The 56,237-nt window shown below is 65.5% G+C and carries 50 protein-coding genes (2 of these 50 cut by a window edge); 19 read left to right on the top strand and 31 right to left on the bottom strand.

Annotated elements, in window-relative coordinates; genetic code table 11:
- On the top strand, window positions 1–385 hold the 3' end of the coding sequence (locus FEZ61_RS12245) for a Na/Pi cotransporter family protein (RefSeq protein WP_068384469.1). 1,286 nt of this gene lie to the left of the window's left edge; the window shows 385 of its 1,671 coding nt (coding positions 1,287–1,671); the start codon falls outside the window, past its left edge; its stop codon occupies window positions 383–385.
- A 199-nt stretch (window positions 386–584) separates the two neighbouring features.
- Here FEZ61_RS12245 and ampC read toward each other — a convergent pair whose 3' ends face one another.
- The gene (gene ampC / locus FEZ61_RS12250; protein ID WP_173148823.1) at window positions 585–1,733 is read right to left on the bottom strand and encodes a class C beta-lactamase; all 1,149 of its coding nucleotides are present in this window, start codon (window positions 1,731–1,733) and stop codon (window positions 585–587) included.
- 170 nt (window positions 1,734–1,903) lie between these two features.
- Between ampC and FEZ61_RS12255 the strand changes: the two genes are divergently transcribed.
- A complete protein-coding gene (locus FEZ61_RS12255) occupies window positions 1,904–2,806 on the top strand; it encodes a D-hexose-6-phosphate mutarotase (protein ID WP_173148825.1) in 903 nt (300 codons plus the stop codon).
- 380 nt (window positions 2,807–3,186) lie between these two features.
- Here FEZ61_RS12255 and FEZ61_RS12260 read toward each other — a convergent pair whose 3' ends face one another.
- Both FEZ61_RS12260 and FEZ61_RS12265 read right to left on the bottom strand, forming a co-directional pair.
- Window positions 3,187–4,170: an asparaginase gene (locus FEZ61_RS12260; RefSeq protein WP_064307050.1), complete on the bottom strand. Its 984-nt coding sequence runs from the start codon at window positions 4,168–4,170 to the stop codon at window positions 3,187–3,189.
- A 161-nt stretch (window positions 4,171–4,331) separates the two neighbouring features.
- Window positions 4,332–5,786, bottom strand: coding sequence for an alanine/glycine:cation symporter family protein (locus FEZ61_RS12265; protein WP_068384473.1), 1,455 nt, complete (start codon window positions 5,784–5,786; stop codon window positions 4,332–4,334).
- Between the two features lie 276 nt (window positions 5,787–6,062).
- Between FEZ61_RS12265 and FEZ61_RS12270 the strand changes: the two genes are divergently transcribed.
- Window positions 6,063–6,851, top strand: a complete 789-nt coding sequence (locus tag FEZ61_RS12270) for a helix-turn-helix transcriptional regulator (RefSeq protein ID WP_017639200.1) — start codon at window positions 6,063–6,065, stop codon at window positions 6,849–6,851.
- Here FEZ61_RS12270 and FEZ61_RS12275 read toward each other — a convergent pair.
- The 6 genes from FEZ61_RS12275 to FEZ61_RS12300 form a co-directional block, all read right to left on the bottom strand.
- Window positions 6,848–8,053 (bottom strand): GGDEF domain-containing protein, encoded by a 1,206-nt coding sequence (locus FEZ61_RS12275; protein WP_173148827.1) that lies wholly within the window; start codon window positions 8,051–8,053, stop codon window positions 6,848–6,850. The two genes, FEZ61_RS12270 and FEZ61_RS12275, sit on opposite strands and share 4 nt — an antisense overlap.
- Before the next feature lie 144 nt (window positions 8,054–8,197).
- Window positions 8,198–9,298 (bottom strand): polyamine ABC transporter substrate-binding protein, encoded by a 1,101-nt coding sequence (locus FEZ61_RS12280; protein WP_017639202.1) that lies wholly within the window; start codon window positions 9,296–9,298, stop codon window positions 8,198–8,200.
- A 23-nt stretch (window positions 9,299–9,321) separates the two neighbouring features.
- Window positions 9,322–10,353 (bottom strand): histone deacetylase family protein, encoded by a 1,032-nt coding sequence (locus FEZ61_RS12285; protein ID WP_173148829.1) that lies wholly within the window; start codon window positions 10,351–10,353, stop codon window positions 9,322–9,324.
- A gap of 114 nt (window positions 10,354–10,467) precedes the next feature.
- The gene (locus tag FEZ61_RS12290; protein WP_173148831.1) at window positions 10,468–10,827 is read right to left on the bottom strand and encodes a cupin domain-containing protein; all 360 of its coding nucleotides are present in this window, start codon (window positions 10,825–10,827) and stop codon (window positions 10,468–10,470) included.
- Between the two features lie 46 nt (window positions 10,828–10,873).
- Window positions 10,874–11,875 (bottom strand): AraC family transcriptional regulator, encoded by a 1,002-nt coding sequence (locus FEZ61_RS12295; protein WP_064307661.1) that lies wholly within the window; start codon window positions 11,873–11,875, stop codon window positions 10,874–10,876.
- A gap of 98 nt (window positions 11,876–11,973) precedes the next feature.
- Window positions 11,974–13,407: an aspartate ammonia-lyase gene (locus tag FEZ61_RS12300; RefSeq protein WP_017639206.1), complete on the bottom strand. Its 1,434-nt coding sequence runs from the start codon at window positions 13,405–13,407 to the stop codon at window positions 11,974–11,976.
- Between the two features lie 154 nt (window positions 13,408–13,561).
- On the opposite strand from FEZ61_RS12300, the gene FEZ61_RS12305 reads away from it, so the two are divergent.
- From FEZ61_RS12305 to FEZ61_RS12355, 11 genes are all read left to right on the top strand, one after another.
- The gene (locus FEZ61_RS12305; protein WP_026083632.1) at window positions 13,562–14,467 is read left to right on the top strand and encodes a LysR substrate-binding domain-containing protein; all 906 of its coding nucleotides are present in this window, start codon (window positions 13,562–13,564) and stop codon (window positions 14,465–14,467) included.
- Between the two features lie 106 nt (window positions 14,468–14,573).
- Entirely contained in the window at window positions 14,574–15,512 is a 939-nt protein-coding gene (locus FEZ61_RS12310) for a 4-hydroxyproline epimerase (RefSeq protein WP_017639208.1), read from the top strand.
- Window positions 15,509–16,624 (top strand): FAD-dependent oxidoreductase, encoded by a 1,116-nt coding sequence (locus tag FEZ61_RS12315; RefSeq protein ID WP_173148833.1) that lies wholly within the window; start codon window positions 15,509–15,511, stop codon window positions 16,622–16,624. Before FEZ61_RS12310 ends, FEZ61_RS12315 begins: the two co-directional genes overlap by 4 nt.
- A complete protein-coding gene (locus FEZ61_RS12320) occupies window positions 16,618–16,854 on the top strand; it encodes a (2Fe-2S)-binding protein (RefSeq protein ID WP_017639210.1) in 237 nt (78 codons plus the stop codon). Before FEZ61_RS12315 ends, FEZ61_RS12320 begins: the two co-directional genes overlap by 7 nt.
- Window positions 16,851–18,086, top strand: coding sequence for an FAD/NAD(P)-binding oxidoreductase (locus FEZ61_RS12325; protein WP_173148835.1), 1,236 nt, complete (start codon window positions 16,851–16,853; stop codon window positions 18,084–18,086). The genes FEZ61_RS12320 and FEZ61_RS12325 overlap by 4 nt, the downstream gene beginning before the upstream one ends.
- A complete protein-coding gene (locus FEZ61_RS12330) occupies window positions 18,083–18,874 on the top strand; it encodes an AraC family transcriptional regulator (RefSeq protein ID WP_017639212.1) in 792 nt (263 codons plus the stop codon). The genes FEZ61_RS12325 and FEZ61_RS12330 overlap by 4 nt, the downstream gene beginning before the upstream one ends.
- The gene (locus FEZ61_RS12335) at window positions 18,871–19,791 is read left to right on the top strand and encodes a dihydrodipicolinate synthase family protein (RefSeq protein WP_173148837.1); all 921 of its coding nucleotides are present in this window, start codon (window positions 18,871–18,873) and stop codon (window positions 19,789–19,791) included. The genes FEZ61_RS12330 and FEZ61_RS12335 overlap by 4 nt, the downstream gene beginning before the upstream one ends.
- Window positions 19,792–20,123: 332 nt before the next feature.
- Window positions 20,124–20,618, top strand: coding sequence for a 5-(carboxyamino)imidazole ribonucleotide mutase (purE, locus tag FEZ61_RS12340; protein ID WP_007160060.1), 495 nt, complete (start codon window positions 20,124–20,126; stop codon window positions 20,616–20,618).
- A complete protein-coding gene (locus tag FEZ61_RS12345) occupies window positions 20,615–21,697 on the top strand; it encodes a 5-(carboxyamino)imidazole ribonucleotide synthase (protein ID WP_173148839.1) in 1,083 nt (360 codons plus the stop codon). Before purE ends, FEZ61_RS12345 begins: the two co-directional genes overlap by 4 nt.
- A 128-nt stretch (window positions 21,698–21,825) precedes the next feature.
- On the top strand, window positions 21,826–22,074 hold the full coding sequence (locus FEZ61_RS12350; RefSeq protein WP_007160058.1) for a GlsB/YeaQ/YmgE family stress response membrane protein: 249 nt from the start codon (window positions 21,826–21,828) through the stop codon (window positions 22,072–22,074).
- A 166-nt stretch (window positions 22,075–22,240) separates the two neighbouring features.
- Window positions 22,241–22,789, top strand: a complete 549-nt coding sequence (locus tag FEZ61_RS12355; RefSeq protein ID WP_173148841.1) for a DUF3299 domain-containing protein — start codon at window positions 22,241–22,243, stop codon at window positions 22,787–22,789.
- A 96-nt stretch (window positions 22,790–22,885) separates the two neighbouring features.
- Here FEZ61_RS12355 and FEZ61_RS12360 read toward each other — a convergent pair whose 3' ends face one another.
- Window positions 22,886–23,263, bottom strand: a complete 378-nt coding sequence (locus tag FEZ61_RS12360) for a glutathione S-transferase N-terminal domain-containing protein (protein WP_173148843.1) — start codon at window positions 23,261–23,263, stop codon at window positions 22,886–22,888.
- Window positions 23,264–23,403: 140 nt separating this feature from the next.
- On the opposite strand from FEZ61_RS12360, the gene FEZ61_RS12365 reads away from it, so the two are divergent.
- On the top strand, window positions 23,404–24,075 hold the full coding sequence (locus tag FEZ61_RS12365; protein WP_173148845.1) for a uracil-DNA glycosylase family protein: 672 nt from the start codon (window positions 23,404–23,406) through the stop codon (window positions 24,073–24,075).
- An 88-nt stretch (window positions 24,076–24,163) separates the two neighbouring features.
- Here FEZ61_RS12365 and FEZ61_RS12370 read toward each other — a convergent pair whose 3' ends face one another.
- From FEZ61_RS12370 to radC, 20 genes are all read right to left on the bottom strand, one after another.
- Complete coding sequence (locus tag FEZ61_RS12370) at window positions 24,164–24,685, bottom strand: hypothetical protein (RefSeq protein WP_173148847.1); 522 nt, start codon at window positions 24,683–24,685, stop codon at window positions 24,164–24,166.
- Window positions 24,666–27,077 carry an N-acetylmuramidase domain-containing protein gene (locus FEZ61_RS12375; protein WP_173148849.1) on the bottom strand — a complete coding sequence of 804 codons (2,412 nt, stop codon included), beginning with the start codon at window positions 27,075–27,077 and terminating at the stop codon, window positions 24,666–24,668. Before FEZ61_RS12375 ends, FEZ61_RS12370 begins: the two co-directional genes overlap by 20 nt.
- 54 nt (window positions 27,078–27,131) lie before the next feature.
- Window positions 27,132–29,171, bottom strand: a complete 2,040-nt coding sequence (gene tssI, locus FEZ61_RS12380; RefSeq protein WP_173148851.1) for a type VI secretion system tip protein TssI/VgrG — start codon at window positions 29,169–29,171, stop codon at window positions 27,132–27,134.
- 27 nt (window positions 29,172–29,198) lie between these two features.
- Window positions 29,199–30,167 (bottom strand): serine/threonine-protein kinase, encoded by a 969-nt coding sequence (locus FEZ61_RS12385; protein WP_173148853.1) that lies wholly within the window; start codon window positions 30,165–30,167, stop codon window positions 29,199–29,201.
- Window positions 30,164–30,895: a PP2C family serine/threonine-protein phosphatase gene (locus FEZ61_RS12390; RefSeq protein WP_173148855.1), complete on the bottom strand. Its 732-nt coding sequence runs from the start codon at window positions 30,893–30,895 to the stop codon at window positions 30,164–30,166. Before FEZ61_RS12390 ends, FEZ61_RS12385 begins: the two co-directional genes overlap by 4 nt.
- On the bottom strand, window positions 30,895–34,344 hold the full coding sequence (gene tssM, locus FEZ61_RS12395; protein ID WP_173148857.1) for a type VI secretion system membrane subunit TssM: 3,450 nt from the start codon (window positions 34,342–34,344) through the stop codon (window positions 30,895–30,897). Before tssM ends, FEZ61_RS12390 begins: the two co-directional genes overlap by 1 nt.
- Before the next feature lie 15 nt (window positions 34,345–34,359).
- The gene (gene icmH, locus FEZ61_RS12400) at window positions 34,360–35,247 is read right to left on the bottom strand and encodes a type IVB secretion system protein IcmH/DotU (RefSeq protein WP_064307676.1); all 888 of its coding nucleotides are present in this window, start codon (window positions 35,245–35,247) and stop codon (window positions 34,360–34,362) included.
- Between the two features lie 2 nt (window positions 35,248–35,249).
- The gene (gene tssK, locus FEZ61_RS12405) at window positions 35,250–36,581 is read right to left on the bottom strand and encodes a type VI secretion system baseplate subunit TssK (protein WP_064307677.1); all 1,332 of its coding nucleotides are present in this window, start codon (window positions 36,579–36,581) and stop codon (window positions 35,250–35,252) included.
- 3 nt (window positions 36,582–36,584) lie between these two features.
- Entirely contained in the window at window positions 36,585–37,055 is a 471-nt protein-coding gene (tssJ, locus tag FEZ61_RS12410; protein ID WP_064307678.1) for a type VI secretion system lipoprotein TssJ, read from the bottom strand.
- 1 nt (window position 37,056) lies between these two features.
- The gene (gene tagH / locus FEZ61_RS12415; protein WP_064307679.1) at window positions 37,057–38,247 is read right to left on the bottom strand and encodes a type VI secretion system-associated FHA domain protein TagH; all 1,191 of its coding nucleotides are present in this window, start codon (window positions 38,245–38,247) and stop codon (window positions 37,057–37,059) included.
- A gap of 19 nt (window positions 38,248–38,266) precedes the next feature.
- Window positions 38,267–38,395 carry a type VI secretion protein gene (locus FEZ61_RS12420; RefSeq protein ID WP_156522299.1) on the bottom strand — a complete coding sequence of 43 codons (129 nt, stop codon included), beginning with the start codon at window positions 38,393–38,395 and terminating at the stop codon, window positions 38,267–38,269.
- Window positions 38,396–38,406: 11 nt separating this feature from the next.
- On the bottom strand, window positions 38,407–39,900 hold the full coding sequence (locus FEZ61_RS12425) for a sigma 54-interacting transcriptional regulator (protein WP_064307680.1): 1,494 nt from the start codon (window positions 39,898–39,900) through the stop codon (window positions 38,407–38,409).
- Window positions 39,897–42,425 (bottom strand): type VI secretion system ATPase TssH, encoded by a 2,529-nt coding sequence (gene tssH / locus FEZ61_RS12430; RefSeq protein ID WP_064307681.1) that lies wholly within the window; start codon window positions 42,423–42,425, stop codon window positions 39,897–39,899. The genes FEZ61_RS12425 and tssH overlap by 4 nt, the downstream gene beginning before the upstream one ends.
- Window positions 42,426–42,440: 15 nt before the next feature.
- A complete protein-coding gene (gene tssG, locus FEZ61_RS12435; protein ID WP_173148859.1) occupies window positions 42,441–43,451 on the bottom strand; it encodes a type VI secretion system baseplate subunit TssG in 1,011 nt (336 codons plus the stop codon).
- The gene (tssF, locus tag FEZ61_RS12440; RefSeq protein ID WP_173148861.1) at window positions 43,415–45,199 is read right to left on the bottom strand and encodes a type VI secretion system baseplate subunit TssF; all 1,785 of its coding nucleotides are present in this window, start codon (window positions 45,197–45,199) and stop codon (window positions 43,415–43,417) included. Before tssF ends, tssG begins: the two co-directional genes overlap by 37 nt.
- 4 nt (window positions 45,200–45,203) lie before the next feature.
- Complete coding sequence (gene tssE / locus FEZ61_RS12445; protein WP_173148863.1) at window positions 45,204–45,608, bottom strand: type VI secretion system baseplate subunit TssE; 405 nt, start codon at window positions 45,606–45,608, stop codon at window positions 45,204–45,206.
- A gap of 6 nt (window positions 45,609–45,614) precedes the next feature.
- Complete coding sequence (gene tssC / locus FEZ61_RS12450) at window positions 45,615–47,093, bottom strand: type VI secretion system contractile sheath large subunit (protein WP_064307685.1); 1,479 nt, start codon at window positions 47,091–47,093, stop codon at window positions 45,615–45,617.
- 14 nt (window positions 47,094–47,107) lie between these two features.
- On the bottom strand, window positions 47,108–47,602 hold the full coding sequence (tssB, locus tag FEZ61_RS12455; RefSeq protein ID WP_064307686.1) for a type VI secretion system contractile sheath small subunit: 495 nt from the start codon (window positions 47,600–47,602) through the stop codon (window positions 47,108–47,110).
- A 29-nt stretch (window positions 47,603–47,631) separates the two neighbouring features.
- Window positions 47,632–49,167 carry a type VI secretion system protein TssA gene (gene tssA / locus FEZ61_RS12460; RefSeq protein WP_173148865.1) on the bottom strand — a complete coding sequence of 512 codons (1,536 nt, stop codon included), beginning with the start codon at window positions 49,165–49,167 and terminating at the stop codon, window positions 47,632–47,634.
- A gap of 338 nt (window positions 49,168–49,505) precedes the next feature.
- Window positions 49,506–50,180 (bottom strand): DNA repair protein RadC, encoded by a 675-nt coding sequence (gene radC / locus FEZ61_RS12465; protein ID WP_173148867.1) that lies wholly within the window; start codon window positions 50,178–50,180, stop codon window positions 49,506–49,508.
- A 135-nt stretch (window positions 50,181–50,315) separates the two neighbouring features.
- Between radC and coaBC the strand changes: the two genes are divergently transcribed.
- The 4 genes from coaBC (at window position 50,316) to argB (ending at window position 55,571) form a co-directional block, all read left to right on the top strand.
- Window positions 50,316–51,539 carry a bifunctional phosphopantothenoylcysteine decarboxylase/phosphopantothenate--cysteine ligase CoaBC gene (gene coaBC, locus FEZ61_RS12470; protein ID WP_068384506.1) on the top strand — a complete coding sequence of 408 codons (1,224 nt, stop codon included), beginning with the start codon at window positions 50,316–50,318 and terminating at the stop codon, window positions 51,537–51,539.
- The gene (dut, locus tag FEZ61_RS12475) at window positions 51,532–51,987 is read left to right on the top strand and encodes a dUTP diphosphatase (protein WP_068384508.1); all 456 of its coding nucleotides are present in this window, start codon (window positions 51,532–51,534) and stop codon (window positions 51,985–51,987) included. Before coaBC ends, dut begins: the two co-directional genes overlap by 8 nt.
- A 1,212-nt stretch (window positions 51,988–53,199) precedes the next feature.
- Window positions 53,200–54,594, top strand: coding sequence for a phosphomannomutase/phosphoglucomutase (gene algC, locus FEZ61_RS24260; RefSeq protein ID WP_197480243.1), 1,395 nt, complete (start codon window positions 53,200–53,202; stop codon window positions 54,592–54,594).
- A gap of 74 nt (window positions 54,595–54,668) precedes the next feature.
- Window positions 54,669–55,571 (top strand): acetylglutamate kinase, encoded by a 903-nt coding sequence (argB, locus tag FEZ61_RS12485; RefSeq protein ID WP_017639223.1) that lies wholly within the window; start codon window positions 54,669–54,671, stop codon window positions 55,569–55,571.
- Between the two features lie 61 nt (window positions 55,572–55,632).
- On the opposite strand, the gene FEZ61_RS12490 is transcribed toward argB, so the two are convergent.
- On the bottom strand, window positions 55,633–56,237 hold the 3' portion of the coding sequence (locus FEZ61_RS12490; protein ID WP_017639224.1) for a DUF1989 domain-containing protein. Its footprint extends 247 nt past the window's final position; the window shows 605 of its 852 coding nt (coding positions 248–852); its start codon lies off the right edge, out of view; it ends in the stop codon at window positions 55,633–55,635.

The raw sequence follows: 56,237 nt of genomic DNA on the forward strand, positions 1-56,237 counted from the left end.
GAAGATCGCCGCGCGGCGGTCCTTCTCGGCCTCCGGGGTGGACGAACTCTCCGCGCTGCACCGGCTGCTGGTCGACAGCCTCAAGCTGTGCCTGTCGGTCTATCTGTCCGGCGACCTGGACGCGGCGCGGCGTCTACGCCGGCTCAAGCAGCGCTTCCGCCTGCTGGAGCGGCGCTATGCCCATGCCCACGTTGAGCGGCTGCATCAACAGGTGGTGGAGAGCTTTGAGACCAGCTCCCTGCACCTGGGGCTGCTCAGTGACATGCGCCGGGTCAATTCGCTGTTCTGCAGCATCGCCCATGGCGTGCTGGAAGCGGCCGACGCTGGCTACGCCACCGAGCACGAGGTGCCGGCGGAGGGGCGGGAGGAGTCGGGCGGGGCCTGAGGTTGGACTTCGCGCATGAGGCTGCGCCGTCATCCACCTAACCTACGCCCTCGCTTTGGTCCGTAGGTTGGGTTGAGACAGCTCCATCGTCGAAGCCCAACAATGCCTGCGTCCCAAGACGACGTTGGGCTTCGCTGCGCTCAACCCAACCTACGGCGACCGGTAGAGCGGAGTGCCATGGCCGCGGCAACACGTTCGCTTACTGCACCCCGCCATCGAGCTGCTGCAAGATCCGCCAGGCCGTCTCGATCCGCGCGGAATTCGGGTAGTTGCGGTTGGCCAGGATCACCAGGCCGATCCGACGCTCGGGGACGAACAGCGCATAGGCGCCGAAGCCGTTGGTGGAGCCGGTCTTGTTCAACAGCCGGGCGCCGCTCGCCAGCAATGGCGGGTGCTGCCAGTCCACCGGTTGCGGCTCCAGGGCCATCGCCGGGGTATTGCCGGCCAGCAGCTGGGTCTTGGCTAGCGGATAGGGGTAGGCCTCCCAGCCCAGGCCCTGGGTCATGGAACCGCTGCGGTAGTAGCCCCGCTGGGTGGCGTCGAGCGCCTTGGCCAGGGGTGCCGGCAGCCGGCCAGGAGTCAGGTTGGCCTCGACGAAACCCAGCAGATCCCCGGCAGTGGTCTTGATGCCATAGGCCTCTTCGGCATAGACGCCGGGATTGACCCGCAGCGGCTCGCCTTTCTTGCCATGACCCCAGGCGTAGTGGGCCTGAGCCGCTGCCGGCACCTGCAGATAGGTGTGACTGAGTCCCAGGGGCGTCAGTACGTGGCGCTGCAGGGCCGTGGCGAAGGGCTCGTCGAGCCGCTGGGCCGCCAGGGCGCCGAACAGGCCGATGCTGGGATTAGAGTAGAGGCGGCGGCTGCCGGCGGGGAAGGGCGGCTGGAAGGCGCGGTAGAAGGCCGTCGTCTGATCGTCGCGGGTGACGCTGTCGGGAAATTGCAGCGGCAGGCCGCCGGCGCTGTAGGTGGCCAGCTGCAGCAGGCTGGCCTGGCCGATGGCGCTGCCGGCCAGGGCCGGGCGAACCTGCGCAACCGTTTCGTCCAGCCGCAGCCGGCCCGTCGCCGCCGCGTAGCCACCCAGGGTGGCGGTGTAGGTCTTGCTCAGGGAGCCGATCTCGAACAGGGTGGCGGCGTCCACCGGCTGGCTGCTGCGGCGGTCGGCCACGCCGAAGTAGTAGAGCCGGCGCAGCCCCGGAGCGCTGACGCCTATCGCGAGCCCCGGGATGCCCTGCTCGGCCATCACCGCGCGGGCGGCGGTGCGGACCTCGTCGTCGAGAGAGGTCGCCGCGTTGGCCAGGAGCGGCAGGGTCAGGCCGAGCAGAACGGAAAGGCGCGGGAAAGCCGACATGGCGGAGCGGTTCCTGGGGGACGAGGCCAGGAGTCTAGCCGAGCGCCGCCGCGCGGGTATGAGACGCGGGCGACGTTGGAAGCTTTTGCCGCCGGCGCTGTCCATGGCTGGCTGGAGCCCGGTCCTCGACTGGACTACAGTCGCCTCTCACCTTTTCCAGGAGTCATCCCATGTCCGCTGCCCCCCTCGTCGAACAGATCCAACTGGGTCAATTGCCCGTCTGGCGCATCCGCGTCGGCCAGGCCGAAGCCCTGGTGGCCTGCCAGGGCGCCCATGTGCTGCGCTACGGCTTCGACGGCGAACCGGACATCGTCTGGGGCAATCCGGAAGCCGTGTTCGAGCCCGGCACCCCGATCCGTGGCGGCATCCCGGTCTGCTGGCCCTGGTTCGGCGACCTGCTGAAGAATCCGGCCGAGGTCCAGGCCATGTGCACCACCACCGCGGACGCCCCGGCCCATGGCCTGGCACGGCAGGTGGCCTGGCAGGCGGGTGGCGTCGAGGTGGACACCGACCGGGTGCGCCTGGACTTCCACCACCGCACCTCCGCCGAGACCACTCCGGGCTGGCCCCATGCCACCGAGCTGACCCTGAGCCTGAGTGTGGGCGAACGCCTGGAGCTGACCCTGAGCGTGCGCAATCTGGAAGATCACCCGCTGGTGCTGAGCCAGGCGCTGCACACCTATTTCGCCGTGAGCGACGTGCGCGAGGTAGGTATCGAGGGCCTGGCCAATGCCGACTACTACGACTGCCTGGACGGCTGGACCCGCAAGCGGCAGAACGGCGAGCCGACCATCACCGCCGAGACCGACCGGGTCTATGTCGGTCTGCCGGCGCGCCTGGCGATCCGTGATACTCAGTGGCAGCGCCGACTGTTCGTGGAGACCCGCAACAGCCATTCGGCGGTGCTGTGGAATCCCTGGATCGACAAGGCGGCGCGCCTGAGCCAGTTCGCCGACGACGCCTGGCCCGGCATGCTCTGCATCGAGACCGCCCGGGTGATGGACGACGTCCTGACCGTAGGGCCAGGCGCCTCGGCCGAGATGGCGGTGAGCCTGTGGCGCGAGGCGCTGTAGGGGCTACTTTGGCGTGAGGGTTTGCCCTCACCCCGGCCCTCTCCCAAAGGGAGAGGGGGCGCTCAAGGGGAGTTTGGTGCGTTGTGTCAGGCGTCAAGCGGGCCCTTCCCCCGGCCTTCTCCCGGGGGGAGAGGGGGCGCGCAGGGGAGTTTGGTGCGAAGGGCTTGGGGCTATCAGGCTTCAAGCGGACTCTCACCCTGGCCCTCTCCCAGAGGGAGAGGGGATGCTCCGATAGGCTTTGGCGTGTTGGGTATTGGAGCGTGCGCAGGGCTCACTCTTGGCTTGGCAGGGTCACTGCCGTGCTGCGGCGTCTACCCAAACGCCCCCTCTCCCCCTGGGAGAGGGCCGGGGTGAGGGAGCAGCCGGCACCTGGCCGAAGATCACAACTCCTCGCACAGATTACGCCCGATCCACTCGGCCACCGCCGCGCGCTCCAGGCCGCAGCCGAGCAGGCTGTGCAGCTTGCCCAGGGCGGCTTCGCGGGTCATGCCGCGGCCGGAGATCACCCCGGCGTCGGCCAGGCCGCTGCCGGCGGCGTAGGTGCCCAGTTCCACCGTGCCGCGAGCACCCTGACTGAGGGCGACCACTGGTACCCCGGCATCGCGTTGTTCGGCCAGCGCCGCGAGGAAGTCGGCGTCGTCCGCCGGCCCCGTGCCACTGCCGTAGCATTCCAGTACCAGCCCCTGCACGCCGCTGCCCGCCAGACCGCGCAAGGTGGCGCCATCGACGCCCGGAAACAGCGGCAGCACCGCTACCCGTACCGCCTGGCGCGGCTGGTCGAAGCGTAAGGCGGCCGGCGTGGCCACCAGGGTGTCGCCGCTGCGCGGCCGGGCACTTGCCACGAAGGCCTTCCAGCCGCTGCTGGCCTGCTTGGTGCAGCGCGCCGCCGGCAGGCGTTCGCCATGGAATTGCACCTGCACCCCCGGCGCCAGCCCGCCGGCGAAGGCGGCGAAGCTGTCGGCCAGGTTGCCGTCGGCATCGCTGTCCGGCACGCCGGCCGGCAGCATGGAGCCGGTCAGCAGCACCGGAATGGCCAGACCCAGCAGCCGGAAGGCCAGGGCGGCGGCGCTGTAGGCCAGGGTATCGGTGCCGTGCAGCACCAGCACGCCGCGACAGGCCGGGTCCGCGGCCGCGGCGACGATGGCCTGGGCCATGCGCTCCCAGGCGGCGGGGCTCATGTTGGCGCTGTCGATCAGCGGCAGCAGCTCCTGCAGCCGCCAGGTCGGGTTGCCCAGTTCCGGGCGGCTGGCCAGCAGGGCCTCGATGCGCGCCTCGAAACCGGCGGCTGGGGCCAGGCCGGCGGCGGTCGCCTGCATGCCGATGGTGCCGCCGGTGTAGAGGATGTGCAGGTAGGGTGAGGTCATGGGGGACTTCCTGATAAGACTGCCCCCACGCGAGGTGGGGGCAGACAAGCGAATCATGGTTCGGGGCCGTTGGGCTTCGGCGATGGAGCCGCCTCAACCCAACCTACGTCACCCGTAGGTTGGGTTGAGCGTAGCGAAGCCCAACGTGACCGCTGCGGCGGTCAGTGCGCCTGGCGCGGCTGGGCGGCGCGGGCTTCGGCGACGGTGTCTTCCAGACGATCCAGCGACGGCCAGGCCTGGCGATCCAGGTCCAGGTCGCGGAACTGGTCGGCATCAAACACCGGCTGATCGACACCGGCGCGGCGCTGGGCGTCGTAGTCGTTGAGGATGCGCATGCCGACCTTGATCAGCATCGCCAGGGCGATCAGGTTGACGAAGGCCAGGCAGGTCATGGTGATGTCGGCGAAGGCGAACACCGTGGTCAGGTTCTGCATGGAGCCCCAGCAGATCAACACCAGCACCAGGCCGCGATAGCCGAGCAGCACGGCCTTGCCGCGGCCGAGCAGGTAGCGCAGGCCGTTCTCGCCCAGGTAGATGTTGTAGAGGATGCAGGTGAAGACGAACAGCGACAGGGCGACGCTGATGAAGATGCGGCCCCAGTCACCGACCACCGCGGCCAGGGAGTTCTGGGTCAGCACGATGCCGTCGCCGTCGAAGCCCGGGGCATAGAAGCCGGAGAGCAGGATCAGCAGCGCGGTACAGGTGCAGATGACGAAGGTGTCGAGGAAGACGCTGAAGGCCTGCACCACGCCCTGGGCGGCCGGGTGCTTGACCGCGGCCACGGCGGCGACGTTGGGCGCGGCGCCCAGGCCGGCTTCGTTGGCGAAGACGCCACGCTTGACGCCCATGGTGATGGCGGCGCCCAGCAGACCGGCGAAGGCCGGCTCCAGGCCGAAGGCGCTCTTGACGATGGTCAGCAGGGTGCCGGGCACCAGGTCGATCTGGGTGACGATCACATAGAGGGTGACGGCGATGTAGGCCAGGGTCTTGACCGGCACCAGGACGTCGGAGACCGCGGCGATGCGCTTGATGCCACCGATGAACACCAGGCCCAGCAGGATGGCCAGGGCGATCCCGGTGTACTGCACCGGCAGGCCGAAGGCGTTTTCCAGCGAGTGGGTCACGGTGAAGGACTGCAGGCCGACGAAGGCGAAGCCGTAGGTCACCAGCAGCAGGCCCGAGAAGATCAGCGCCATCCAGCGTTTGTTGAGGCCGTGCTGGATGTAGTACGCCGGACCGCCGATGTAGAGGCCGTCGCCATCGGCGCGCTTGTAGACCTGCGCCAGGGTGCACTCGAAGAAGCTGCTGGCCATGCCGACCAGGGCGGTCACCCACATCCAGAACACCGCACCGGGGCCACCCAGGGTCACGGCCAGGCCCACACCGGCGATGTTGCCGGCACCCACGCGGCCGGCCAGGCTGAGCATCAGCGCCTGGAAGGAACTCAGGCCGTCGCCGCTGTTGCGCAGGGAATCCTTGAACACCGTGAACATGTGCGGGAAGTGGCGCACCTGCACGAATCGCGAGCGCAGGGTGAAATAGCTGCCCAGGCCGACGATCAGCACGATGAGCACGTGGCCGGACAGGAAGTCGTTGAGCATTTCTAGGTAGTGCATGAAGAATCCTCGAGCATGCTAGTGATGCTCCAAGGCCGGCTCGCAAGCCTTGGGGCTATTATTGTGGAATATCCCGCTCCCGACACCGCGCCCGGTCGTGGGGAGACGACCGGGACAGGGCGCTGGGACGGATCGGTCCGGGTGGAACGGGCAGTAAGACGGACCGGGCCGCCTAGGTTCGGCTATCCCACCGGCGTGGACAATTCCGCGCCTCGCTTCAAAATGGCGCGACTTGATGCTAGTTTTCCGGCCGTCTGTCAAGCTTGGGCAGGGTTCATGAGCGATTTTTCCGCCAATTTGCAGCTGCTCTGCCAGCGCCACCGCTCGATTGCCGCCGTCTGTCGCGCCGTCGGTATCAACCGTGCCCAGTTCAATCGCTACCTCAACGGCCAGAGCCGTCCGTCGCCCTACAACCTGCAGCGACTGGCGGAGTTCTTCGGATTGCCGGCCAGTGATCTGCAGCTGCCGCAACGGCAATTCGCGGCGCGCCTGGGGGCACCGGTCAGCCAGGAGACGGGGTGGGCGGGGCAGGCGCTGGCCCTGTTCGGCGAACGCCAGGAAGGCTTGGTCCGTTACCAGGGCTACTACCACGAATACTATCCGTCGCTCTCCACCCCAGGCGTAGTGCTCTGTGGGCTGGTGCGGCTGTTCGAGGAGGAAGGCGTCTTTCGCTATGTGCGTTTCGAACGCCTGCGTCGTCAGGGCGAGGCCACGAGCCAGGCACGCTTTCGTTACCTGGGCCTGGCCATGAGCCTGGAAAGCCGGCTGTTCTTCACCGACTACGAATCCCTCACCGGCAACGAGTTGTCGCAGACGGTGCTGCTGCCCAGCGCGCGCAATCGCATCGATCGCCTCAACGGCCTCAAGCTGGGCGTCAGCGCCTCCGACCGCCGCGAGCCGGCCTGCACCCGAGTGGTCTGGGAGTACCTGGGCACCCGCCCCCGGCGCGGTCAGGCCTATGGCCGCATCGGTCTCTACGACTGGCAGGACCCTCACCTGGACGACGATCTGCGCCAGCGCCTGGCCAGCGCGACTCTGGTCGATCGGGTCTATCGCCTGGGCTAGCTGGGTTCAGCGACCTGGGTCTGGCAGCGATCGCAATCCTCCAGGATGGCGCGGTCGCGCCCGGCCTGCTTGGCCCAGTAGAGCTGGCGATCGGCGGCTTCGAGAAAGGTTTCGGCGCAGTCGTGGTCCAGTCGGGCGCAGGCGCCGCCGATGCTCACGGTCACGCGCGGACCAGCAGGGGGGCCGAGGTGGGGAATCTCCAGGCGCCGTACCGCATCGAGCAGGCGCTGGGCCAGTTTGCTGGCATCCTCCTCGCGCGAAGGGGTGCAGAGGATGGCGAACTCCTCGCCACCGTAGCGGGCCAGGCAGTCGCCGGCGCGCAATTCATTGGCCAGGGCGGTGGCGACCTGTTGCAGGCAGCGATCGCCGGCCGGATGCCCATAGCGGTCATTGAAGGCCTTGAAGTGATCGACGTCGATCATCAGCAGGAGCAATGGCCGGGGCGGGGGATAGGCCAGGGCGGTGGCCAGGGCCTGCATCAGCGCCCGGCGGTTGGCCACGCCGGTGAGGGGGTCCGTGGCCGATTGCTGTTCCAGAACGCGGTTGGTGGCGGCCAGCTCTTCGTTGCGCAAGCGGTCGCGCAGGATCAGCAGATAGCCCTGACGGCGCGCGCGCTCCATCCAGAAGTTGTTGAGCAGGGTGAAGCTCGCGGTGGCGAACGCCAGGGTCATGACCAGCGAAGCCTCCAGAGCCGACAGGGCATGCATCTGGGTGGCCAGGCCGATGGCCAGCAGGGCGAACAGGCTGTGGACCGCGGCCTGGCGCAGGGGCGGCGCGATGCAGCTGTTGGTGAAGAGCGTCATCAGCGGCATGGTCGCCAGCCAGAGGGCGCGGTGCGCGGCATCGGTGGCCTCGACGTCGAGCAGCGGCGGGAGATAGGCCAGCAGACAGGGCAGGATGCCCAACCACTCGCGCGCGGGATGTTCGGCGGGTATCACCCCGAGCGCCAGCAAGACCAGCCCGCCGCCAATCACCACCAGCGCGCTGAGCAGGCTGATGAGCCAGAAGGCCTCGTTCATCAGGATCCAGTCCCAGATCGAGAAGCTGGCGTAGGCGAGGATGGCCACGGTCAGGCTGATGCGCAGGTGCCGCCGGCGCGAACGGGCGATGTCGTGCTGGTAATGCCGTTCCAATACCGATTCGAAGCGCAGGGCCCAGAAAGGGCGAGCCAGCGCTCGGGTGAGGGCGAGACTGAGGGACATGACGCCGTACCTGGCAGGTAAATCCAATGGGTCACTTCAGCACAGTAAGTCCCTTAGCGCGATAGAGGGTTCCCGGACGCGGGGATGTAACCGCCGAATGGTAGCCATTGGCTACCATTCGGGTGGTCGTGGACGCCGTTGCCGCTAGTTGCCGGCCTTGATGCGACTCCAGGCACGGGTGCGGACCCGCTCGATGGGCTGCGGCAGCGGCTGCACCACATAGAGCTTCTTGAGCATTTCCGGGGTGGGCACCAGGTCGTGGTTGTCGCGGATGGCGGCGGTCACCAGCGGCATGCCCGGCTTGTTGGCGTTGGGGTAGCCGAGGTAGTCGCTGATTCCGGCGATCACCTTGGGTTCGAGCAGGTAGTTGATGAAGGCATGGGCCTGGTCGACGTTGGCGGCACTGGCCGGAATGGCCCAGGTGTCGAACCAGATGGGCGCGCCCTCGCGTGGCAGCCGCCAGTCCACCACCACGCCGTTGCCGGCCTCCTTGGCGCGGTTGCCGAACTGGTAGAAGCTGCCCGAATAGCCCACCGCCACGCAGATGTCGCCGTTGGCGATATCGGTCATGTACTTGGTGGAATTGAAGTAGGCCATGTAGGGGCGGATCTTCAGCATCAGCGCCGTGGCCTTTTCGTAGTCCTTGGCGTTGGCGCTGTTGGGATCCAGCCCCAGGTAGTGCAGTACCACCGGCAGGATGTCCGAGGGCGAATCCAGCATGGCCACGCCGCAGCTCTTGAGCTTGGCCATGTTCTCCGGCTTGAACACCAGGTCCCAGCTGTCCACCGGTGCGTCCGCGCCCAGCGCCGCCTTGACCTTGGCCGGATTGAAGCCGATGAGGATGGTGCCGTACATGTAGGGCACGCCGTACTGGTTACCCGGATCGTTGACCTCCAGCAGCTTGAGCAACTCGGGATCGAGATTCTGCCAGTTGGGCAGCTTGGTCTTGTCCAGCTTCTGGAACACTCCGGCCTTGATCTGGGTTTCCAGGAACTGGTTGGAGGGGATTACCAGGTCGTAGCCGGAGCGGCCGGTGAGCAGCTTGGCCTCCAGCGACTCGTTGCTGTCGAAGGTGTCCCAGGTGACACGGATGCCGGTCTGCTTGGCGAAGTCCTTGGGCGTCTCGGGCAGGATGTAGTCGGCCCAGTTGTAGACCCGCAGTTCGCCAGGATCGGCGGCCTGGACGGCGGTGGCGAGCAGGGCGCCACCGAGCAGGACGGTGAGCGGACGCAGGAGGCTGTGCATGGTCGGATTCCTCGGGAGGGGGATCAGGCGCCGTCGAAGGCGGCCAGGACGTTCACCGTGTTGATGCCGATCTCCGCCACGGCGTAACCGCCCTCCATGACGAACAGGGTCGGCAGGCCGAGCCGCGCCAGGCGTTCGCCCAGGCGCAGGTAGTCGTCGCTCTCCAGCTTGAACTGGGAAATGGGATCGGCCTTGAAGGTATCCACGCCCAGGGAGACCAGCAGCAGGTCCGGGGCATAGCTTTGGAGTCGCGCCAGCGCTACTTCCAAGGCGGCGCTCCAGCTGTCCCAGGCGCTGCCGGCGGGCAGCGGCAGGTTGAGGTTGAAGCCCTGGCCCGCCCCGCTGCCGGTCTCGTCGGCATAGCCGAGGAAGAAGGGGAATTCGAAACCCGGATCACCGTGCAGCGACAGGAACAGCACGTCGTCGCGGGCATAGAAGATGTCCTGGGTGCCATTGCCGTGGTGGTAGTCGACATCGAGGATGGCGACCCGCCGGGCGCCGCCGTCGAGGGCGGCCTGGGCGGCGATGGCGGCGTTGTTCAGATAGCAGTAGCCGCCCATGACATCGGCCGCGGCGTGATGGCCCGGCGGACGGCAGAGGGCGAAGGCGCTACGCGTGCCCGCGGCGATCTCGGCGCCAGCGCTCAGGGCCACCTGGGCGGCGCTGTAGGCGGCCTGCCAGGTGCCGGCGGTGATGGGCGCCCCGCCGTCGAAGCTGTAGTAGCCCAGACGCCCGTGCAGGCTGGTGGGCGGCAGCACCTGGCGCAGGGTACGTGCCGGCCAGGTGTAGGGCAGTAGGTCCACGGTCTCGCCCCCGGCGGCCCATTCGTCCCAGGCACCGGCGAGAAAGTCGAGATAGGCCTCGCTGTGGACACGCGCCAGGGGCGCCCGGCCAAAGTCCCTGGGCGCCACCACCTCACCGAGCTGCCGGCGGTGACACTCGGCGAGGATGAATTCGACGCGCTGGGGCTTTTCGAAACAGGGCTGCAACTGGCCATCGATCAGTTCGCAGCGGCCGTGGTGCAGGGCGTGATCGGGACTGTGGTGGATGCGCATGGCGACTCCGGGCGGCGGGCTCTGTCCTGATTCTTGCCAGCCCGGCGACCCGCGACGAGAGGCGCAACGGCCAAAAGGGGATAGATCCGGCCAGATTGTGCCCGGCGTCGACCATCAACCGCCCTTGGCTTCGTAGACCACGAAGCGCTTGAGGGTCGGCTCCACGACCTCCCAGGTCCCCTGGAAGCCACGCGGCACGACAAAGCTGCTGCCCGGTTCGAGGCGGGTGGCGTGGCCCTGGTCATCGGTGACCAGACTCACCCCTTCGAGGATCTGGCAGTACTCCTCCTCGGTGTAACTCACCCGCCACTTGCCCACCTCGCTGTGCCAGTGGCCGACGGCGAAGACACCACTGCCATCTTCGTAGTCGAGCCAGAGACTCTGCAGCGGATCGCCCTCCAGGCGCTTTTCCGCCGGCAGGCGGTATTGGTCGGTGGGTTGGCCGCGGTCCGCGAGCAGTTTCAGTGAGGGCATGGAAAATCCTCCTTGGGGACGGAAAGCGCTCAGCATACGCCTGCCGCTAGAGCCGATAACCCCGGGGCGACTGTCCGCTCCAGCGGCGAAAGGCATGGCGGAAACTGGCCGTCTCGCTGAAGCCCATCGCCTCGGCGATGCGATAGATGGGCAGGCGTTCCTGGGCCAGCAGATCACGCGCCCGCGCGAAGCGCAGCTCGTCGAGCAGTTGCTGATAGCCGCTGCCGCCGGCCTGCAGGTGGCGGCGCAGGCTGCGCGGGGCCATGCCGAGGTGGCCGGCCAGGGCCGCGAAGGAGGGTGGTGCAGCCAGGTCGGCGCCCAGCAGGGTGCGGATGCGGGCGAGCAGGGCGCGCTGGCGATCCTGTTCCGGAGCCAGGCGACCACACTGCTCCAGGGCGTCGCGATGGGTCACCGGATCGGCCAGCGGCAGGCCGCGCTCCAGCCAGGTGGCGGGAAAGGCCAGGCCATTGAAGGCGGCGCCGAAGGCCAGGGGCGCGGCGCCGAAGCAATCGTCATAGCGCTCGCGATAGGTCGGCTCGGGGTGCCGAAAAGCCACCTGCACCAGGGGTAGAGACGTGCCCAGGAGGTCGCAGCAAATCGCCCGCAGCGAGGCCAGGCAGCACTCGGCGTTGCAGCGTTCCAGTTCTGGCGCGAAGGGGTGGTCATCCGCCCTGAGCCAGGCCAGCTCGCCGTGGCGCTCCAGGCGCAGGCTGAAATAGGCACCGAGCAGGCCCTGGTGGGCCAGGGCCGCCTGCAACGCCGCGCCCAGGGTCGGGGCACTGAGCAGGGCATAGCCGAGCAGGCCGTAGCCGGAGACCCGCAGCCGCCAGCCCAGCAGCAGCCCCAGTTCGGGCGGCGCGACGGGCAGGGCGTTGGCGATGACCCGCTGTTCCTGGGCCAGGGTGATGAGGCGATGGGGCTGTTCGAGGTCGTCCAGCTGCAGGCCGCTACCGGCCAGCAGCGGTTCCGCCCGGGCAGGCGTGTCGGCCGCCAGTTGCTGGAGGACCAGGGACACCAGGTTGAGATTGATCAGACCGGACTGACGCATGGGCAAACTCCCCGGGGCGGTGGCAGCCTTCCAAGCAAGAAGGATACCGCGCCCACGAGGAGTTGCCGCGCTTACCGCTCAAGTCTGGCGTGCGGGACTCAGGCCTTGGCCTTCAAGGGCACCAACCGCGGGGCAATCATGTTTTCCGGGCGCAGGATGTCGTCCAGGGTCGCCTCGTCCAGCAGGTTTTCCTCGCGCACCAGCTCCAGTACCCCGCGACCGGTTTCCAGCGCCGTCTTGGCGATGCGAGTGGAAGTCTCGTAGCCCAGGTAGGGGTTGAGCGCGGTGACCAGGCCGATGGAGTGCTCCACCTGGCGGCGGCAGTGCTCGACGTTGGCGGTGATGCCGGTGATGCAATGCTCGCGCAGCATGTCCATGGCGCGTTGCAGCAGGCGGATGGAGTCGAAGATCTTGTAGGCGATCAGCGGCTCCATGACGTTGAGCTGCAGCTGGCCGCCCTCGGCCGCCAGGGTCAGCGCCAGGTCGTTGCCGATGATCTCGAAGGCTACCTGGTTGACCGCCTCGGGGATCACCGGATTGACCTTGCCCGGCATGATGGAGCTGCCCGGCTGGCGCGGCGGCAGGTTGATCTCGTTGATGCCGGTGCGCGGACCACTGGAAAGCAGGCGCAGGTCGTTGCAGATCTTCGACAGCTTCACCGCGGTGCGCTTGAGCATGCCGGAGAACAGCACGAAGGCGCCCATGTCCGAGGTGGCTTCGATCAGGTCGGCGGCCGGGGTCAGCGGCTGGCCGCTGATGTCCGCCAGGCGCTGCACGGCCAGCAGCTGGTAGCCGGGGTCGGCGTTGATGCCGGTGCCGATGGCGGTGCCGCCCAGGTTGACCTCGGTGAGCAGCTCCGGCGCCAGGCTCTTCAGCCGCGCCAGGTCTTCGCCCAGGGTGGTGGCGAAGGCATGGAATTCCTGGCCGAGGGTCATGGGCACTGCGTCCTGCAGCTGGGTGCGACCCATCTTCAGCACCTCGGCGAATTCCACGCCCTTGGCGGCGAAGGCGGTGATCAGGCTGTCCAGGCTGGCGAGCAGGGCGTCATGGCCGAGCAGCAGGCCCAGGCGGATGGCGGTGGGGTAGGCGTCGTTGGTCGACTGCGCCATGTTGACGTCGTTGTTCGGGTGCAGGTGGCGATACTCGCCCTTGGCATGGCCGAGCAGCTCCAGGGCGACGTTGGCGATCACCTCGTTGGCGTTCATGTTGGTCGAGGTGCCGGCCCCGCCCTGGATCATGTCCACCACGAACTGGTCGTGGAATTCGCCGCGAATGATGCGCGAGCACGCCTCATTGATCGCCTGGTGCTTTGCCGCTGGCAGGTGGCCGAGCCGGTGGTTGGCGTCGGCCGCGGCCTGCTTGACCATGGCCAGGGCCACCACCAGCTTGGGGTAGTGACCGAGGGGTACGCCGGAGAGGCGGAAGTTCTGCACGGCGCGCAGGGTCTGGATGCCGTAGTAGGCATCGGCGGGGACGTCGAGGGTACCGAGAAGATCTTTTTCGAGGCGGACGGATGATGCAGAGTCGGACATGATAGCGTTGGGCTTCGATCGAGCGGCGGACGCCGCGATGCCCTAGAATCTAGGCCTGCCAGCCGATCCCGGCCAATGCCGATCCGCCAAGCCTCATGCCGGATCGGCATAACTCAGGTTGTGACCTCACGAGATCAGACGACGTATGGGTGCCATGAACATCGAATTCAAATGGCTGGAAGACTTCGTGGCCCTGGCGGCCACCTACAGTTTTTCCCAGGCCGCCGAAAAACGTTTCGTCACCCAGCCCGCCTTCAGCCGACGCATCCGCGCGCTGGAGGAAAGCGTCGGCCTGACCCTGGTGGACAGATCCCACACCCCGATCAGCCTGACCGAAGCCGGTCAGCTGTTTCTGGTCACGGCGCGCAGCGTGGTGGAGCAACTGGGCGAGACGGTGCGCCATCTGCATCACCTGGAAGGCGGGCAGGGCGAGGTGCTGCAATTCGCCGCCGCCCACTCCCTGGCCCTGGGCTTCTTTCCGCAGTGGATCGCCGGCCTGCGCGGCCAGGGCCTGGCGCTGGCCAGCCGACTGGTGGCCACCAACGTCGGCGATGCCATCCATGCCCTGCGCGATGGCGCCTGCGACCTGATGCTGGCCTTCCACGATCCCGACGCCGCCCTGCAGATGGACCCGGAGTTGTTTCCTTCGCTGCACCTGGCACACACCGCCATGCTGCCGGTCTGCGCCACCGATGGCGAAGGCCGACCGATGTTCCAGCTGGACGGGCAGAGCAGCGTCCCCCTGCTGGCCTACAGTGCCGGCGCCTTTCTCGGCCGCTCGGTGAATCTGCTCCTACGCCAGCGCAAGCTGCGCGCCGTGACCCTCTACGAAACCGCCATGGCCGACAGCCTCAAGACCATGGCCCTGCAAGGCCTAGGCGTAGCCTGGGTGCCACAGCTGTCGGTGGCGGCGGAACTGGCCCGCGGCGAACTGGCCATCTGCGGCGACGCCGCCTGGCAGGTCGGCCTGGAGATCCGCCTCTACCGCTGTGCCCTGTTGCGCAAGCGGCTGGTGCAGCAGGTCTGGCGACATCTCGAAAATCAAAGCCACGGCGGCTGATCGACGGTAGGAGACTATGCCGATATCGGCTTTTAGTTAGCCGACGTCCTGCAAGCCTTTTGCCGTCATCTGCGCGACACTGGCACCTCTCTCACGGAGGTCAGCCATGCAGCGCATCCGCGTCATCGACTCCCATACCGGCGGCGAACCCACCCGCCTGGTCCTCGATGGTTTTCCCGATCTGGGCCAGGGCAGCATGGCCGAGCGCCGCACCCGGCTGGCCGGGGAGCATGACGCCTTCCGCCGGGCCTGCATGCGTGAACCGCGCGGCAACGAGGTGCTGGTCGGCGCCCTGCTCTGTGAGCCAGTATCTCCTGCCGCCAGCGCTGGCGTGGTGTTCTTCAACGAGGTCGGCTATCTGGGCATGTGCGGCCATGGCACCATCGGCCTGGTGGTGTCCCTGGCTCATATCAGCCGGATCGGCCCCGGCGATCACCTGATCGAGACCCCGGTGGGCGATGTCACCGCCACCCTGCACGACGATGGCAGCGTCAGCGTGCGCAACGTCCCGGCCTATCGCTACCGGCAGGGCGTGCAGGTGGAGATTCCCGGCCATGGCCCGGTCACCGGCGACATCGCCTGGGGTGGCAACTGGTTCTTCCTCTGTGCCGATCACGGCCAGCGCGTCGCCGCCGATAACCTTGAAGAGTTGCTCACCTTCAGCCTGGCCCTGCGGGGCGCCCTGGAGGCCGCGGGGATCACCGGCGAGCAGGGCGGCCATATCGATCACATCGAACTCTTCGCCGACGACCCGGACGGCGCCGACAGCCGCAGCTATGTGCTCTGCCCGGGCCGCGCCTATGACCGCTCGCCCTGCGGCACCGGCACCAGCGCCAAGCTGGCCTGCCTGGCGGCGGACGGCGATCTCGAACCCGGCGCCGTCTGGCAGCAGGCCAGCGTCATCGGCAGTCGTTTCGAGGCCCATTATCAGCCGGGCGACGAGGGCCGCATCCTGCCAGTGATCCGTGGGCGCGCCCATGTCATGGCCGAAGCGACCCTGCTGCTGGCCGCCGACGATCCCTTCGCCTGGGGCATCCCGGGGTGAAGGCGGTAGCGGAGGTTCTCGTCGTCGGCGGCGGCATCGTCGGGGCCAGCTGCGCCGCGGCCCTGGCCGCGCGGGGCTGTCGCGTGCGGGTGCTGGACGCCGGCCTGCCCGGCGCCTCCGCCGCTGGCATGGGCCACCTGGTGGTGATGGACGACGACCCCGCCGAACTGACCCTGAGCGCCCGCTCCCTGGCACTCTGGCGTGAGCTGGTGCCCCAGTTGCCGGGCGCCGCCGACTACCGCAACTGCGGCACCCTCTGGCTGGCCCGCGACGCCGCCGAACTGGACCTGATCGAAGAGAAACGTCAGCGCCTGGACGCCCAGGGCGTCGCCAACCAGCCGCTCGACGCTGCGGCGACTGCCGCCGCCGAACCGGCACTGACTGCCCTGGCCGGCAGCCTGGAAGTGCCGGGCGACGGACTGCTCTATGCCCCGGTAGTCGCCGCCTGGCTGCTGCAGCGCTCGCCGCTGATCGAATTCCAACGCGCCCGGGTGATTGCCGTCGAAGGCCAGCGCGTGCGCCTGGACGACGGTCGCTGGCTGAGCGCCGATGCCGTGGTGCTCGCCGCCGGCCTGCAGGCCGCCAGTCTCTGCCCGGACCTGCCCCTGGTGCCGAAGAAGGGGCATCTGTTGATCACCGACCGCTATCCCGAGCAGGTCCGCCATCAACTGGTGGAAATCGGTTACGGCGCCAGCGCCCACGCCAGCAGCGGCGCCTCGGTGGCCTTCAATGTCCAGCCGCGGCCCACCGGCCAGTTGCTGATCGGTTCGTCGCGGCAATTCGAGCGTCCGGATATGGCGGTGGAACCCGCAGTGGTCGGCCAATTGTTGCGCCGCGCCCTGGACTTCCTGCCGGGCCTGACCCATACCTCGCTGATCCGGGGCTGGACCGGCCAGCGCGCCGCCAGTCCCGACGGCCTGCCGCTGATCGGCGCCCACCCCGACCAGCCCGGTCTGTGGCTGGCGGTCGGTCACGAGGGCCTGGGCGTCACCACCGCGCCGGCCACTGCCGAAGCCATCGCCAATGGACTGTTCGGCGAGTCTTCGACGTTCCACGTGGAACCCTTCGCACCGGCGCGTTTCACTACCGCGCCGAGGAGTCAGGCATGCTGACCCTGTTCATCGATGGCGAGCGCCTGCAGGTCCGCCCTGGCAGTCTGCTCACCGCTGCCCTGGCCAAGAGCGGCAACCCCGCCGCGCGCCGTTCGGTGACCGGGGAGGCCCGAGCACCTTTTTGTGGCATGGGCGTCTGCCAGGAATGCCGGGTGCAGGTCGATGGCGTGCGCCGTCTGGCGTGCCAGACCTCCTGCCGGGACGGCATGCAGGTGGAGCGCCTGTCATGAATGGCGCGAGCTGCGATCTACTCATCATCGGCGCCGGTCCGGCCGGTCTCGCCGCTGCCCGCGCGGCCAGTGGCCGCGGCCTGAAGCTGGTGCTGCTGGACGACAATCCCTTGCCTGGCGGCCAGATCTGGCGTGCCAGAGTCGGGCAGGTTGCGGCCGAGGTCGGCAGCTTGCCGGCCGACGTGACGCTACTGAGCGGCACCCGGGTCGCGGCGGTTCTGGGGCCTCGCCAGTTGCTGCTGGAAGACGCCAGTGGCAGTCGTACCCTGGCGTTCGAAACGCTCATCCTCTGCACCGGTGCCCGCGAACTGCTGCTGCCGTTTCCCGGCTGGACCCTGCCCGGCGTGACCGGTGCTGGCGGCCTGCAGGCACTGATCAAGGGTGGAGTCGAAGTCGCCGATGAACGCATCGTCGTCGCCGGTACCGGTCCGCTGCTGCTGGCCAGTGCCGCCACGGCGCGCCAAGCGGGTGCCCGCATCGCCCTGGTCGCCGAACAGGCCAGGCGCCGCGCCGTGCTCGACTTCGGCCTGGGGCTCTGGCGTTGGCCGAACAAGTTGCGCCAGGCGCTGACGCTGGCCACTTCCCGCTATAGCCCCGACACCTGGGTCGAGGCGGCGCTCGGCACCGAGCGTCTCGAAGCCGTGCGCCTGCGCCAGGGCGAGCGTCGCTGGGAGATCGCTTGCGACCGCCTGGCCTGTGGCTACGGCCTGGTGCCCAATGTCGAACTGGCCCAGAGCTTGGGCTGCGCCACCCTGGACGGCGCTGTGGCGGTAGATGAACACCAGCGCACCAGCCAGCCACACATCTTGGCGGCCGGCGAATGCACCGGCATCGGCGGCAACGAACTGGCCCAGGTCACCGGGCGGATCGCCGGCCTGGTCGCCAGTAACCAGCTCGACGCTATCGCTGGCGTGCAGACCGAGGCCCGTGCCTGGCGCCGCTTCGCCGCCCAGCTGGCCCGTACCTTCGCTCTAAATCCGGCCATTGCCCGGCTGGCCCAGCCGGATACCCTGGTCTGCCGCTGCGAAGACGTGGCCCTTGGTGCCCTGGTTGGCCATGCCGACTGGACCCAGGCCAAGCTGCGCAGCCGCTGCGGCATGGGTGCCTGCCAGGGCCGCATCTGCGGCCAGGCCACCCGCGTCTTGCTGGGCTGGACGCCCCCGGTGCCGCGCTTTCCCCTGCAACCCACCCGTATCGACAGCCTGCTGGCCCTGACCGAGGACGAGAGATGAACGCCGCTGCCCACCTGGACGCCCTGAACCGCGCCCGGCCCGCCGACCTGCCCGCGCTGCTGGCGAGCCTGAGCCTGGTGGCGCCGCTGCTCGACGCCATTCCCGGCGTGGTGTTCTTCGTCAAGGACCTGGAGGCGCGCTATGTGCTGGTCAACCTGACCCTGGCCCAGCGCTGCGGCTATGAAGACGTCAGCGAACTGCTCGGCAAGACCGCCGAGGAAGTCTTTCCCGCCCCCCTGGGTGGCGCCTACGCCGAACAGGATCGCCGCGTGCTGCGCGAGGGCCTGGCGCTGGACGACCAGCTGGAATTGCACCTCTATGCCGGCCGCACCCCGGGCTGGTGCCTGACCCGCAAGCTGCCGCTGCACGACGCCCAGGGCCGACTCATGGGTATGGCGGGCATCTCCCACGACCTGCAGGCGCCGGCCGCCGATCATCCGGCCCACGCCAAGGTGGCCGAGGTCGATCGCTATCTGCGCGAACACTATGCCCAGCCGCTTTCGGTAGGCGAACTGAGTCAGCGGGTGGGCCTGTCGGTCTCCCAGCTCGAACGCCAGTGCAAACGCATCCTGCGCCTCACGCCCCAGCAGTTGCTGCACAAGGCCCGGCTCGACGCCGCCTCGCGTCTGCTGGCCCGCGATCTGCCCGTCACCGAAGTGGCCCTGGCCTGTGGCTATACCGACCACAGCGCCTTCAGCCGCCAGTTCCGCCGTCTCACCGGCCTGTCGCCCCGGCAATACCGCGACTCTCTCAAGCCCCGTCTGCGTCTGGAGGAAACCCCTGCATGAGCACTCCCCGCGTCAATTGGAGCGGCGTCTTTCCCGCCGTCACCACTCAATTCAACGATGACTTCTCGGTCAATCTGGACCAGAGCCATGGCGTGATCAGCAACCTGGTGCGCGATGGCGTCTCCGGTCTGGTGATGTGCGGCACCGTGGGCGAGAACACCTCCCTGACCCTGGAAGAGAAGATCGCCCTGGTGGAGGTCGCCAAGGACGCCGCCGGTGGTCGCGTGCCGGTGATCTGCGGCGTGGCCGAATTCACCAGCCTCAACGCCACCCGCACCGCTCAGGCGGTGGGTCGCGCCGGCGCCGACGGCATCATGCTGATGCCAGCGCTGGTCTACTCGGCCAAGCCCCACGAGACCGCCGCCCACTTCCGCAGCGTGGCCAGCGCCCTCGACCTGCCGCTGATGGTCTACAACAACCCGCCGATCTATAAGAACGACGTCACCCCGGACATCCTCATCTCCCTGGCCGATGTCGACAACATCGTCTGCTTCAAGGATTCCTCCGGCGACACCCGTCGCTTCATCGACGTGCGCAACGAGGTAGGCGACCGCTTCGTGCTCTTCGCCGGCCTCGACGACGTGGTGCTGGAAAGCATCGCCGTAGGCGCCGAGGGCTGGGTCTCGGGCATGTCCAACATCTTCCCCACCGAAGGCGAAACCATCTTCCGCCTGGCCAAGGCTGGCCGCTTCGCCGACGCCATGCCGCTCTACGAGTGGTTCATGCCGCTGCTGCACCTGGACGCCCGTCCGGACCTGGTGCAGTGCATCAAACTCTGCGAAGAACTCGCCGGCCGCGGCAGAGCCTTGACCCGCCCACCCCGCCTGGCCCTGCCCGACGCGGATCGCGCCTTCGTCGAACGCCTGATGGCCAAGGCCCTGGAAACCCGTCCGCAATTGCCGGATGTAGGGATCTGAGGCAGGGCTTATCGCGGCCAAGGTGATCCGCTAACGCGCCCGCTCTGCATTAATCGCGGCCATGGGCCGCTCCTACGGTAGGGGCTGCTGCTGTAGGAGCGGCCCATGGCCGCGATAAAAGCCAACCCCCTAACGCCACGCCCCACCCCAGGCCTCTGGCCCGTACCTTTCACCCCACACCACCACCCATCCCGTGGGCGCCACAGCCTGTCCTGCAACCGACAGGCGATACCCGGCGCAGGAGCACGCTCCGCCCCGCTTTCGTCTATACTGTCCCGCTCATTTCCCAAGCCACGTCCGCCGCGTGGCTTCTTCATTTCAGAGGCACGACGATGAGCGCACTCGTAGGCGTGATCATGGGCTCCAAGTCCGACTGGTCCACCCTGAGCCACACCGCCGACATGCTGGACAAGCTGGGCATTCCCCACGAAGTGAAGGTGGTCTCCGCCCACCGCACCCCTGATCTGCTGTTCCAGTACGCCGAAGAGGCCGCCGGTCGCGGTATCGAGGTGATCATCGCTGGTGCCGGTGGCGCTGCCCACCTGCCGGGCATGTGCGCCGCCAAGACCCACCTGCCGGTGCTGGGCGTGCCCGTGCAGTCGTCCATGCTCTCGGGCGTCGACTCCCTGCTGTCCATCGTGCAGATGCCCGCCGGTGTGCCGGTCGCCACCCTGGCCATCGGCAAGGCCGGCGCCATCAACGCCGCCCTGCTGTCCGCCAGCATCCTCGGCGGCAAGTATCCTGAGTACCACGAGCGGCTGAACGCCTTCCGTGACGAGCAGACCCGCACCGTGCTGGACAATCCCGATCCGAGGGAGCAGGCATGAAGATCGGCGTCATCGGTGGCGGCCAGCTGGGCCGCATGCTCGCCCTGGCCGGCACGCCGCTGGGCATGAACTTCGCCTTTCTCGATCCGGCGCCGGATGCCTGCGCCGCCGCCCTGGGTGAGCACCTGCGCGCCGATTACGGCGACCAGGACCACCTGCGCCAGTTGGCCGATGAAGTCGATCTGGTGACCTTCGAATTCGAGAGCGTCCCGGCTGAAACCGTGGCCTTCCTCTCGCAGTTCGTACCGGTCTATCCGTCGGCCGAAGCCTTGCGCATCGCCCGCGATCGCCTGTTCGAAAAGTCCATGTTCCGCGACCTGGGCATCCCCACCCCAGCTTTCGCCGACGTGCTCTCCCAGGCCGACCTGGACGCCGCCGTGGCCCGTATCGACCTGCCGGCGGTGCTCAAGACCCGCACCCTGGGCTACGACGGTAAGGGCCAGAAGGTCCTGCGTCAGCCGGAAGACGTCACCGGCGCCTTCGCCGAACTGGGCAGCGTGCCTCTGCTGCTGGAAGGCTTCGTGCCCTTCACCGGCGAGGTGTCCCTGGTGACCGTGCGCGGTCGTGACGGCGAGGTGGCCTGCTATCCGCTGGTACACAACACCCACGAAAGCGGCATCCTGCGCCTGTCGGTGGCCAGTGCCGACCATCCGCTGCAGGCCCTGGCCGAAGACTATGCCCGCCGCGTGCTGGAACAGCTCGACTACGTTGGCGTGCTGGCCTTCGAATTCTTCGAGGTCGAGGGTGGCTTGAAAGCCAACGAGATCGCCCCGCGCGTGCACAATTCCGGGCATTGGACCATCGAAGGCGCCGAGTGCAGCCAGTTCGAGAACCACCTGCGCGCCGTGGCCGGCCTGCCGCTGGGCTCCACCGCTAAGGTGGGCGAGAGCGCCATGGTCAACTTCATTGGCTCGGTGCCGCCGGTAGCGGCCGTCACCGCCCTGGAAGACTGCCATTTGCACCACTACGGCAAGGCCTTCAAGGCCGGGCGTAAGGTCGGTCACGCCACCCTGCGCAGCGCCGATGCCGCGACCCTGCAGACCCGCATCGCCGCCCTGGAAGCCCTGATCCAGGACTGATGCCAGACGGCTTCCGCACACGGAAGCCGTTTTCCCCTGAACCTCGAAGGATCACCGGTGGTCGGAGAGTACAACGACGCCTGCTGACCGGCGTTGTCTTACCAGCACTCAAACAGGGGATTCTTCACATGGGCATCATCGCAACCATCATCATCGGTCTCATCGTCGGCCTGGTTGCCCGCTTTCTGAAGCCGGGCGACGACAGCATGGGCTGGATCATGACCATCATTCTGGGCATCGTCGGCTCCGTGGTCGCCACCTACCTGGGCCAGGCACTGGGCATCTACCGTGCCGGTGAAGGCGCAGGCTTCATTGGTGCCGTGGTCGGTGCCATCATCGTGCTGTTCATCTACGGCATGGTGACCAAGCGTCGCTAAGACGCCGCTTCGCGTCGGCGAAGCCTAGCTACACAGTTTTCAGCCCTCGGAGTCGCCCGTCGACCCGGGGGCTTTTTTATGGAAGAGGCTCTGGTTGGCGGTCGTGGGTCTGGACCCTTGGACCGCCGCGCCGCACACTCGGACTTTTGCGCCTAGCCTGCCGACCATGCCCAGACTGCTCATCACCCTGCTGCTCGCCAGTCTGCCCCTGCTGACTCACGCCGCCAAGGGTGAACCGCCCGAAACCAACTGGCTGGACCTGCTCACCGCGGAAGATCGTCGGGCCCTGGAGACCATGCCCGAGATCACCCACAACAGCCCGGAGGCGCCGGGCGGCTTCGGCTCGCCGGGCGGGCTCAAGCAGAAAGACAATGGCCTGCCCGAGGTGATGCACTCCACCCGCACCGTGGCCGCCCTGAATGGCAAGAACGTGCGCCTGGGTGGTTTTCCAGTGCCGCTTGAGACCGACGCCAAGGGCAATTTCCGCGAATTCTTCCTGGTGCCCTATCCGGGTGCCTGCATCCACGTCCCGCCACCGCCGCCGAACCAGATCGTGCTGGTGCGCTACCCCAAGGGCGTGCCGCTACCCGACATCTACGAGCCCTACTGGGTCATCGGCACCCTGCACACCGAGGCGGTCGATAACGATCTCGCCGAAGCCTCCTACACCCTGGACGCTAGCAAGGTCCGCAAGGTCGAAGAAAGCGACCTCTAGCCCCGTAGGTTGGGTTGAGCGCAGCGAAGCCCAACACGCCAAGGCGTCAGCCTGAGCAACGCCGCCGCCTTGTCCATCCTAGTCGCTACCTGAACGTTACCCCGGCTGCCGCTCGCCGTAGCGCTGCTCCAGATAGGCGATGATGTCGTCCGACTCGTACATCCATACGCTCTGGCTGCCTTCGTCGATGCGCAGGCAAGGCACCTTCACCCGGCCACCGCCCTGTTCCAGCTCGGCGCGCAGCTGTGGATCCTTCTTGATGTCCTTGAGGCGGATCGGCAGGTTCAGCCGATGCAGCGCCCGCCGCGTCTTCACGCAAAAAGGGCAGGCCTGGAACTGATAGAGCGACAGATTCGCCAGTTCCGCCTCAATGGCAGCCTGGGCCTGCTCACTGCGCTGGAGCTTGCGCGGCCGGGTCACCAGATCCAGGCCGACGATCACCTGGCCGAGGCCGTTGCGTAGCAGATTGATCAACGGGATTCACCTTGAGGGTCGTTCGAGCCGGGCAGTTTACCCTATCGCCCCAGGGCTGCCGCTCCGCCAGTCGTTACGGAACGTCAACCGCCGGGCAGCGCTCTACTAGAGGGATTAATTCCTCGATGGAGAGCTGTTGCATGCCGCTGTCTTCCGCAGAGCGCGAAGCCTTTCGCCAGCTCGCTGCCGATCTTCCAGGTGTCGATCTTCCGGTCTATCAACAATTCGCCAAGGACCCGCTGGACCCCATCATCGGTCTGGGCGATCCCGATGCGCCCCTGGGCTTCTTCGGTCGCGATCCGGGGCGGGAGGAAGTGAAGTACGGCGAGCCCTTCATCGGCAGCGGCGGCCAGATCGCCCGCAAGGTCCTCTATACCCACCTGTACGGCCATCCCCCGGCCGACTTCGAGGCCAGCCGCAGCCTGAGCCAGCAGTTCTTCTGGGCTAACACCGTGCCCTACAAACCCCTGGGCAACAAAGCCTGGTCGGAACGGGTAAAAAAGACCTTCCATCCCCTGATGCGCCGCCTGCTGGTGGAACACTGGCACGGCACCCAGCTCATCACCTTCGGTCGCGAGGCCTTCCTCTGGTTCAGCATCGGCCAACCCAAGGAAGAACGCGCCCGCCTGGAAGCCTTCTGGAAGAGTGAAGACCGCTTCGAAAGCAGCATCAAGGTCACCCTGGAAACGGAGGAGGGCATCCGCAAGACGCTGACCCTCTATCCACTACCGCATCCGTCGCCGTTGAATCAGACGTGGTATACGAGGTTTCCGGGGTTGTTAGAAAGTAGAATCAAGATGCTTCTAAAATAATTTTCCAAAGATCATTGGCAAATGATGTTTGTAGTTGTTTTTTACGCTATAAATGATTAAAGTTCCGGTTTAAAATGCCTATTATTTTCTATTGCTGGTTGGTTGTTAAATATTTAAAGGCATCGAGTCGTGAAAGAGATCCTGTTTGGCTTTCAGGAATGCCTAATATTTTATAATTCTTACCTTTATCGGCGATTATAATGCCGACCTCATAATCGTTTCCTGATCCCCAGTCTTGATAGACAAAGTATTCTGTATCGTTGTTGAAGAAGGAAAGTTCGTAACTTCCTTTAGGGTCATTCGACTCTCCTGATGCTCTTGCATAGCTATTGTAGGAGAATCTCTTCCATGACTCGATATCCAGCGCTGTAGGATAGCTAAGCTCTACATGGTCTGGGTTCCCATACCTGTAGACCAGGTAGCTGTTTTCAGGGCCTACACAAATAGAGACGAGCTTCTGCCTTTGAGCCATTTTGAACGATAAAATGATATTTTCTTTATTTTGGCATAGGCTGTTTTTTGAATAAGTGGACTGATTTTTAGCAAGCGAACTGCTGCATAGAACGACTAATATGAGGCTCGCTGCGCTCTTAGTTATTGTTGTATTCATTGTAAAATTTCTCTATATTTTTTGCGTAGTCTGGATTTATTTCTTTCCAGTTTTTGCCATTGTGCCCTTGCGCAATCGTTTCGAAATGTCTGGTTCTCAATCCCCTTAGAAGCGTAGCGTTTCTCTTTGCAAATCTCAAAAAAGCTTTGATGTGCTCGCCATCGCCCTTTGACATGGCTTTTGTAAAATCTTTGACTGTTTCGTAGCCCGCTGCCTTGTAATTAAAGCCCATTATTTGGAATTTCCCCCAAGACGAAGCCTGTAGAGCAGCATCCTCGTTTAAGCGATATGCGCGGATAAGACGTTCATACTGAAACCTTCCTGAAGGCCCGTAAGTGTCTATTAACTGTACTTGCTGTAATGTTTTAGTGTCTATGTACGTGCCATTCTTTAGTTTTTTAGCTCTTCTGTAAGGAGGGCCATAAATATCCTGATGAGAGCTCTCCAAAGATTCGTTCCGAGCTAGCCTCTTGAAATGATGGCGCTCGTACAAAATTGATGGAATTTTTTCTCCATCTATTTCAATGAAGGAAGAGTGAGAGGACTCCTGCTTTGCAATTGCGTATACCAATCCGGGCTCGCATCCCAATTCGGCCGCTGCCTCTCTAACATCTTTGTCTTCTAAGTTTTTTCCTTGATGCTTTAATAAAAAGTCTAGCTCAACTCTTTCGCCAAGAACAGTTACGATAGGATGGATCCTGCGTTTCAAAAAGTGGCTTTTTAAATCGAGACCCTGAATGTGCCAGCACTTTGCGAGTGTAGATAAACTCTCTACGGAGCTTGCCTGCTTCCACCACGATAGGATCTTGATTTTTTGCTTTTCATTCTCCCATTCTTTGTTTTCGTTTTCTGCTTCAGCAGTCAAGAGCTCATCCAAAAAGCTCCATTTTTCAGGGTCCCAATTCCACTCGCTATCACACAATGCTATGGTTTTCTGGAGTTTTTGCGCTAACCAGGGTTTTGAAAGAAACTTTTTTAGCTCCTTGTCGCTCAGTACTCGATCTTCGTTCTCGTCGATAAGTTTGCGAAATTTGATAATTATAGGGCTTTGGCTACCTTTGATGATTTCGGAACTGTAGTGGATTTTTTCGTCAGAGGTTAGAAGATCCAAGTTGCTCATTTTATAAGCAAGCCTAGATCTCGGAGCAGTTGAGTCCTGAATCGTTTCATAGTCAACCCACTCCCACGGACTATGCCGGCTAGTAATAAATTCCTGCTCACAAAGCCACCCATCGATAGGATTTTCTTCTGCGTCTGCCAGCAATCCTTTCAAATGCCACCAGCGCTGTTCGGGAGTACAGATACCGCCTATGTTTTGCGCCGGTATGACGATCTTGTCGGCTGCGGGCCGAGCATCCAGTTGCGCCTGACTAAGGATGAGATTCACACCCACCTGTAACCCCGGATCGCTGATCCGCGGAGGATGATTGGCATCGATATCCGGTCGATGGGTGATCAGCTTGCTCGCCCCGGCGTGGATCTTCAGGAGGGTCTTGTCGCTGTCGGGCAGCCTGGCGGCCCAGGCGCGGCTGCGCTCGATGAAGGCGGGGAGGTCGTCGCAGCTGAAGGTTTCCAGGTGGATCTGCTGCTGGCCTTCGTAAAGGCCTGGATGACCCAGTAGAGCGCCGGCCTTGATCGGAAAGGGCTGGTCTAGGACTACTACAGTGTTCTGCACCTTGGGCGTGGCTTCTGCCTTGAGGTAGCGGCGGGCGACATAGCCCAGACCGACCTGGGTGTGCCCGGGTCGAAGGGTCAGGCCGTTATCGAGGATCTCGATGATCTGGCACCAGGCGCCGTTGCCAGCGATGCGTATCCGGCTACCGTTGTCGAGCTCGGCCTGTACCGGCGCAGTGCTGCGTGGCGCCTGACGAACATTGAGCCTGCCGCCCTGAGTTCGCACCCGATAGCGATCATTGCCCCAGAAAACCGGGCGGGGCAGGGCGGGATCGGCTTGGTAACCTGCCCAATCCAGCAGGTGCATGTAGAGGCTGAAGAACACCAGCGAAGGCGGCGTTTCATCGCTGTCAGCCAACTGCGGAGCTTCCAGGCGATGGCGGACCAGAACGAAACTGGTGGAGTAGGTCTTGCCCTCTGACATCGTGTGCGCATCGGGGACGAAGCGATGCACCTTGTCGTCGATGCGATAGGCGACTACCTCGCCATCGGCGATGCAATGGATACGGGATTGATCCAGGAAGGCTGCGGTGCCTTCGTCGAAGTGCACGCCGCCATGCCAGAGGCCATTGCTACCTAATAGATAGGTACCACCGCGGGCCTGGGCGAGAGCTTGCTGATAGAGCTGGGGATCGGTGACCTCCTGGCCACCTTTCGCCTTGAAAGGGTAGGCCCAGTTTTCTACCTTGGGTTGGGGAACGATAGGGTGGGTGGTCATGCTGCTGTCCTTGGCCGAGGCCGCGTCACCGCGGCGGGTCCTTTGAATGGCTGATCAGACGGAAAAATTGAGCATCCGCTGGGGTTTTGCGTTCTGGGGCTGCAGTTCGTTGTTGAGTGCCAATTCGTTCGGCTCGCCAGCCGTGCCTGGCTCGGTGACGCCCGGTGGCCGTGGCAGCTGCAGGGCGATGCCGGAGCCCTTGCTGGGGGCGCCACCCGCGTTGAGGCGGACCAGGGAGCCGATCAGGGTGACGCCACTGGCGTCGAGCGTGATGAAGCTGCCACCGGCGCTCAGGGTGAGTTCGCTGCCGGCTTCGATGACCAGGCGATCGCCTGCCTTGATATGGATTTCCTGGCCGGCATCGATGAACTGGCCGCTGCCCAGCTTGAGGTGCTGGCTACCGCCGACCAGCAGGTGGTCGCTGGCCTTGACCTCGGCCTTGCGCAGGCCATGGATCAGGCGGTGCTCTTCGGCATGCAGCTCGCTATGGCTGTTGCCATGGATACGCTGATGGCGCTCGTGGCCGATCTCGCTGCGATGGTCGTGGCGGATATGTTCGTCCCAGTCGCGTTGGGCATGGACATGGATTTCCTCCTGCCCCTGGCGATCCTCGATGCGTAGTTCGTTGTAGCCCCCACCACCCGGGCTGCTCAGGCTCTTGAAGGTGCTTTGGGTCTTGTCTCTGGGCAGCTGGACGGAGGGCTGGTGCTCGGCGTGGTACAGGCAGCCCAGGATCAACGGCTGGTCAGGATCCCCTTCGAGAAAACCCACCAGGACTTCCATGCCGACGCGTGGCATAGCCAGGGCGCCATGGCGATTGCCGGCCCAGCCACTGGCTACGCGCAGCCAGCAACTGGTGCGTTCGTCTGCCTGTCCTTCGCGATCCCAATGGAACTGCACCTTGACCCGGCCCAGGGCATCGCAGTGGATCTCTTCTCCGGCCGGGCCGGTGACCACGGCGCTCTGCTGGCCGAGCAGGCGAGGCTTGGGATGACGGGGCAGGGGCCGGAAGGACAGTTGCCAGGGAAGGGCGTGAAAGCTGTTGCGGTAGCCCTGGGTCCAGCCGTCGTCGCCCGGCAGCGTCAACAGCGCAGGGGTACCCAGGCCTTCCTCCAGCACCTGGGGCTGGTGGCCCTGGTGCTCGATACGGGTGAGCAGCCACAGCTGGTTCCAGTCCGCGCGGGGGTGCTCGGTCAGCGGCAAGAAATGACCGCTGGCCAGACGCGGCTGATCGCCGTGGCCCTGGGCGGTCTGGCTGTCGACGCGCAAGGCCTCGAGCCCACGGGTACTGAGTTGCTTGCCGCGCCCGCGATCGCGAAAGCCGGCGGGAAAGCGGTAGCTTTCCAAGGCCGGCTGTTGCTTCAGGTCACTGCGGCTCTCCAGGCGCAGCCGGGGCTGCAGGGGATCCTGGTCACGCAGGGTCAGCTGAGAACTGCGGGTCTGCAGTCCGACTTGGAGTCCGCGAACGACCGGGTGATCGGCTACCTGACCGCTACCTGGGTGGTAGGGCGTGGCAGCGAGTCGTGGAAAGCTGGTGGCGTCATCGCCGAACACCAGCACGGCGCCTTCTGGGCAGTGTTCGAAGTGATAGTGGATGCCTTCTTCTTCGCACAGTCGATTCAGGAAGTGCAGATCGCTCTCGCCGTACTGTACGCAGTAGTCGCGTGCGGGATAGGGCGTGGGACCCAGGGCCAGACGATAGGCGCCTTCCAGGATCCCATGCTCTTCGAGCAGCTTGGCCAGGATCTGAGGTACCGCAAGGTTCTGGAAGATGCGCGAATTGGTGCGTTGAGCGAGATAGGCCAGGCGGGGAACCAGCTCCAGGCGGTAGCGGGTCAATCGCCTACCCGAGTCGCCCTGAAGGACGGCGCCCAGCAGCCCATGGATGCCCACGTCCGCCGGACCCAGGCTCAGCCAGGCAGGACGGTTCAGCAGGTCTTCCAACGCCCAGTCGGGCTTTTCACTAATGACCTCCACGTGAAGGCAATAGGGTTCATTGATGGCTTCCTGCCCGTGAAAGGCCAGAACCTGAAAATCATGGGCCAAACCCGGCAGGGTCAGGGTGAAGTGCGGAGCATTGGCAGGGTTGAACATGAGGTGTCTTCCTGACAGTGAGAGGTTTCACGTGGAACGCGTGAGCAGACGCTGCCACCAGGGCTGCGGCGGCGCCGCCGCTGGTTGCCAGGCAGCGCGCCATTCGCCAAGATCCTGCTGACGACGGGCAGGGTCGATTTCCAAGGCCTTGCGCAACACCTGCCAGGCCACTGTAGGCATGGCTGCCGGTCGCTCGGGTTCGATCTGCAGGCTGCGCGCCTGCTTGGCGCTGAGACGGCGATAGGGATGCTTGCCCGTGGCCAGTTCGTAGAGCACGCAGGCGCAGGCATAGAGATCACCCGCCGGGGTGAGCAATCCTTCCTCGAGCAATTCGACAGAGGCATAGCGCACCGTCCAGGCATTGAAGCGGCCGCGACTCAGTCGTGGCAGGCCGGGCAGCAGGTCTTCGCAGGGCTGGCCAAGGCCGAAGTCGAACAGGCGCAGACCGCTGTCGGTGAGGATCACGTTGCTGGGCTTGAGGTCGCCGTGCAGGACGCCGTTGGCGTGAGTGAACTGCAAGGCGTCCAGCAGCGGCAGAGCAACTTCCTGCAGCTCGGTCCAGTCGAGCCCCTCGGGACGATCGCAGAGCAGGGCGTCGAGCGTTGGACCCCGCAAGAGCTCCAGGGTGATGAAGGCGCGCTCGCTGTCATGGTCGATCTCGAAGCCGTACAGGCGCACGATGTGCGGGTGGCGTAATCGCACGGTCAGGGCGAATTCCCCGTAGAGCAGGGCATTGGCATCGCTGTACTCGGCGAAATCGTCGTTGAGTACCTTGATCGCGATCTGGGGTGCCGGATCGCCGTATTGCTCGCGCAACAGGTCGCGTGCGCGGTAGACGGCGCCCATGCCACCGACGCCCAGCAGGCTGTCCAGCCGATAGCGGCCGCCCAGCAACTCGGGTAGGGGCGGCAGATGACGGGTAACGGGCGTCGTCCTGGGAGGGGCGAAGGCGAAGTGTGTGAGGCCTTCATCGCCGGCGCGCTCCTGCAGGTTCATGCGGCCTCCTGGGGATGGATGACGATGGCGGTGAGGTTGTCGCGCGCCGGGCCCTGGAGCACGCCATCGAGCAGACGCTCCAGGGCCAGCGTGGGCGAAGGCAGGGAGAGTGCAGCGCCCAAGGCGCGCGCTTCCAAGACGTCGTGCAGACCGTCACTGCTGAGCAGCAGGCGATCACCGGTCTGCAGCTCGAAACGTACGATGTCCAGCGCCAGGGCCTCCTGGGCGCCCAGTGCCCGGGTCAGGGCGCGAGCGCCAGGATGGCGCTCTGCCTGGCGTGGACTGAGGCCCTCGACGTCGATCAGGCGTTCCAGCAGGCGATGGTCGCGGGTCAGCTGGTAGAGCTGATTACCGCGCCAGAGATAGGCACGACTGTCGCCCACCCAGATGCAAGCCGCTTCGCCTGCGCTGACCAAGAGCGCCACCACTGTGGTGCCGATCAGACGTTCGGGCCCGTCGGCCAGCACCGTGAGGTCCTGGGTCAGGCGCCGATTGGTGTCGTGGAGCACCCGGCGCACCTGATCCAGGCGCTGATCGAGGTTACCGCTCAAAGACGTTTCGGCCAGGCGTTCGACGACCAGGCGACTGGCTCGCGCACCGTCCTGGTGACCGCCCATGCCATCGGCGACCACCCAGAAGCCATCGGCGGGACGCTCTAGAAGGGCATCCTCGTTATGGGCGCGTACCTTGCCGGGATGGGTACGGGCAAGACTCAGGGCCGTCGCCATCAGAGACGCTCCGGCAGCTTGAAGCCACGTAGGGTGGCCAGGTCGAAGGGGTTGGGCGAACGCTGGCTGGACAGCAGATAGCCGGCATGCCGGCCCTTCAGATCAGCCTGTACCAGCAGCACGTCGCGAACGCTGTGCTGTTGCAGCTTCATGCGGTCCAGCAGGCGGAACAGTGACCAGGCGCTACCGTCCTGCTCCAGGCCGACGCGACGACCCCCTAGCTCCTCTAGCACCAGGGTGGTCCTGAAGGCATCGTTCTGCGGCCAGCGGAAGGTGGCGGCGACGATAGGACCATGGCGGTATTCCAGGCGCTCCTTGCCGATATTGAGGTCGGCGCGAGTTAGGCTCGGATCCAGGGAATAGGGCTCGAGCTTGAAGACGATGCCGGGTTCGGCCGGATTCTCGGCGAAGAAGCCGCGCCGGATCTGCTGGGTGCGGCTCATCTGGGCGAGGAACTCTCGTGATAGCGGCAGGCTATGGCCATCGATGCTGCGCGGGCGGTAGGCGTCGCTCTCGCCACGGGCCACGAAGGGTTTTAGGTAGGCCTCGAAAAAGCTGTCGGCGACGCCCTGGGCCTTGAAGAATTCGCGAAAGTCGACCAGGGAGACATCGCTCTCGCTGTCCGCCTTGAATGGATAGCGCTTGTCCAGTGCCGTGCGATAGCTCGCCAGCAGCTCGCTCTGGTAGCGCCCGTTGATGTAGTCGTAGGCACCGGCGAGGATCAGATTCCAGCTGTCGTCCACCAGCAGGCCAAGCCAGCCATTGACCGGAGTGGGCAGGCGACTGGAGGCATTGCGCAGGCTATTCAGCACATCACGGTTGCCTGCCATGCGCGCCTTGGCCAGCTCGAAGGCGGCCTGTTCCGGAGCACTGGCATGGGCCAGCCCCGCCAGTTGCTGCTGGAGGTCGTTGAGCGCGGCCATGGCCGGGGCGAGATCGGCCGCTGCGGCGCCCTGCTCGTCGAGCAGCCGGTGCAGATTCTCGAAGCGATTCTGCAGGCTGCGGCGCGCGGTATCTGGCAGGGCGTCGCCCTGGCCTGCCAGCGCGTTGGCCGAAGCGGCGAGACGGGTGTTGTTGCGTACCTCTACCAGGAGTTGCAGCAGCGGCGAATTGGCCGAGGTCAGTCCGGCCAGGAGGGCGGCGCCCTGGTTGGCGTCGCCCACGGGTTGCAGGGTGACCCGGGCGAGCGCCTCGCTCCACTGATTGGCGTAGTCGCGGAAGTAGAGCTGTTCGAGTTCCACCTGCAGATGGCGCAGGTCCATGCCGGTGATGCCGTCGCCATCGCCATCGCCGAGTACCCAGTTGTCGGCGGCCAATTCCCGGATCACGGCGAGGCCCTGGGTGGAAAAGGTCTGGGCGTAGCCCTCGCGGGTATAGAAGCCGGGTATGGGATAGTCGGCGCCTTCGAAGGCCAGTGCCTGGGCGCCCAGGTGCTGACTCAACCGATAGACCGGCAAGCCGCTGGCCTGGTCGCGCAGGATGCGATAGACCACCGCGGCGATGGATTCGCTACGCAGCACCTGGCGTGCCTGGGTCACCAGATGAGCATCCACTGGATAGGCGCCGAAGCCCTGCTCCAATAGCCGCGCCAGATGGGTGTCCAGGCCGTTCTGGGTAAGGGCGTCACCCGGGTAACGTTGCGACCAGTCGGCGGCGGCCCAGGTGCGCAGGGCGCGAGTGTCGCGGCGTTCGGGTAGCTGCAGCATCAGGTAGGCACGCAGGTGGCCGATCAGCTGCTCCCGGTCGCCTAGGCTGTCGCGGATGCGTTCTTCCAGTTGCGCCTTGAGCCGTGGCAGCAGGTAGCTGTCCAGGGCCTGGTGATAGGCCGCCTCGGTAGCAGGGCGCACGGCCTCCCCTTGATAGAGTCCGGTACGTTCGCGCAATGGCGTGGCGCCGGCGGCGGGAAAGACCTGGGTGCCGGCATAGGCGTTGTCCAGCACCGGCAGCACGGCGCGGGCATCGGCGTCGGCCTTGAGCTGGCTGCGTGCCTGCGTGCCGTGCTGTGCCAGATCGCGCAGACGTTCGAGGCGTTCGTGGTTACCCGCGAAGCTGCCGGTCCAGAGCGCCGCACCCAGGGCCAGGCTGGCCAGGGCTGCGGCATAGAGACCTCGCTGTCCCCAGCTCAATCGGCGCAGCTCGCGCTGGTCGAGGCCGGCCAGGGACGCCTCGGGAAAGATCACGCGATTGAACAGCTGGCGGATAAAGCGAGGCTGGCCGCTGCGGTACTGGGGCAGCAGGCTGCTGGGTAGGCCGAGCTGATCGCCGATGCCTTGGGTCTGGGCGTCAAGCTGTTGGGTCAGTGCCGGAGTACTGGTCAGGTAGAAGCCGCGTAACTGGGCCGCACGCTGGTAGCGATTGCCGGAAAAGGCCAGCTCGACGAACAGGGTGAGGCCATCGCCCAGACGGCCCAGCTGATGGGGAAAGTCGAGGATCTGGCCACGGCGCTGGCCGTCGCGCTCCTGATGGATACGCGGGATGACCTGGCTGTTAAGGCGGCGCAGCAGTTCCTCGAACTCCTGGCGCAGCACCCCGGGATCGGTACCGTTCTGGGTTTCACGAAAGGTGGTGCCCAGCACCTGCTCGCCTTCCTCGCGGGAGAGGCCATCAAAGAAGGCATCGAAGCCGGGCAGCTGATCAGTCTGGGTTAGCACCAGATAAACGGGTACCTCGACCTTGAGTTCGCGAGCTACCTCATGCAGGCGGGCGCGCACCTGGCGCGCCAGGATTTCCAGGGCGACCTCGTTGCCACTGGTCAGTTGCGCCACGGGCAGGACGACGAGGATGCCATTGAGCGGCCGGGTCCGCCGCTGGCTGCGCAGCAGCTGCAGCAGGGTCTGCCAGGCGCTGCTGTCCACCGGGGCATCGCCCTGGGTCAGGTAGCGGCCGGCGGTGTCCAGGAGCACCCCCTGTTCGGCGAAGTACCAGTCGCAATGACGGGTACCGCTGACGTCGCGGGTCAGCCGGGAGCGCTCCGTGTTGAGCGGAAATTCGAGACCGGAGAAGTCCAGCAGCGAGGTCTTGCCGGCACCTTCCGGACCCAGCAACAGATAGTGGGGCAGCTCACGCCGCCAACGCTGGCTGCGCCCTCGATAGAGGCCAGCACCCTGCAGGGTGCGGTAGGCATCGCGGGCGCGGGACTGCAGTTCATGGGCCTCGTCGTTGATGCGCTCGGCGCGCAGTTGATCGTGCTGGCCCGCTTCGGTCGCAAGATGCAGTCGGCGCTGACGCTGCTGCCAGCCCTGCAGCAGCGCCATGGCCAGCCCCCAGGCGAGGAGCAGGCCGCAGAGGGTGGCCAGGCGATGGGTGACCGAGGTCCAGGGACTGTGGCCGGCAAAGGCCAGCAGGGGACCGAGGGTCCAGACCAGACTGCCCAGGCTCAGGGCTACGAGCAGTGTCCAGGCCCAGGGACGGCGCAGCGTGCGCCCGAGTGCAATGATGAATCCTTTCATGAGTGCGCTTCCGTATCAGGCAGGGGGTGGAGTGACCGCAGGCGCGGTGACGGCGGGATGACCGGGATAGCCCTGCAGCAGGCTGTCGCGCTGCTGTTCCAGCACTGAACGGAAACCGCCATAGAGACTGCCCAGGCAGATCAGGGTGAACAGCGCGACCAGCCACCAGGGGACCAAGCGGACCAACCGTCGTGGTCGGGCATCCAGTCCCTGCCAATGCGGCGACAATTCGCGTGGAACATCGCCACGCAGCTGGCGGAGCTGCCGATAGAGGCCGTCGCGGATGGCCTCCAGCTCGACCATGCCGCGCGGCAGGACGCGGTATTTGCCTTCGAAGCCCAGGGCCAGGCAGAGGTAGAGCAATTCCAGCAGGGCGAGGTGCTTGGCCGGATTGCGACTGAGGCGTTCGAGCAGCAGGAAGAACTTCTCGCCGCCAAAGGTCTCGTTGTGAAAGCTGCTCAGCAGGCTGAACTGCGACCAGTCGCCGGCATTGCCCCAAGGGGTGGTGACCACCGCCTCGTCGACCGTGGTACAGAGGGCATAGCGCGCAGCCATGACCTCGCCGCTGTCCAGTCCATCAGCCAGGGCGCGCTGTTCGAACAGGCGCAGGCTGGCGGCCAGGCGCTCCTTGAGGACGTGCAGGTCTTCTGCGGCATAGCTCTGACGCAGACGCACTACCTCCGATAGCAGGGGGGCGGCCGCCCCTACCATGGCGTTGATGCTCGGATTCAGCGTCTCGCCTGGCCGCAGCCGGGCGGCCTGGACCATGCGTTCTTCGAGCTGGGCGTAGCGCGGGGGGGCGGCGAAATCGGTGAGCGGGCTGTGCGGGGCGGCCGGGCCCTGGCTATGGCGGCTGAGCACCACGGTCCTGTCGTCCCGACCATAGTCGGTTGAGGTATGCATGCTTAGCTCCTGATCGCCCAGAAGGCGAGATCGAGGCCCGGGAAGGTGCCGGATACATGGAAGGCGAAGCCGCCGGACTGCTCGAGCTGGGCGATGTCGGTAGCGTTGAGTTCGAGGGCGAAATAGGCCTTGTCGGTGTGGAAGGGCAGTTGGCGCGGTGCGACGGGTAGAGGCTTGAGTGCCAGCCCTGGCAGATGCAGGTTGACCAGCTGGCGGATACGCTCCACGGGGCCGACCTTGAGGTGCGCTGGCAGGCGCTGACGCAGTTCCTCGGTGCTGCACTCGGCGCCGGCGATCAGCACGAAACTGGCGTTGGCCAAGAGGCCATGGTCTTGCAGCGGTGCGACCTGGATGCCGTACTGACGCTGTTGCAGGGGCAGCGGCAGGGCGTGCTGTTCGAGCACCATGGACAGCGCCTGACGCAGGGCCTGGAACAGCGGTGCGAAGCAGCCCGCCTGATCGGCGTGGCGATAGTGCAGATCCAGATCGGGGCGCTTGTTGGCGGTCGCGAAGGTGGCCAGCTCGCCATGCAGGGCAAGCAATTCGCGAAAGAGGCTGCGCGGATGCAGTTGCTCGTACTCCATGCAGTGCCGCAGGACCGCCTCGTGGCGATTGACCAGTTGCAGCAGCAGGAAGTCACCGATTTCCGCCGTGCCCAGGCTGCCGGCCTGGCGTAGCCGTTGCGCCAGCACCTCGCCACGATGGGCGAGCAGGGTGACGATCTCCTTGAGGCCTGCCAGCAGGACTTCTGCGGCCCGCACCTGGATGACGCTGGGGCTGAAGGAGGTATCCAATTCCAGGCTGCCGTCTGGCGCTGTCTCCAGCAACTGGCAGACCTGCAGACGAACATAGGCGTCCAGGCGTGGGTGGTCGTCGAGCAGCAGGCGGAAATCGGGACGACCGCAGCTGACCGCCCCGGTCTCGCCAAAGCCAGCATGGGAATCGACGATCTCGCTATCGATGCTCAGATAGCGGGCGATGACGTCGTCCTGGTCGAGCGAACGGCTTTCCACGCGCTGGCCACTGCTCAGCGGCAGTGCCAGCCAGACCGCACTGTCTCGAGTAGTGGCGGGTACATCGAGGGCTAGGGGCTCGCCTTCGGCACCCAGTTCGAATAGGCTGCCATCGGGCAGGATGCCGCTGGCCTGGTTGACCACCACCTTGCCCATGGCGAGGAACTGGCGGTCGAGGTTCAGCTCGAAGAAGCCCCAGGCGGGCTCGCCGAGACGGCGGGTGCGGGTCTGCAGTTGCTGGGCGTGATAGCGGTCGCTCTGTTGGAAATGCTGCGGCCGCAGCAGCATGCCTTCCTGCCAGATCACCTTGAGCTGTTGCATGGCCTACTCCTTGCCAGCCGGATCGGCCTGGATACCGTCGGCCATGAGCTTCAGACGAAGCTGGGCCAGAGCATTGGGCTTGAGCTGGATGACCTGACGCCACTGAGTGCCGCTCAGGTTGCGATAGGCGCCGTAGATGCCGATGTAGCGACTGTCGTCTTGCACCCTGAGCTTGAGTTGCCGCGCCTCGCCGGGCCGCAGTTCAATCTCCTCCTCGGCGACCCAGTCCGGGGCAAGGGTCTGCTTGGCGTTTTCATAGAGCGCAAAAAAATCGGCGTTCTCGAAGCTGACCGGCTTCTTCAGTTCGATCAGGCGAACCACCAGCGGCGAGGGCCGCCCATTCAGATCAGGATTGAGATCGTCAGCGCCGCTCAGAATCAGGTCGAGACGGGTCGGTGCCGGGGCTGTCTGGCTGGTGCAGGCGCCCAGCAGCAGGGCCAGGCAGAGCGCGCCAAGGCGCAATAGGGTGGTCATGTCAGCGTCCTTGCTGGGTGGGTTGAAGAGTGGCGATGAGACGGACCTGGTCGGTGTAGGCCTGGGCGAAGTCCTTGGCGAACAGCCGCTCGCGCCAGTCGTCGTCCTGGCGCAGGTCGTGATACTGGCGCTGCCAGGCACGCCAGAGCTTGGCGTCACGGCCCCAGCGCAGGCGCCGGCCGTCGCGTTCCAAGCGGGCTGCGCACTGTTCGGGAGCCAACTGATCGAGCGTGGCCAACACCGCCTGACGACTGGCCGCTACCAGTCCGACCTGATGGGCCTGCAGTTCCCGACAGGCGCGGAGCAGTGCCTGATCCGCCGGCAGCTGGCCGGCTACGTCCGGACGTAGCAGCTGCCGCAGGGCCGCATCGCCGTCAGCGGCAAACGTGAGGGGATTGTTGCCACTGTTCTGTACCGTGGTGAGTGGCAGGCGCAATTCATTGCGCGTCTCGTTGCGGGTCCGCAGGCCGCCGTGCAGGCCCTGGGTGGCCAGGCGCAGCAAATGAGCGACCTTGACCGCCAGGGCTTCGCGCGCGTCCTTGCCAAGCTCAGCAAGCTCCAGCCCCAGCGCCTCGCCGAAGGCCTTCCAGAATTCCGGTGCCTGCTGGGGTGGCGCAACGCTGGGGCGCTCCTGCTGTTGAGGGGTGGCATCCTCGACCAGCGCGGGAACCCCCAGACTGTCCAGCTCGACCCGGGCATAGTCGCTGCGGGTGCTGTCGCTGGTGAAGGAGTCCAGCCCAGCGAGTTCGTCGAGGCCGTGAGGATCGCGGCGTTCCAATGCCTGCAGCGGATCCAGTTCGAGAAAGGCATCGTCCGGGATGAGGCCATGCGGACTGGCGGGAACCTTGAAGTCGTCGGCGAAGCCGGCCGGATCGCGGATCAGCCGCGCGGCCAGGGCGAAGCTGCCCAAGGTGAAGGTCTGGCCATGCTGGATGCGCCAGGGCTCGTCCTTGGTCAGGCGCTGGCCATCGGCGAGCTGGATGCCGTTGCTGCTCAGGTCGGTAAGGAAATAATCGCCCTCGTTGTAGCTGATGCGGGCGTGCTGATTGGACAGCACCCGTTGCGGATCGGGCAGATACCAGTCGCAGTCTTCGCTGCGACCGATGAGTCCGCCGACGTGGCGAAAGGTCTTTTGGGTAAGCAGTCCAGGTGCGTGCGCTCGACTGCCGACCAGATCGAATACCAATTCCATGGTCTTGTCTTGTCCTGTCCTAGGTGAGGCGGTGGGGTGTCTGGGGTTCGCCCAGGGGGCGATAGTTCTGCAGATCCCTGGGCGTCGAGTTGCAGGCCGCCAGGGCGAGCAACGTCAGCAGCAACAGGGAGCGAAGCGGCGTGGGCATGGGGTGATCCTCTAGGAAAGTTGCAGATCGGCGCTGCGGATGCTCAGGCGCTGCAGGCGATAGAGCAGGGTGCGTCGCGGCAGTCCCAATTCCTGGGCAGCCTGTGTCTGGTTGCCACGGTTCTTGCGCAGGCAGTCCACCAGCAAGCCGCGTTCGAGCTGATCCAGGCGCTCGCGCAAGGTCAGGTTGCCGGTAATGGCGGTCGAGGTGACGGAGCGGATGGCGAAGTGTTCGGGCAACAGTTCGTTGCCGTCGCAGAGGAGGACTGCGCGCTCCACCAGGCCTTTGAGTTCGCGGACATTGCCTGGAAAGGCATAGCCAGCCAGCAGGTCCAGGGCGGCGCTGGACCAGCGGCAGCGCGAACGCTTTAGGTAGGCGCAGGCCTGGTCGGCGAAGTGCCGGGCCAGCAACGGCAGGTCCTCGCCACGCTCGCGCAGGGGTGGCAGCTGGATGGGGAAGTGGGTAAGGCGATAGTAGAGATCCTCGCGAAAGGTGCCTTGCTCGACCAGCCGCAGCAGCTGGCGATGAGTCGCCGCGACGATGCGTACGTCGACCCTATGGGTCTCGGCACTCCCCAGCGGGCGGACCTCACCCTCCTGCAGGACGCGCAGCAGCTTGACCTGCAAGGTCAGCGGCATGTCGCCGATCTCGTCGAGAAACAGGGTACCGCCATCGGCTGCATCGAACAGACCGGCGCGATCGCGCTCGGCACCGGTAAAGGCGCCCTTGCGATAGCCGAAGAGCTCGCTTTCCAGGAGCTGCTCGGGCAGCGCCGCGCAGTTCTGCACCACGAAAGGCTGGGTGCGCCGCGAGCCCCGTTCGTGGATGGCGCGCGCCACCAGTTCCTTGCCGGTGCCGGTTTCCCCAGTCAGCAGCACGGTGATGGAGTTGTGCAGCACCTTGCCGATCAGCCGATGGACCTGCCGCATGGCGCCGCCATCGCCGATCATGCCGAAGCCATCGGCGGTGGCCGTGGTTGGAGCTAATGGCGTAATCGTCAGGGGCGCGGCCTGAACTCGTTCCAGCAACTGGCTCTGCGCCACGGCGAAGCGACCGAGCGCCATCAGTGGCTCAGCGTGGCCCTCCAGGTCTTGCCTGGTCCGACTGGCCTGCACCAGCAACCCCTCAACCTGGCCACCCAGACCGGTCAGGGGGATGCAGCCCAGGCTGCGCCAGCCTTCGCCGGGCAGAAAGGCAGTGGTATGCAGCAAGGGGTCCAGTTCGCGCAGATGCAGACGTCGATTCTGCGTCAGGCAGTACTGCAGCAGACTTTCCTCTTCCAAGGGCAGCGCTTCGCCACTCAGGGCGGCGCTGCCATCCAGCGCTTGGGCCAGCCGTACCAGCTGGGTATGGGTGGCGTCCAGGCGGTAGTACTGCACCAGGTCGAGACGGGCCAATTGGCCCAGACCCTCGACCAGACCCAGCGCGAGGGCGGCGGGATCGTCGCACTGCCCCAATTCGAGCAACAGCGGTAGGAGGGCGTCCGGAGCGGCGGGCAGTGTCATGCCGTCACCTCGCAACTCAGTTCGCCTACGGCGTTGACGTCGAGATGCAACCGGTGCAGGGGCTGGCCCGTGGCCAGGGCATCGAGCAGGTGATCGGTCAACAGCGGCAGTACCCGCTGCTCCAGCAGCAGATCGATACGCCGGGCACCGCTGTCGTCGTCCCGGCAACGTGCCGCCAGGTCGTCCGGCAGGGCCGGGGCATAGCTGAAGGCGACCTGCCGCGCCAACAGGCGTTGACCGACACGGTCCAGCTTCTGCACCGCCAATTCGCGCAGCAGATCGTCGTCCAGCGGGTAGTAGGGCACCACCCGCAGGCGGGCCAACAAGGCGGGTTTGAAGTGTCGGGTCAGGATGGGGCGAATGGCTTCGGCAAGGCTTGAGGCGTCCGGTCGCCTCTCCCGGCACAGCCGCTGGATCTCGCTGCTGGCCAGGTTGGAGGTGAGCAGAAAAAGCACGTTGCGAAAGTCGATCTGTCGCCCTTCGCTGTCGGTGGCCTGGCCGCGATCAAAGATCTGGTAGAAGAGATTGAGTACCTCCGGGTCGGCCTTTTCCACCTCGTCCAGCAAGACCACCGAATAGGGTTGGCGGCGGACGGCCTCGGTGAGCAGACCTCCTTCGCCATAGCCGACATAGCCGGGTGGTGCGCCGATCAGGCGCGACACGCTATGTTTCTCGGCAAATTCCGACAGGTTGAGGGTGGTGAGAAAGCGCTCACCGCCATAGAGCAATTCGGCCAGCGCCAGGGCGGTTTCCGTCTTACCGACCCCGCTGGGACCGACCAGCAGAAAGACGCCGACCGGCGCCTCGGTGGCGTTGAGACCCACTGCCACCGCGCGTAGGGCGCGATCAATGGCGACCACCGCCTGCTCCTGACCACGTAGCCGTCCACGCAGATCGCTGGCAAAGCGGGCAAGGCGCTGATCGTGGCGTCGGGCGAGTTGGTCGACCGGAAGACCGGTCCAGGCCGCTATCACCTCCGCCACCAGCTGCGGGCAGACCTCCAGGCTGACCAGCCGCCCAGCCTGCCGTTGCAGCTGCTCCAGCTCCGCCCGGGTTGCGGCCAGCTCGGTACTGGCCGCGGTCGTGCGCAAAGTCAGGATGCGTTCGGCCAGCTCCCGCTGGCGTTCCCAGTTGGCCTGCAGTGCCTCAACTGCCAGACGCTCGGTGTCCCGCGTGGCGGTAAGGCTGTCCAGACTGTCAGCCGCGACGAGCAGGCCATGGTCAGCATCGCGGCGGGCGGCGGCGAGCGTGCGTTCGGTCGCGGCCAGGCATGCGCGCAAGGCGTCCAAGGCAGGAGGCGGACTGGCCAGGCTGATACGCACCCGAGCGCAACAGGTGTCGAGCACATCCACTGCTTTGTCCGGCAACTGGCGCCCGCTCAGATAGCGGGCGGCCAGCTCGGCGGCAGCCACCACGGCGTCATCGCGCAGGTAGACACCATGGCTCTCGGCATAGGTCGGTGCCAGACCGCGTAGGACGGTGATGGCGCTGGCGACATCGAATTCCTCCAGCTTCACCGGCTGGAAGCGTCGCGCCAGCGCCGGATCTTTCTCGAAGTACTTGCGGTACTCGCCCCAGGTGGTGGCGGCGATGGTGCGCAGTTCGCCACGAGCCAGCGCCGGCTTGAGCAGGTTAGCCGCATCCGAGCCACCGGCCGGGCCGCCCGCGCCGATCAGGGTATGGGCCTCGTCGATGAACAGGACGATGGGCTGGGGCGCCTGACGCACGGCGTCGATCACCTCCTGCAGGCGACGCTCGAATTCGCCCTTGACGCTGGCACCCGCCTGCAGCAGGCCGAGATCGAGGGTGCGTATTTCCACCTGGCGCAGGCTGTTGGGGACTTCGCCGGCTGCGATGCGCAGTGCCAGGCCCTCGACGATGGCGGTCTTGCCCACCCCCGCTTCGCCTACCACCAGGGGATTGTTCTTGCGCCGTCGCGAGAGGATATCTACCAGTTGCCTGATCTCGGCGTCGCGCCCCAACACCGGATCCAGGCGACCGGTACGGGCCTGGTCGCTAAGGTCATGGGTGAAGCGGCTCAGCGGCGACGCGCTGGCGACCGCAGCCGCCAGGGGCTGTTGGGTCTTGACGAAATCCAGGAGCTGCGCAGGATTCACTCGCTCCAGCAGGCGTCCGTATCTCGTACCCAACAGCCGCTCGGGGTGGCGCAATAGCGCCAGCAGTAGGGCGACGCTACCGACCTCCGACCGTTCCAGTTCGAGTTGGGCAATCAGCACGGCATCTTGCAGCCACAGCAGCAACTCGGTATCGAAGACCGGATCGCTGCCTTCAGCGTTGCCTGGCCGCGGTTGCAAGGTGGCGGCAAAGTCCGCTGGATCGATGTCGGCGGCCTTCAGGGCGCGATCAAGCAGACCATCGCGGGATTCCAGCAAGACCGCTAGCAGATCTTCGATCAGGATCTGCCGACTGCCACGACGAACGCAACGTTGCGCGGCCTGTTCCAGGTCCTGGCGGGTGGCGTCGGTCAGGGTGTTGATGAGGTGTTGCAGGTCCAGAGTGAGCATGTCGATCATCCTTGATTAACAGTGGCAGGCCAGGGTGACCTGACCCTTGGCCTGGCCGAGACCGAGCCAGGTGGTCCAGCCCAGTCGGCAGGGGCTGGCGGCTTCCAGACGCCACTCCCGCAACGCGTCTCGCCGCAAATGCAGGCGCAGGTCGTAATCCAGCCGGTCGCGCAGGGTGAAGCTCAGCAGGGCACCCACGGCAGCGTGCTGGCTGCCCTGGGGCAGGAATGAATGGAAGGCGTCCCAGTCCAGTTCGAGCAGGTGCAGACGGAACGTGCTGCCGCGATCACGTACCTGCACGCCGAGCACCGCTGTCTGCCCGAGCTGGGCATTGGCCTGCCCCAGACGTGAACGTTGCTCGGCGGGAATAGCCACCCGGCGTTCCAGGCATTGCTCCAGGTACAGCTCAGGCTGCCCCAGGTAGTAGCGCAGCACGGCCTCGATCAGCGCCGCCGAGTGCACCTTGAGGCTGAGCAAGCCAAGGTAGGGCAGCAGGCGCTTCCAGTTCAGCTCCGGCGCCTGGCGCAGACTGCGGTCGCCCAGACCGATCAGGCTGAACAGCCGGGTCGACAACTCGTCACGGGCACCTTCGCGAAAGCGGGCGTGATAGCGGTACTTGCGCCAGATCGGCAGCAACAACCGATGCAACCGGTGGTGGAAGAGGTCGAGAAAGTCGCGCGTGGCGCGACCCTGCTCGCCGTCGCCCAGGGCCTGCTCGCCATAGAAGGCGGGAAGTGGCGAACCGCTTCCCATCAGGGCGCCCAAGTTGAGTTGCAGGCGTGCCCGCAGGCCGTCGACCTCCGTGACGAATTCCAGGCGCTCGATATCGCTGCCGGGGAAAGCCAGGCTGGGATTGGCGTGGAACTCCAGCCGCTCATAGAGCTGCTCCTCCGAGAGGGCCGGCGCCAGCCGCTGCAGCTGCAGGAGCACCTGCCTGATCCCCTGGAACAGCGAGTACTCACGAATTTCGCGGCACAGCGCCGAGCGATTCAGATCAGCGGTTGCTGACCCATGCGCGGTGTCCATAGATACACCTCTCCCTGCGGGCAGCGAACGCTGAGTTGATGGAAGGAGTTCAGGCTGACGTAGAGCGCGAAGAACTCGTTGAGTACGCTGGCGAACAGATACAGCTCGCCTTCGCTGCGAAAGCCGCTGGCATCCATGTCCAATTGGGTGGCGATGCCGCGGATCGGCAGGCCGCGATAGAGGCGATCCACCGGGCGATGGCTGATGCCCTGCAAGGCGGCCAGGCGCTGGCGGCTGACGCGTTCGGCCTGGCGGTCGTGCTGGCCAGGCAGGTCGTAGCTGGCCAGCACCGTACGCAAGGCCGCGACATCGGTGAGCGACAGATAGTTGAGCGACAGGTTGGACACCAGCTGCCACAGCCGGTCGCCAGACAGGACCGGCGCATGGCTGGCGGTCGGCGTGGCCAGGTTGCGAAAGCCCAGGCCGCCCGGGGTGTTTTCGGTGGGTAGGCAAAGATCACCGGCGCGCAGGCGCTGCGGCAGGTTCTGATTGGTGCAGGTCAGCTCGATGGACAGGGTGTCCTGATCGGCGCCCGGATCGCCGAAGGCCAGATAGGTGTCGATGCCGCCGTGCAGCAGGGCGCTGCGCTGGCGTACGGCATAGTGTGGCCGACGACTCTGGCCGCCGAAGCTCAGGTCGTGGGCGAAGGATTCGAAGGGCAGATAGTCGCGATGGCCTAGGCCACCTGGCTGCCAGCCGGTCACCCGCTCCACGGCAAAGACCCCGAGGTGTTCGCGCCCGTGACCGGCGGGAAACAGCGGGTACTCGTCGCGCTTGCCATCGAGGCGAATCGGCAGCGCGTCGTGGCGGAACAGGTTGACCACCGGTACGCAGTGCAGCCGCAGATTGTCGCGATCTGGCAGGCGCGGCTGGCGAGCGATGCGTTTGATTTCGAAACGCAGCTCCAGTCCGCGGGTCAGGCGGCGTACCTCGTCAGACAGCGCCTCCACCACCGCTAGTCCCTGCACCGCCACGAAAAGGAATTTCTCCGGAAAGGCGAAATATTCCTGCAGATGTCGATAGCCGCGGAAGGCATTGGGCGGATAGGGCAGCAGCGCTTCGTCCTCGCCGAAGCCAAGTGGCTGCACCTGATCGGCGGCCAATGGCAGGCGGCGCTCGCGCCCCTGGTCGTCCGTCAAGGGCGCACCCTGGGCATCGAGGGGTACCAGACTGAGACCGGCCAGGTTATGCAGCAGGGCGAGATAGAGATCCTGGCTGAGCGTGCGGTCGCCGGTCAGATGCAGCGGTAACTGGCGCAGGTCCACAGTGGCCAGGGTGCCAGTCCCGGTGATCCCCAGGCGCAGGGTCAGGCGAGCGCCAGCGCCCTGGGGCGCGAAGCCTACCGCCTCCACCCGCAGTGGCTGGATCTCGATGTTGGAACAGGTGCGGAAGCGACAGCTCACCTCATCCAGCGGTCGTGACTCCACTTCCGTTCCACGTGGAACCTGGAGCGCGGCACCCGGCGCGGGTAATGGATCGAATTCAAGGATGGCGCAGCTTGGCAACGGGCGTAGGTAGTGGGGCCATAGCAGGTTGAGCAGCGAATGGGTCAATTCCGGTAACTCGTCGTCGAGCTTCTGCCGCAGGCGGCCGGTGAGGAAAGCGAAACCCTCCAGCAGCCGCTCTACGTCCGGATCTTGGCCGCCCTGGCCAAGGAAGGAGGCAAGGGCGGGATTGCGCTGGGCGAAGCGCGTGCCCAGCTGGCGCAATTCCGCCAGTTCGCTTTGGTAATAGTGATTGAAGGACATAGACCTATCCCTGGCTGACCTTGACCTGACCGCTGCCATCCAGGCTCGCGGTGAAACGGACGGGGCGATGCTGACCGTCGAGTTCGAGCTGGCCCTCCAACGCGAAGGCCAGGGTGGTGCCCTCCCGTGGCAGGGGCAGCACCTTCACGTGCGACAGACGCGGCTCGTAGGTGGCGATGAAACCTTCAATGGCCAGTCGCGCCTGCTGTAGCGAGTCGTGCAGTGACAGACGCAGGTCGTTGAGATCGGGCAATCCGTAGTCGGCCTGGGTCGGTACGCTGCCGGCGCGGGTACTGAGCATCTTTGCCAGGTGCGCTGCCACCGAGGCGCTCAGGGCCTCGAAGGGCGAACCCTGGGCGCGCGCGGCGTGGGTGCCGGCCAGACGTTCGAACAGACTGCCGTAGCTCATGGCCCGTTACTCCTTGTCCAGCTTGCCGACCAGCGACAGGGTGAAATCGGCGCCCTGATACTTGAAGTGAGGTCTCACGCTGAGGCCGACGCGGAACCAGCCCGGATTACCCTCGACATCACTGACGCGGATGCTGGCCGCGCGCAACGGCCGGCGGCCGCGTACCTCGGCGCTGGGATTCTCCTGGTCGGCGACGAACTGGCGGATCCACTTGTTGAGTTCCAGCTCGAGGTCGGTGCGCTCCTTGGTGCCACCCAGCTGCTCGCGCTGCAGCACCTTGAGGTAGTGCGCCAGGCGGCTGACGATGAACAGATAGGGCAGCTGGGTGCCGAGCTTGTAGTTCAGCTCGGCGGCGCGGCCTTCTTCGCTGTTGCCATAAAACCTGGGCTTTTGCGTGGAGCAGGCGGAGAAAAAGGCGGCGTTGTCGCTGCCCTTGCGCATGGTCAGGGCGATAAAGCCAGCATCGGCCAATTCGTACTCGCGACGATCGGAGATCAGTACCTCGGTGGGTATCTTGGTCTCGATCTCGCCCATGCTTTCGAAATGGTGCAGCGGCAGGTCTTCCACCGCGCCACCGCTTTGCGGACCGACGATATTCGGGCACCAGCGGTACTTGGCGAAGCTGTGGGTCAGCCGGGTGGCGAAGGCGTAGGCCGTGTTGCCCCAGAGGTAGTGGCCATGGCTCTGGCTGACGTTCTCGCGGTAGGCAAAGGTCTTCACCGGATTCTCTTCCGGATCGTAGGGGGTGCGCAGCAGGAAGCGCGGCAGGGTCAGGCCGATGTAGCGGGCATCTTCCTGTTCGCGAAAGCTCTGCCATTTGGCGAATTGCGGACCGTCGAAGTGATCCTTGAGATCCTTGAGGTCGGGTAGCCCGGTAAAGCTTTCCAGGCCAAAGAAGCGTGGGCCGGCGGCGGCGATGAAGGGGGCATGAGCCATGGCCGAGACCGCCGCCACCTGTTGCAGGGTACGGATATCCGGCGCGCTGGGATCGAAGTCGTAGTTGGCGATGATGGCGCCAACCGGCTCACCACCGAACTGACCGAATTCAGCGGTGTAGACATGCTTGTAGAGGCCCGACTGGACGATATCCGGCGAATCCTCAAAGTCTTCCAGCAGGTCTTGCTTGGAGACGTTGAGCATCTCGATCCGGTTGTTTTCACGGAAATCAGTGCGCTCCACCAACAGGCGCAGGCCGCGCCAGGCCGCTTCCAGCGACTGGAATTGATCGTGGTGCAGGATCTCGTCGACCTGGCGACTGAGCTTCTCGTCGATCTCGGCGATCATGCGGTCGACCAACGCCTTCTTTACTGGCTGCTGGGCGTTGTGCGGCTTGAGCAATTCTTCGATGAAGGCGGAAATGCCGCGCTTGGCCACGCCATAGCTTTCATCGTGGGGGGCCAGGCGGGTCTCGGCGATGATGCGGTCGAGAATGCCGCTGTCTTCGACAACGTCGGTAGCGGGTTGCGGGAGCAGGGTGGCGGTCATGGTGATCTTCCTGATCAAAGGTCTTGAGTCGACAAGCCGAGTTCGCCAAGCACCGTGGCTCGGGCGACCGGATCGGCAAGCACCTGTTCGATGGCCTTGCGGAAGGCCGGGGTGTTGCCGAGTGGTCCCTTGAGCGCCACCAGGGCATCGCGTAGATCCATCAATTGCTTGAGCTCGGGGACCTGCTGCACCAGGCGCGCCGGGCTGAAATCGGCCATGGCCTTGAGCTCGAGCCGGATGGCCAGGTCGTCTTCGCTGCCCTCCTGTAGGCGATTGGGCACCGCCAGGGTCAGGCCCAACTGCTGCTTGGCCATGACCTCGTCGAAGTTGTCCTTGTCGACCGCCACCGGCTTGCGGTCTTCAAGCTTGCGGTCGTCGGCGCGCTGGGTGAAGTCGCCCAGCACCATGAGCTTGAGGGGCAATTCCAGTTCTTCTTCGGCACCGCCGCTGGCGGGCCGAACCGTGACGTTGATGCGCTCCTTCAGGGCAACCGAGCCTTCTTTGGCCATGTGTTTCTCCTTGAGTGTGAGGACGAACCTCAGTCGAGTGCCGCCTCGAGATCGAGGCGGCAGAGTCGGGGGCGCAGCTGTTGCAGCTGCGCCCGGCTGTCAGCGATTGCAGGCAGGGCTTCCAGGCACAACCGGCGGCTCCGGAGGATCTCCAGGGCCAGCTGTGGCTCCCAGCGCGTCAGCAAGGCGCTGTGTTCGGCGTCCAGCTCGACGAGCTGGAAGTGCGCCAGTTCGAACTGGCGGGCCTGAATCAGCAACTGGACACCGGCCAGGTCCCAGAGCAGGCGCTGGCGTTCGCCCTGGGCGCTGCGGCGGCCCTGCTGCAGGTGACGCACGGCGCTCTTGAGGCCGCCTGCACGCAACTCCACCAGGGCTTCGGCAAGCGCTTCGCTCCAGGCGTCCTGACGTGCTTCGCTCGCGGCGGCGGGTTGCGCCCCGGTCGACGCGGTCAGACCGGACAGCCAGAGCCGGGTCTGGGGATCGGCAAAGGGTTGGCCGTCGTGAAAGGCCAGGGCTTCGATGCCCGGCAGGCGCTCCAGCAGCAACAACAGCGGCCACTCGATTTCCCGGCAGGCCGCCTGGGCACTCAGCGCCTGCAGGCATTCCCAGGCCAGGCGCTGACCATCCAGCCAGAAGGGCGCGCGTGCCAGGCTGATCTCCAGTTCGCCAAGCAGCGTGGCGACATCGCCCGCTGCCTGACGCTCCTGGAAGAACCTCAGGCGATCAGCCGGCAAACCCCGTAGCCCGGTGATGCCTTGGGCATCGTGGGCGGGCAGGCTGTCGATGCCGCCCCAGAGCAGGGCGCGATTCAGGCGCAGGGCGCGTTGATCGCCAGCACGCTGGCGCAGCCACCAGTTGCTCAGCGTCCGAGCGCCTTCCTGCAGCTGGCGTAGCAGGCGATGGGCGTCCTTGTCCGATTCCAGCGGACCCTGGAGTGCTTGAGCGGCCGCAACCGGGGTGGACGGGAGGGACGCGGTGGGGGATTCCACCGGCGCGGTGGCCTGAACCTGACGCCGCCGTTGTTCGTCCAGGCGCCGCACCAACGGCACCAGCAGCGGCGCGGCCTCACCCAGGCGCGGCTGCAGTAGCGCCTCCAGCTGGCCGAGTTGGGTACTGAAGGTCTGTAGCCAGGACGCTTCCAGGGTAGTCAGGGTGGGGGTATCGAAGACGCCTTCCAGACGGATCTGAAGCCAACCGAGAGCCGCTGCGCGGGTACGTTCCTTACGGGGATGCAGATCCTCCCAGTGGGTCTCCAACAGTCGCTCAAGCAGAGCTAGACCGGCCTCCAGACCGGTCCAGTTGCGGGTGCAGTACAGCGCCCAGGTCAGCCAGACGGCGACCCGCAGATCTTTGGAGTGCTCACGCAAGAAAGCCGTCGCCTGCTCGGCGGTGGTGGCCCAGTCCGGCGTGACGTCGCGATGCAGCGCCTGGGTGTTCTGGCAGACCGCTTCGAGTCGCTCGAACTCGGAACTATAGCGGCGATCTTCGCCGGCGAAGTTGTCCGCGGCTATAGGGTGGTCGGCAACGGCTATATAATTCTGGGCGAGCGAAGATAATAAAGTCATCCATGACCTCACGAGGTTTGAAGTTCCAATCCTTGAACTTCTTGGGGCGAAAATCGCTGGGGCAATTTTCGCCCGCTGTCAGGCAGCTAATGACTCAGCCTGCCTGCGATGTGCATCCTAGAGCGGTTTTTTGAGCTTTGGTAGCGAAAAAATTGTGACCCAGCGCTAATTTTTCCGCCGAGCTTTCAATAAAAAAATAAGCCTATTTATTGGAGTGACAAAAATTGTCCAAATTAAACCCATAAAAGTGACGGTCATCGTCAGTTTTAAAATGTTAAAATTTTATAATTTTAAAGTTAGGCTTTTAGTTGGATGGAAGTGCTCGCTTCAGAACGAGGTTAGAGCCACCCATATTCCGCCATCGACAAGGGCTCTCCATCCCCCACGATGAAATGATCCAGCACCCGCACATCGACCAGCGTCAGGGCGTCCTTCAGGCGCGTGGTGAGCAGACGGTCGGCCTGGCTGGGTTCGGCGATACCGGAGGGGTGGTTGTGGGTGAGGATGACGGCGGCGGCGTTGTGGGCGAGGGCGCGCTTGACCACCTGGCGGGGGTAGACGCTGGCGCCGTCGATGGTGCCGTGGAACAGGGCTTCGAAGGCTAGCACCCGGTGGCGGGTGTCGAGGAACAGGCAGCCGAAGATTTCGTGGGGTTCGTGGCGCAGGCGCGCCTTTAGATAGTCGCGGACCTGCTGGGGGCTTTCCAGCGCCGAGTCGCGCTTAAGGCCTTCGGCCAGGTGGCGGCGGCCCATTTCCAGCACCGCCTGCAGCTGGCTGTACTTGGCCGGGCCGAGGCCGAGGTGGGTGCTGAAGGCGGTGAGGTCGGCCTCCAGCAGGGCCCTCAGGCTGCCGAATTCCCCAAGCAACTGGCGGGCGAGGTCCACCGCGCTTTTGCCGGCCACGCCGGTGCGTAAAAAGATCGCCAGCAACTCGGCGTCGGTGAGGGCCTGGGCGCCCTGTTCCAGCAGTTTCTCCCGCGGCCGTTCCTGGGCCGGCCAATCCTTGATGCTCATGGGCGCTCCTTGTCTGGCGGGGCGTCTGCGTCCTGCAGGCGCTGTGCTATCTTAACCGGATCATTCGCGGGTGCGCGCAGGCCTCGATTGGCCGTGCGATGCCCGTTCTAGACGGTTCGAGAACGGAAAGGCTATATGCAGCGGCTCCATCGTAAACGCATCGTGCTGGGCGTCGGAGGTGGCATCGCCGCTTACAAGAGCGCTGAGTTGGTGCGCCGCCTCAAAGATCAGGGCGCCGAGGTGCGGGTGGTACTGACCCGCGGCGGGCGCGAATTCATCACGCCGCTGACCCTGCAGGCGCTGTCCGGGCTGCCGGTGCACCTGGATCTGCTAGATCCGGCCGCCGAAGCGGCCATGGGGCATATCGAGCTGGCCCGCTGGGCCGATCTGGTGCTGGTCGCGCCGGCCACCGCCGATGTGATGGCGCGCCTGGCCCAGGGCGTGGCGGACGATCTGCTCACGACGATAGTGCTGGCCACCGATGCCCGGGTCGCCCTGGCACCGGCCATGAACCAGGCCATGTGGCGCGATCCGGCCACCCAGGCCAATGCCGAGCTCCTGCGCAGCCGTGGCATCAAGCTGTTCGGCCCGGCCAGCGGTAGCCAGGCCTGTGGCGACGTCGGCCCCGGCCGGATGCTGGAAGCCACCGACCTCGCTCAGCTCGCTGCCGACTGCTTCCAGCGCCTCGACCTGACCGGTCGCCACGTAGTCATCACTGCCGGCCCGACCCAGGAAAACATCGACCCGGTGCGCTACATCACCAACCACAGCTCCGGTCGCATGGGCTTCGCCCTGGCGGAAGCGGCGGCGGAGGCGGGCGCTCGCGTCAGCCTGGTGAGCGGCCCGGTGCACCTGCCGACCCCCGACCGCGTCGAGCGCATCGACGTGATCAGCGCCCGCGACATGCTGGCCGCCTGCGAGGCGTTGATGCCCTGCGACGTGCTCATCGCCTCGGCGGCGGTGGCGGACTATCGCCCCGAGGTGATCGCGCCGCACAAGCTGAAGAAGGACCCCACCCGCGGTGACGGCCTGCTGCTGGAGCTGGTGCGCAACCCGGACATCCTCGCCACCCTGGCGGGGCGCCCGGATCGGCCCTTCAGCGTCGGCTTCGCCGCGGAAACCCAGAATCTGCTGGAGTACGCCCAGCGCAAGCTGCGCGACAAGAATCTCGACCTCATCGTCGCCAACGATGTGGCCAATCCGGCCATCGGCTTCAACAGCCAAGACAATGCGGTCACCGTGATCGACCGTGGCCTGCACGAGATCCGCTTCGAGCAGACCAGCAAGAGCAAGATCGCCCGCCAGCTCATCGCCCTGATTTCCACCCATCTCAAAGATACCGCCCAGAACCATGCATAGCCTTCAAGCCAAGATCCTCGACCCGCGCCTGGGGCGCGATTTCCCGCTGCCGTCCTACGCCACCCCCGGCTCGGCCGGCCTCGACCTGCGCGCCATGCTGCAGGAGGAACTGGTGCTGGAGCCGGGCCAGACCGCGCTGATCCCCACCGGGCTTGCCATCCATGTGGCCGATCCGTCGCTGGCGGCGCTGATCCTGCCGCGCTCGGGACTGGGCCATAAGCACGGTATCGTGCTGGGCAATCTGGTCGGTCTGATCGACTCGGACTACCAGGGCGAACTCATGGTCTCCTGCTGGAATCGCGGCCAGACCACCTTCACCGTGAGCATCGGCGAACGTATCGCCCAGCTGATGCTCGTACCTGTGGTCCAGGCGCACTTCGACATCGTCGAGAACTTTACCGAGACCGAACGGGGTACCGGCGGCTTCGGGCACTCCGGTACCCGCTGACGCCAAACATGCAAGGCGCGCCGTGACATAAAGGAGAAGAACGGCATGGCAAGGGGCAAGAACGGCAAGGATGTGCGCAAGACGGCCCCTCGGGTCGCGGGCTTGCCCGGCATGGGCGCGGGGCTGCTGCTGGCGCTCGCTGGTCTGCTGCTGGCCGCGCTGCTGCTGTGGTTCCTGGTGTTGCAGCCGCAGGGCGCGCGCAACCAGGAGCAGCAGGCGGACCAGGCGCTGCAGGCCCAGGCGGCCTCCCTCAATCAGCTGCTGGTCGGTCTGACGCGACGGCTGCAGGGCGTCGCCGGGGATGCCCTGGTGCTGCAGGCGCTCCAGGGCGATGACCCCGCGGCGCGTGCGACGGCGGAAAGCCAGCTGCGCGAGCGCCTCGGCGTGGTCGATGTGCTGGTGGTGCCGGCCGGCATGCGCCAGATCGAAGACGACCGTCCCGGTCCCCTCAACTATGCCGCCCTCGATCTGCTCAAGCGCCTGGAAAGCGGCCAGCGGACCCCACCGGAAGCCTATCGCCTGGGGGATCGCTGGCTGGTCTACAGCGCCCAGCCCATCCGCCGCGGCGATCAGTTGCTCGGCAGCGCCGTACTGGTGGAAGCGCTGCCGGCGGTGCTGCAGGGCTGGGCCACGCCGCCGGCGAATGTCGGCCAGTGGCGCCTGCTGCAGCAATTTCCCGGTGGCGGTGTGCAGGTACTGGCCAGCGGCGGCAGCCCCGGTGATCCGGCGCTGATGCGCCGGCTCGCCACCGGCAGCCCGCTCTGGACGCTGGAACTGGCACCGGCCGCCGAGGCCGGCGCCGATACCCCGGTGGGCCTTCCCCTGGTAGCGCTGCTGCTGGCGCTGTTCGGCGTGCTGGCGGGCTTTTGGCTGTTTTCCCGGGAGCTGTCACGCCGGCTCCGTGACGACGTCCGCAGTCTGACGGCCTATGCCGAGGAACTTGAATCCAATCAGATAGCCAAAAGCCCGACTTTGCGCCTGGCGGTAATGGAACCCGTGGCCAAGTCGACGGCCCGATTGGCCAGCCGATCGGCCGGGTCGTCGCCGGACCTATATGCTGCGGCACCTAGCGATGCCGTGGCCAAGACCCTGGCGGAGTTTGCCGACAGAGGCCGCGTTCAACAGAGCGAGCCGTTGTTCCAGACCACCGACATCCTCGATATCAGTATCCTCGACGAAGACCAGGATCTCCTGGGATTGGAGAAACCCCCGATGAGCACTACCCCGCAAGCCCCCCAACTCAACGCCAGCATCTTCCGCGCCTACGATATCCGTGGCGTGGTCGGTGACTCCCTGACCGCCGAAGCCGCCTACTGGATCGGGCGCGCCATCGGCTCGGAGAGCCTGGCGCGTGGCGAGCCCAACGTGGCCGTCGGTCGTGACGGCCGCCTGTCCGGCCCCGAACTGGTCGCCCAACTGATCAAGGGCGTGGCCGACAGCGGCGCCAATGTCAGCGATGTCGGCATGGTGCCGACCCCGGTGCTCTACTACGCAGCCAACGTGCTCGAAGGCAAGTCCGGCGTCATGCTGACCGGCAGCCACAATCCGCCGGACTACAACGGCTTCAAGATCGTCATCGCCGGCGAGACCCTGGCCAACGAATCCATCCAGCGTCTGCGCGAGCGCATCGAGACCGGCGACGTGGCCAGCGGCCAGGGCCAGATCAAGCAGGTCGACGTGCTCAAGAGCTATGCCGACTACATCCGCAACGACGTGGTGCTGGCCAAGAAGCTCAAGGTGGTGGTGGACGCCGGCAACGGTGTCGCCGCGGTCAATGCCCCCCAGCTGATCGAATCTCTGGGCTGCGAGGTCATCCCGCTGTTCTGCGAGGTGGACGGCAACTTCCCCAACCACCATCCGGATCCGGGCAAGCCCGAGAATCTGGAAGACCTGATCGCCAAGGTCAAGGAAACCGGTGCCGACCTGGGCCTGGCCTTTGACGGTGACGGCGACCGCGTCGGCGTGGTGACCAACGAAGGCAAGATCATCTATCCCGACCAGCTGCTGATGCTGTTCGCCAAGGACGTGGTTTCCCGTAATCCGGGCGCCGACATCATCTTCGACGTCAAATGCACCCGCCGTCTGAACAACCTCATCGCCGGCTACGGCGGTCGTCCCATCATGTGGAAGACCGGCCACTCGCTGATCAAGAAGAAGATGAAGGAAACCGGCGCCCTGCTGGCTGGCGAGATGAGCGGCCACGTGTTCTTCAAGGAACGCTGGTTCGGTTTCGACGACGGCATCTACAGCGCCGTGCGCCTGCTGGAGATCCTCAGCCAGGAGAAGCACAGCGCCCAACAGGTGTTCGATACCTTCCCGGTAGACATCTCCACCCCGGAGATCAATATCCAGGTGACCGAAGAGAGCAAGTTCGGCATCATCGAGACCCTGCAGCGCGACGCCCAGTGGGGCGATGCCCAGATCACCACCCTGGACGGCGTTCGCGTCGATTACCAGAACGGTTGGGGTCTGGTGCGTGCGTCCAACACCACGCCGGTGCTGGTGCTGCGCTTCGAGGCGGAAACCCTCGAGGAGCTGGAGCGCATCAAGACGGTGTTCCGCAAGCAGCTGCTGGCGGTGGAGCCGGATCTGAATCTGCCGTTCTGACCTCGGGTCAGCGGTAGCACAGAGGGCGCCTAGGCGCCCTTTGTCTTTTCTTAGTCGACCTTGAGAGGTGAGCCATGACCCTGAGCCGCGAGGATGCCTCGCACGTCGCCGAGGTGCTGTCCGAGGCGCTGCCCTATATCCGCCGGTTCGTCGGCAAGACGCTGGTAATCAAGTACGGCGGCAACGCCATGGAGAGCGACGAACTCAAGGCCGGCTTCGCCCGTGACATCGTGCTGATGAAGGCGGTGGGCATCAACCCGGTGGTGGTGCACGGCGGCGGTCCGCAGATCGGCGACCTGCTCAAGCGCCTGTCCATCGAGAGTCACTTCATCGACGGCATGCGCGTCACCGACGCCCAGACCATGGATGTGGTGGAGATGGTCCTGGGCGGCCAGGTCAACAAGGACATCGTCAACCTGATCAACCGCCATGGCGGCAAGGCCATCGGCCTGACCGGCAAGGATGCGGGTCTGATCCGCGCCACCAAGCTCAAGGTCAGCCGGCAGACGCCGGAGATGACCAAGCCGGAGATCATCGACATCGGCCACGTGGGCGAGGTCACCGGGGTCAACATCGACCTGATCAACATGCTGGTGCGCGGTGACTTCATCCCGGTCATCGCGCCCATCGGCGTGGGTCCGGACGGTGAGTCCTACAACATCAACGCCGACCTGGTGGCAGGCAAGGTGGCCGAGGCGCTCAAGGCCGAGAAGCTGATGCTGCTGACCAACATCGCCGGCCTGATGGACAAGCAGGGCCAGGTGCTCACCGGGCTGTCCACCGAGCAGGTCAATTCGCTGATCGCCGACGGCACCATCTACGGCGGCATGCTGCCGAAGATCCGCTGCGCGCTGGAAGCGGTGCAGGGCGGCGTGCAGAGCGCCCACATCATCGATGGCCGGGTGCCCAACGCGGTGCTGCTGGAAATCTTCACCGACGTCGGCGTCGGTACGCTGATTTCCAACCGCAAGCGCTGAGTGCTTTCGGTCGGACCCAGAAACGGCGCCCCAGGGCGCCGTTTTTCATTGCTGCCGGAACCTACTGTTCCCAACTGGCCTTGGGCAGGGTCAAGCCGTGCTGGCCGTTGTAGGCCGCTCGCTTGGGCGATTCCCAGCCCTGCAGCAGCTCTTCCTCGACCCGATAGATCTCCACCCCCAGTGGACGGCAGACCTTGAGCGGGTCCTCGGCATCGGGCCCCCACATCGCCAGGGACAGATCGCCGCCCGGGCAGGTGGACAGGGCGCAGAGCACGTCGATCTCGGCGAAGAATTCCAGGTAGTCGCCGGGCTTGGCCGGGCAGGCCTTCATGAAGTACAGGTCGTCGTGGTTGAGGCCGGTGCACTGGAAGATGTTCAGCACATCGTGGACGTCGAATTCGGTGAGGCCGTGGGGCAGCACCGCGCGAGTCAGATTCGAATGGCAGTGGTGGTGGAAGTCCTCGCCGGTGAGCATCTTGTTGACGTAGGGGTCGCAGCGGGTGCCCAGCAGGTCATGCAGGCGGCCGCCGTGTTCGTCGATGCCATAGCTGGCCAGGCTGTCGTCGGTGATGGTCAGCAGCGGCCGCAGGAAGGGCAGGTTGGACCAGAGCCGATCGTAGGTGCTGACATGGGCACCCTGCAGTTGCCGGGTGCGCGCGGCCCACA

The organism is Pseudomonas sp. MS15a(2019) (assembly GCF_013277805.1).
Lineage (GTDB): Bacteria > Pseudomonadota > Gammaproteobacteria > Pseudomonadales > Pseudomonadaceae > Chryseomonas > Chryseomonas benzopyrenica.

Coding starts and splice junctions, on each gene's coding strand:
- ampC (WP_173148823.1), bottom strand. CDS start 1,733: ATGTCGGCTTTCCCGCGCCTTTCCGTTCTGCTCGGCCTGACCCTGCCG.
- FEZ61_RS12255 (WP_173148825.1), top strand. CDS start 1,904: ATGTCCGCTGCCCCCCTCGTCGAACAGATCCAACTGGGTCAATTGCCC.
- FEZ61_RS12260 (WP_064307050.1), bottom strand. CDS start 4,170: ATGACCTCACCCTACCTGCACATCCTCTACACCGGCGGCACCATCGGC.
- FEZ61_RS12265 (WP_068384473.1), bottom strand. CDS start 5,786: ATGCACTACCTAGAAATGCTCAACGACTTCCTGTCCGGCCACGTGCTC.
- FEZ61_RS12270 (WP_017639200.1), top strand. CDS start 6,063: ATGAGCGATTTTTCCGCCAATTTGCAGCTGCTCTGCCAGCGCCACCGC.
- FEZ61_RS12275 (WP_173148827.1), bottom strand. CDS start 8,053: ATGTCCCTCAGTCTCGCCCTCACCCGAGCGCTGGCTCGCCCTTTCTGG.
- FEZ61_RS12280 (WP_017639202.1), bottom strand. CDS start 9,298: ATGCACAGCCTCCTGCGTCCGCTCACCGTCCTGCTCGGTGGCGCCCTG.
- FEZ61_RS12285 (WP_173148829.1), bottom strand. CDS start 10,353: ATGCGCATCCACCACAGTCCCGATCACGCCCTGCACCACGGCCGCTGC.
- FEZ61_RS12290 (WP_173148831.1), bottom strand. CDS start 10,827: ATGCCCTCACTGAAACTGCTCGCGGACCGCGGCCAACCCACCGACCAA.
- FEZ61_RS12295 (WP_064307661.1), bottom strand. CDS start 11,875: ATGCGTCAGTCCGGTCTGATCAATCTCAACCTGGTGTCCCTGGTCCTC.
- FEZ61_RS12300 (WP_017639206.1), bottom strand. CDS start 13,407: ATGTCCGACTCTGCATCATCCGTCCGCCTCGAAAAAGATCTTCTCGGT.
- FEZ61_RS12305 (WP_026083632.1), top strand. CDS start 13,562: ATGAACATCGAATTCAAATGGCTGGAAGACTTCGTGGCCCTGGCGGCC.
- FEZ61_RS12310 (WP_017639208.1), top strand. CDS start 14,574: ATGCAGCGCATCCGCGTCATCGACTCCCATACCGGCGGCGAACCCACC.
- FEZ61_RS12320 (WP_017639210.1), top strand. CDS start 16,618: ATGCTGACCCTGTTCATCGATGGCGAGCGCCTGCAGGTCCGCCCTGGC.
- FEZ61_RS12325 (WP_173148835.1), top strand. CDS start 16,851: ATGAATGGCGCGAGCTGCGATCTACTCATCATCGGCGCCGGTCCGGCC.
- FEZ61_RS12330 (WP_017639212.1), top strand. CDS start 18,083: ATGAACGCCGCTGCCCACCTGGACGCCCTGAACCGCGCCCGGCCCGCC.
- FEZ61_RS12335 (WP_173148837.1), top strand. CDS start 18,871: ATGAGCACTCCCCGCGTCAATTGGAGCGGCGTCTTTCCCGCCGTCACC.
- purE (WP_007160060.1), top strand. CDS start 20,124: ATGAGCGCACTCGTAGGCGTGATCATGGGCTCCAAGTCCGACTGGTCC.
- FEZ61_RS12345 (WP_173148839.1), top strand. CDS start 20,615: ATGAAGATCGGCGTCATCGGTGGCGGCCAGCTGGGCCGCATGCTCGCC.
- FEZ61_RS12350 (WP_007160058.1), top strand. CDS start 21,826: ATGGGCATCATCGCAACCATCATCATCGGTCTCATCGTCGGCCTGGTT.
- FEZ61_RS12355 (WP_173148841.1), top strand. CDS start 22,241: ATGCCCAGACTGCTCATCACCCTGCTGCTCGCCAGTCTGCCCCTGCTG.
- FEZ61_RS12365 (WP_173148845.1), top strand. CDS start 23,404: ATGCCGCTGTCTTCCGCAGAGCGCGAAGCCTTTCGCCAGCTCGCTGCC.
- FEZ61_RS12370 (WP_173148847.1), bottom strand. CDS start 24,685: ATGAATACAACAATAACTAAGAGCGCAGCGAGCCTCATATTAGTCGTT.
- FEZ61_RS12375 (WP_173148849.1), bottom strand. CDS start 27,077: ATGACCACCCACCCTATCGTTCCCCAACCCAAGGTAGAAAACTGGGCC.
- tssI (WP_173148851.1), bottom strand. CDS start 29,171: ATGTTCAACCCTGCCAATGCTCCGCACTTCACCCTGACCCTGCCGGGT.
- FEZ61_RS12385 (WP_173148853.1), bottom strand. CDS start 30,167: ATGAACCTGCAGGAGCGCGCCGGCGATGAAGGCCTCACACACTTCGCC.
- FEZ61_RS12390 (WP_173148855.1), bottom strand. CDS start 30,895: ATGGCGACGGCCCTGAGTCTTGCCCGTACCCATCCCGGCAAGGTACGC.
- tssM (WP_173148857.1), bottom strand. CDS start 34,344: ATGAAAGGATTCATCATTGCACTCGGGCGCACGCTGCGCCGTCCCTGG.
- icmH (WP_064307676.1), bottom strand. CDS start 35,247: ATGCATACCTCAACCGACTATGGTCGGGACGACAGGACCGTGGTGCTC.
- tssK (WP_064307677.1), bottom strand. CDS start 36,581: ATGCAACAGCTCAAGGTGATCTGGCAGGAAGGCATGCTGCTGCGGCCG.
- tssJ (WP_064307678.1), bottom strand. CDS start 37,055: ATGACCACCCTATTGCGCCTTGGCGCGCTCTGCCTGGCCCTGCTGCTG.
- tagH (WP_064307679.1), bottom strand. CDS start 38,247: ATGGAATTGGTATTCGATCTGGTCGGCAGTCGAGCGCACGCACCTGGA.
- FEZ61_RS12420 (WP_156522299.1), bottom strand. CDS start 38,395: ATGCCCACGCCGCTTCGCTCCCTGTTGCTGCTGACGTTGCTCGCCCTG.
- FEZ61_RS12425 (WP_064307680.1), bottom strand. CDS start 39,900: ATGACACTGCCCGCCGCTCCGGACGCCCTCCTACCGCTGTTGCTCGAA.
- tssH (WP_064307681.1), bottom strand. CDS start 42,425: ATGCTCACTCTGGACCTGCAACACCTCATCAACACCCTGACCGACGCC.
- tssG (WP_173148859.1), bottom strand. CDS start 43,451: ATGGACACCGCGCATGGGTCAGCAACCGCTGATCTGAATCGCTCGGCG.
- tssF (WP_173148861.1), bottom strand. CDS start 45,199: ATGTCCTTCAATCACTATTACCAAAGCGAACTGGCGGAATTGCGCCAG.
- tssE (WP_173148863.1), bottom strand. CDS start 45,608: ATGAGCTACGGCAGTCTGTTCGAACGTCTGGCCGGCACCCACGCCGCG.
- tssC (WP_064307685.1), bottom strand. CDS start 47,093: ATGACCGCCACCCTGCTCCCGCAACCCGCTACCGACGTTGTCGAAGAC.
- tssB (WP_064307686.1), bottom strand. CDS start 47,602: ATGGCCAAAGAAGGCTCGGTTGCCCTGAAGGAGCGCATCAACGTCACG.
- tssA (WP_173148865.1), bottom strand. CDS start 49,167: ATGACTTTATTATCTTCGCTCGCCCAGAATTATATAGCCGTTGCCGAC.
- radC (WP_173148867.1), bottom strand. CDS start 50,180: ATGAGCATCAAGGATTGGCCGGCCCAGGAACGGCCGCGGGAGAAACTG.
- coaBC (WP_068384506.1), top strand. CDS start 50,316: ATGCAGCGGCTCCATCGTAAACGCATCGTGCTGGGCGTCGGAGGTGGC.
- dut (WP_068384508.1), top strand. CDS start 51,532: ATGCATAGCCTTCAAGCCAAGATCCTCGACCCGCGCCTGGGGCGCGAT.
- algC (WP_197480243.1), top strand. CDS start 53,200: ATGAGCACTACCCCGCAAGCCCCCCAACTCAACGCCAGCATCTTCCGC.
- argB (WP_017639223.1), top strand. CDS start 54,669: ATGACCCTGAGCCGCGAGGATGCCTCGCACGTCGCCGAGGTGCTGTCC.